The sequence below is a fragment of the [Ruminococcus] torques ATCC 27756 genome, assembly GCF_000153925.1.
Taxonomy (GTDB): domain Bacteria; phylum Bacillota; class Clostridia; order Lachnospirales; family Lachnospiraceae; genus Mediterraneibacter; species Mediterraneibacter torques.
This window is the reverse complement of the sequence record NZ_DS264349.1, coordinates 3,334-61,004: the sequence shown is the minus strand read 5'-3', so window position 1 is coordinate 61,004 and position 57,671 is coordinate 3,334. Positions and strand designations below refer to the sequence as shown.

53 protein-coding genes and 1 other RNA gene (1 of these 54 running past the window's edge) are annotated in these 57,671 nt (G+C 42.0%); 45 read left to right on the top strand and 9 right to left on the bottom strand.

Annotated features, from left to right (window positions below; all coding sequences use genetic code 11):
- The 3 genes in view from RUMTOR_RS05750 to aroC are tightly spaced (at most 9 nt apart) and all read right to left on the bottom strand, a layout consistent with a single transcriptional unit that may run on beyond the window.
- On the bottom strand, nucleotides 1–664 hold the 5' portion of the coding sequence (locus RUMTOR_RS05750; RefSeq protein ID WP_009242594.1) for an ABC transporter permease. The gene continues 152 nt to the left of window position 1, outside the view; the window shows 664 of its 816 coding nt (coding positions 1–664); the start codon lies at nucleotides 662–664; its stop codon lies beyond the left edge, outside the window.
- Nucleotides 654–1,727, bottom strand: coding sequence for an ABC transporter ATP-binding protein (locus RUMTOR_RS05745; RefSeq protein WP_004846225.1), 1,074 nt, complete (start codon nucleotides 1,725–1,727; stop codon nucleotides 654–656). Before RUMTOR_RS05745 ends, RUMTOR_RS05750 begins: the two co-directional genes overlap by 11 nt.
- 9 nt (nucleotides 1,728–1,736) lie before the next feature.
- A complete protein-coding gene (gene aroC / locus RUMTOR_RS05740; protein ID WP_004846224.1) occupies nucleotides 1,737–2,843 on the bottom strand; it encodes a chorismate synthase in 1,107 nt (368 codons plus the stop codon).
- Nucleotides 2,844–3,044: 201 nt separating this feature from the next.
- Between aroC and RUMTOR_RS05735 the strand changes: the two genes are divergently transcribed.
- From RUMTOR_RS05735 to RUMTOR_RS05680, 12 genes are all read left to right on the top strand, one after another.
- On the top strand, nucleotides 3,045–3,290 hold the full coding sequence (locus RUMTOR_RS05735; RefSeq protein WP_004846223.1) for a hypothetical protein: 246 nt from the start codon (nucleotides 3,045–3,047) through the stop codon (nucleotides 3,288–3,290).
- The gene (locus tag RUMTOR_RS05730; RefSeq protein WP_004846222.1) at nucleotides 3,287–4,696 is read left to right on the top strand and encodes a L,D-transpeptidase family protein; all 1,410 of its coding nucleotides are present in this window, start codon (nucleotides 3,287–3,289) and stop codon (nucleotides 4,694–4,696) included. The genes RUMTOR_RS05735 and RUMTOR_RS05730 overlap by 4 nt, the downstream gene beginning before the upstream one ends.
- A gap of 55 nt (nucleotides 4,697–4,751) precedes the next feature.
- The gene (tgt, locus tag RUMTOR_RS05725) at nucleotides 4,752–5,876 is read left to right on the top strand and encodes a tRNA guanosine(34) transglycosylase Tgt (RefSeq protein WP_004846221.1); all 1,125 of its coding nucleotides are present in this window, start codon (nucleotides 4,752–4,754) and stop codon (nucleotides 5,874–5,876) included.
- Between the two features lie 130 nt (nucleotides 5,877–6,006).
- Entirely contained in the window at nucleotides 6,007–6,285 is a 279-nt protein-coding gene (yajC, locus tag RUMTOR_RS05720) for a preprotein translocase subunit YajC (RefSeq protein ID WP_004846220.1), read from the top strand.
- A gap of 209 nt (nucleotides 6,286–6,494) precedes the next feature.
- The gene (leuB, locus tag RUMTOR_RS05715; protein WP_004846219.1) at nucleotides 6,495–7,577 is read left to right on the top strand and encodes a 3-isopropylmalate dehydrogenase; all 1,083 of its coding nucleotides are present in this window, start codon (nucleotides 6,495–6,497) and stop codon (nucleotides 7,575–7,577) included.
- 24 nt (nucleotides 7,578–7,601) lie between these two features.
- A complete protein-coding gene (ilvD, locus tag RUMTOR_RS05710) occupies nucleotides 7,602–9,275 on the top strand; it encodes a dihydroxy-acid dehydratase (RefSeq protein WP_004846218.1) in 1,674 nt (557 codons plus the stop codon).
- Nucleotides 9,276–9,332: 57 nt separating this feature from the next.
- The gene (ilvB, locus tag RUMTOR_RS05705; RefSeq protein WP_004846216.1) at nucleotides 9,333–11,018 is read left to right on the top strand and encodes a biosynthetic-type acetolactate synthase large subunit; all 1,686 of its coding nucleotides are present in this window, start codon (nucleotides 9,333–9,335) and stop codon (nucleotides 11,016–11,018) included.
- Nucleotides 11,019–11,086: 68 nt separating this feature from the next.
- Nucleotides 11,087–12,169, top strand: coding sequence for a 3-phosphoserine/phosphohydroxythreonine transaminase (serC, locus tag RUMTOR_RS05700; protein WP_009242596.1), 1,083 nt, complete (start codon nucleotides 11,087–11,089; stop codon nucleotides 12,167–12,169).
- 2 nt (nucleotides 12,170–12,171) lie between these two features.
- The gene (locus tag RUMTOR_RS05695) at nucleotides 12,172–13,335 is read left to right on the top strand and encodes a phosphoglycerate dehydrogenase (protein ID WP_004846214.1); all 1,164 of its coding nucleotides are present in this window, start codon (nucleotides 12,172–12,174) and stop codon (nucleotides 13,333–13,335) included.
- Between the two features lie 308 nt (nucleotides 13,336–13,643).
- Nucleotides 13,644–15,032, top strand: a complete 1,389-nt coding sequence (locus tag RUMTOR_RS05690; RefSeq protein ID WP_004846213.1) for a 2-isopropylmalate synthase — start codon at nucleotides 13,644–13,646, stop codon at nucleotides 15,030–15,032.
- A gap of 21 nt (nucleotides 15,033–15,053) precedes the next feature.
- Nucleotides 15,054–15,710: a GntR family transcriptional regulator gene (locus RUMTOR_RS05685; RefSeq protein ID WP_004846212.1), complete on the top strand. Its 657-nt coding sequence runs from the start codon at nucleotides 15,054–15,056 to the stop codon at nucleotides 15,708–15,710.
- 98 nt (nucleotides 15,711–15,808) lie between these two features.
- Nucleotides 15,809–17,005, top strand: a complete 1,197-nt coding sequence (locus RUMTOR_RS05680; RefSeq protein WP_009242599.1) for an NADP-dependent isocitrate dehydrogenase — start codon at nucleotides 15,809–15,811, stop codon at nucleotides 17,003–17,005.
- An 81-nt stretch (nucleotides 17,006–17,086) separates the two neighbouring features.
- On the opposite strand, the gene RUMTOR_RS05675 is transcribed toward RUMTOR_RS05680, so the two are convergent.
- The gene (locus tag RUMTOR_RS05675; RefSeq protein ID WP_009242600.1) at nucleotides 17,087–18,382 is read right to left on the bottom strand and encodes a nucleotidyltransferase; all 1,296 of its coding nucleotides are present in this window, start codon (nucleotides 18,380–18,382) and stop codon (nucleotides 17,087–17,089) included.
- A gap of 165 nt (nucleotides 18,383–18,547) precedes the next feature.
- Here RUMTOR_RS05675 and mgtE point away from each other — a divergent pair, with 165 nt between their 5' ends.
- The 11 genes from mgtE to ilvA all read left to right on the top strand — a co-directional run bounded on the left by mgtE (nucleotide 18,548) and on the right by ilvA (nucleotide 31,191).
- On the top strand, nucleotides 18,548–19,900 hold the full coding sequence (gene mgtE, locus RUMTOR_RS05670; RefSeq protein ID WP_009242601.1) for a magnesium transporter: 1,353 nt from the start codon (nucleotides 18,548–18,550) through the stop codon (nucleotides 19,898–19,900).
- Nucleotides 19,901–20,117: 217 nt separating this feature from the next.
- Entirely contained in the window at nucleotides 20,118–21,113 is a 996-nt protein-coding gene (gene pta / locus RUMTOR_RS05665) for a phosphate acetyltransferase (RefSeq protein WP_004846207.1), read from the top strand.
- Between the two features lie 74 nt (nucleotides 21,114–21,187).
- Entirely contained in the window at nucleotides 21,188–22,384 is a 1,197-nt protein-coding gene (locus RUMTOR_RS05660; protein ID WP_004846206.1) for an acetate kinase, read from the top strand.
- A gap of 128 nt (nucleotides 22,385–22,512) precedes the next feature.
- Nucleotides 22,513–23,040 (top strand): YceD family protein, encoded by a 528-nt coding sequence (locus RUMTOR_RS05655; protein WP_004846205.1) that lies wholly within the window; start codon nucleotides 22,513–22,515, stop codon nucleotides 23,038–23,040.
- A gap of 3 nt (nucleotides 23,041–23,043) precedes the next feature.
- Nucleotides 23,044–23,223 (top strand): 50S ribosomal protein L32, encoded by a 180-nt coding sequence (gene rpmF, locus RUMTOR_RS05650; RefSeq protein WP_004846204.1) that lies wholly within the window; start codon nucleotides 23,044–23,046, stop codon nucleotides 23,221–23,223.
- A 152-nt stretch (nucleotides 23,224–23,375) separates the two neighbouring features.
- A complete protein-coding gene (gene plsX, locus RUMTOR_RS05645; RefSeq protein WP_009242604.1) occupies nucleotides 23,376–24,395 on the top strand; it encodes a phosphate acyltransferase PlsX in 1,020 nt (339 codons plus the stop codon).
- A 23-nt stretch (nucleotides 24,396–24,418) separates the two neighbouring features.
- Nucleotides 24,419–24,649: an acyl carrier protein gene (acpP, locus tag RUMTOR_RS05640; protein ID WP_004846202.1), complete on the top strand. Its 231-nt coding sequence runs from the start codon at nucleotides 24,419–24,421 to the stop codon at nucleotides 24,647–24,649.
- A gap of 92 nt (nucleotides 24,650–24,741) precedes the next feature.
- Nucleotides 24,742–25,428 carry a ribonuclease III gene (gene rnc / locus RUMTOR_RS05635; RefSeq protein WP_004846201.1) on the top strand — a complete coding sequence of 229 codons (687 nt, stop codon included), beginning with the start codon at nucleotides 24,742–24,744 and terminating at the stop codon, nucleotides 25,426–25,428.
- A gap of 12 nt (nucleotides 25,429–25,440) precedes the next feature.
- Nucleotides 25,441–29,001 (top strand): chromosome segregation protein SMC, encoded by a 3,561-nt coding sequence (gene smc / locus RUMTOR_RS05630; protein ID WP_004846200.1) that lies wholly within the window; start codon nucleotides 25,441–25,443, stop codon nucleotides 28,999–29,001.
- A gap of 40 nt (nucleotides 29,002–29,041) precedes the next feature.
- Complete coding sequence (gene ftsY, locus RUMTOR_RS05625) at nucleotides 29,042–29,980, top strand: signal recognition particle-docking protein FtsY (protein WP_004846199.1); 939 nt, start codon at nucleotides 29,042–29,044, stop codon at nucleotides 29,978–29,980.
- On the top strand, nucleotides 29,977–31,191 hold the full coding sequence (gene ilvA, locus RUMTOR_RS05620; RefSeq protein WP_004846198.1) for a threonine ammonia-lyase: 1,215 nt from the start codon (nucleotides 29,977–29,979) through the stop codon (nucleotides 31,189–31,191). The genes ftsY and ilvA overlap by 4 nt, the downstream gene beginning before the upstream one ends.
- 179 nt (nucleotides 31,192–31,370) lie before the next feature.
- On the opposite strand, the gene RUMTOR_RS05615 is transcribed toward ilvA, so the two are convergent.
- Nucleotides 31,371–32,552, bottom strand: coding sequence for a ribose-phosphate pyrophosphokinase (locus RUMTOR_RS05615; RefSeq protein WP_004846197.1), 1,182 nt, complete (start codon nucleotides 32,550–32,552; stop codon nucleotides 31,371–31,373).
- Nucleotides 32,553–32,772: 220 nt separating this feature from the next.
- Here RUMTOR_RS05615 and RUMTOR_RS05610 point away from each other — a divergent pair, with 220 nt between their 5' ends.
- The 12 genes from RUMTOR_RS05610 to RUMTOR_RS05560 all read left to right on the top strand — a co-directional run bounded on the left by RUMTOR_RS05610 (nucleotide 32,773) and on the right by RUMTOR_RS05560 (nucleotide 44,169).
- The gene (locus RUMTOR_RS05610) at nucleotides 32,773–34,131 is read left to right on the top strand and encodes a DUF512 domain-containing protein (RefSeq protein WP_004846196.1); all 1,359 of its coding nucleotides are present in this window, start codon (nucleotides 32,773–32,775) and stop codon (nucleotides 34,129–34,131) included.
- A gap of 12 nt (nucleotides 34,132–34,143) precedes the next feature.
- Nucleotides 34,144–35,469: a ribosome biogenesis GTPase Der gene (gene der, locus RUMTOR_RS05605; RefSeq protein ID WP_004846195.1), complete on the top strand. Its 1,326-nt coding sequence runs from the start codon at nucleotides 34,144–34,146 to the stop codon at nucleotides 35,467–35,469.
- Nucleotides 35,470–35,475: 6 nt separating this feature from the next.
- Nucleotides 35,476–36,135: a glycerol-3-phosphate acyltransferase gene (locus RUMTOR_RS05600; protein ID WP_004846194.1), complete on the top strand. Its 660-nt coding sequence runs from the start codon at nucleotides 35,476–35,478 to the stop codon at nucleotides 36,133–36,135.
- Nucleotides 36,136–36,138: 3 nt separating this feature from the next.
- Nucleotides 36,139–37,152 carry an NAD(P)H-dependent glycerol-3-phosphate dehydrogenase gene (locus RUMTOR_RS05595; protein WP_004846193.1) on the top strand — a complete coding sequence of 338 codons (1,014 nt, stop codon included), beginning with the start codon at nucleotides 36,139–36,141 and terminating at the stop codon, nucleotides 37,150–37,152.
- Nucleotides 37,153–37,210: 58 nt separating this feature from the next.
- On the top strand, nucleotides 37,211–38,683 hold the full coding sequence (gene spoIVA / locus RUMTOR_RS05590; protein ID WP_004846192.1) for a stage IV sporulation protein A: 1,473 nt from the start codon (nucleotides 37,211–37,213) through the stop codon (nucleotides 38,681–38,683).
- Between the two features lie 74 nt (nucleotides 38,684–38,757).
- On the top strand, nucleotides 38,758–39,600 hold the full coding sequence (locus tag RUMTOR_RS05585; protein ID WP_009242611.1) for a purine-nucleoside phosphorylase: 843 nt from the start codon (nucleotides 38,758–38,760) through the stop codon (nucleotides 39,598–39,600).
- 10 nt (nucleotides 39,601–39,610) lie between these two features.
- Entirely contained in the window at nucleotides 39,611–40,930 is a 1,320-nt protein-coding gene (locus RUMTOR_RS05580; RefSeq protein WP_009242612.1) for an amidohydrolase family protein, read from the top strand.
- Between the two features lie 97 nt (nucleotides 40,931–41,027).
- Nucleotides 41,028–41,492 (top strand): MogA/MoaB family molybdenum cofactor biosynthesis protein, encoded by a 465-nt coding sequence (locus RUMTOR_RS05575; RefSeq protein ID WP_004846189.1) that lies wholly within the window; start codon nucleotides 41,028–41,030, stop codon nucleotides 41,490–41,492.
- On the top strand, nucleotides 41,489–42,190 hold the full coding sequence (locus RUMTOR_RS05570) for an MBL fold metallo-hydrolase (RefSeq protein WP_004846188.1): 702 nt from the start codon (nucleotides 41,489–41,491) through the stop codon (nucleotides 42,188–42,190). Before RUMTOR_RS05575 ends, RUMTOR_RS05570 begins: the two co-directional genes overlap by 4 nt.
- Complete coding sequence (gene rnhA / locus RUMTOR_RS05565) at nucleotides 42,181–42,660, top strand: ribonuclease HI (protein WP_004846187.1); 480 nt, start codon at nucleotides 42,181–42,183, stop codon at nucleotides 42,658–42,660. The genes RUMTOR_RS05570 and rnhA overlap by 10 nt, the downstream gene beginning before the upstream one ends.
- Nucleotides 42,661–42,678: 18 nt before the next feature.
- An RNA gene (rnpB, locus tag RUMTOR_RS12535) (RNase P RNA component class A) lies at nucleotides 42,679–43,032 on the top strand.
- Between the two features lie 105 nt (nucleotides 43,033–43,137).
- On the top strand, nucleotides 43,138–44,169 hold the full coding sequence (locus tag RUMTOR_RS05560; RefSeq protein ID WP_004846186.1) for a 3-deoxy-7-phosphoheptulonate synthase: 1,032 nt from the start codon (nucleotides 43,138–43,140) through the stop codon (nucleotides 44,167–44,169).
- Nucleotides 44,170–44,320: 151 nt separating this feature from the next.
- On the opposite strand, the gene RUMTOR_RS05555 is transcribed toward RUMTOR_RS05560, so the two are convergent.
- A complete protein-coding gene (locus RUMTOR_RS05555) occupies nucleotides 44,321–44,764 on the bottom strand; it encodes an aspartate carbamoyltransferase regulatory subunit (protein ID WP_004846185.1) in 444 nt (147 codons plus the stop codon).
- Between the two features lie 21 nt (nucleotides 44,765–44,785).
- Nucleotides 44,786–45,706, bottom strand: a complete 921-nt coding sequence (gene pyrB / locus RUMTOR_RS05550) for an aspartate carbamoyltransferase (RefSeq protein ID WP_009242615.1) — start codon at nucleotides 45,704–45,706, stop codon at nucleotides 44,786–44,788.
- A gap of 368 nt (nucleotides 45,707–46,074) precedes the next feature.
- Between pyrB and RUMTOR_RS05545 the strand changes: the two genes are divergently transcribed.
- Together RUMTOR_RS05545 and RUMTOR_RS05540 are read left to right on the top strand one after the other, a co-directional pair.
- The gene (locus RUMTOR_RS05545) at nucleotides 46,075–47,205 is read left to right on the top strand and encodes a bifunctional chorismate mutase/prephenate dehydratase (RefSeq protein ID WP_004846182.1); all 1,131 of its coding nucleotides are present in this window, start codon (nucleotides 46,075–46,077) and stop codon (nucleotides 47,203–47,205) included.
- Nucleotides 47,206–47,300: 95 nt separating this feature from the next.
- Nucleotides 47,301–48,593, top strand: coding sequence for an ATP-binding protein (locus RUMTOR_RS05540; RefSeq protein ID WP_004846181.1), 1,293 nt, complete (start codon nucleotides 47,301–47,303; stop codon nucleotides 48,591–48,593).
- A 111-nt stretch (nucleotides 48,594–48,704) separates the two neighbouring features.
- Here RUMTOR_RS05540 and RUMTOR_RS05535 read toward each other — a convergent pair whose 3' ends face one another.
- On the bottom strand, nucleotides 48,705–50,447 hold the full coding sequence (locus RUMTOR_RS05535) for an Rqc2 family fibronectin-binding protein (protein WP_009242617.1): 1,743 nt from the start codon (nucleotides 50,445–50,447) through the stop codon (nucleotides 48,705–48,707).
- A 229-nt stretch (nucleotides 50,448–50,676) separates the two neighbouring features.
- Here RUMTOR_RS05535 and RUMTOR_RS05530 point away from each other — a divergent pair, with 229 nt between their 5' ends.
- The 8 genes from RUMTOR_RS05530 (at nucleotide 50,677) to RUMTOR_RS05495 (ending at nucleotide 56,897) form a co-directional block, all read left to right on the top strand.
- Nucleotides 50,677–51,555, top strand: a complete 879-nt coding sequence (locus RUMTOR_RS05530) for a YicC/YloC family endoribonuclease (RefSeq protein ID WP_004846179.1) — start codon at nucleotides 50,677–50,679, stop codon at nucleotides 51,553–51,555.
- Nucleotides 51,556–51,566: 11 nt separating this feature from the next.
- Nucleotides 51,567–52,202, top strand: a complete 636-nt coding sequence (gene gmk, locus RUMTOR_RS05525; protein ID WP_009242618.1) for a guanylate kinase — start codon at nucleotides 51,567–51,569, stop codon at nucleotides 52,200–52,202.
- Nucleotides 52,203–52,204: 2 nt separating this feature from the next.
- Complete coding sequence (rpoZ, locus tag RUMTOR_RS05520) at nucleotides 52,205–52,453, top strand: DNA-directed RNA polymerase subunit omega (RefSeq protein WP_009242619.1); 249 nt, start codon at nucleotides 52,205–52,207, stop codon at nucleotides 52,451–52,453.
- Nucleotides 52,454–52,571: 118 nt separating this feature from the next.
- Nucleotides 52,572–53,894, top strand: a complete 1,323-nt coding sequence (gene rimO / locus RUMTOR_RS05515; RefSeq protein ID WP_044998022.1) for a 30S ribosomal protein S12 methylthiotransferase RimO — start codon at nucleotides 52,572–52,574, stop codon at nucleotides 53,892–53,894.
- On the top strand, nucleotides 53,891–54,433 hold the full coding sequence (gene pgsA / locus RUMTOR_RS05510; protein WP_004846174.1) for a CDP-diacylglycerol--glycerol-3-phosphate 3-phosphatidyltransferase: 543 nt from the start codon (nucleotides 53,891–53,893) through the stop codon (nucleotides 54,431–54,433). The genes rimO and pgsA overlap by 4 nt, the downstream gene beginning before the upstream one ends.
- A gap of 2 nt (nucleotides 54,434–54,435) precedes the next feature.
- Nucleotides 54,436–54,951, top strand: coding sequence for a CinA family protein (locus RUMTOR_RS05505; RefSeq protein ID WP_004846173.1), 516 nt, complete (start codon nucleotides 54,436–54,438; stop codon nucleotides 54,949–54,951).
- A gap of 194 nt (nucleotides 54,952–55,145) precedes the next feature.
- Nucleotides 55,146–55,838, top strand: coding sequence for an iron-sulfur cluster assembly scaffold protein (locus RUMTOR_RS05500; RefSeq protein WP_009242622.1), 693 nt, complete (start codon nucleotides 55,146–55,148; stop codon nucleotides 55,836–55,838).
- Nucleotides 55,839–55,886: 48 nt separating this feature from the next.
- A complete protein-coding gene (locus tag RUMTOR_RS05495; RefSeq protein WP_004846171.1) occupies nucleotides 55,887–56,897 on the top strand; it encodes a GGGtGRT protein in 1,011 nt (336 codons plus the stop codon).
- A gap of 124 nt (nucleotides 56,898–57,021) precedes the next feature.
- On the opposite strand, the gene RUMTOR_RS05490 is transcribed toward RUMTOR_RS05495, so the two are convergent.
- The gene (locus RUMTOR_RS05490) at nucleotides 57,022–57,405 is read right to left on the bottom strand and encodes a site-specific integrase (protein WP_004846170.1); all 384 of its coding nucleotides are present in this window, start codon (nucleotides 57,403–57,405) and stop codon (nucleotides 57,022–57,024) included.
- Nucleotides 57,406–57,671: the final 266 nt, after the last annotated feature.

The following is a 57,671-nucleotide window of genomic DNA, read 5'->3' as shown; positions in this document are numbered from 1 at the left end:
GGATCTTGCTTCCTCCGAGAAGATCAGATATTACAAATGTCGTAAGAGACGGTACAAATACCATTGTGATGCCGCTGATGATTCCGGGAATACTAAGCGGCATTATGATCTTAAAAAATGTCTGCGCAGTGTTCGCACCGAGATCTCTGGCAGCGTGGATAACATCTTTATCAATCTTAGACAGCACATTGTAGATCGGAAGTACCATAAAAGGAAGAAAATTGTATACCATTCCGAGAACAATGGCAGATGGAGTATTGATGATCGACTGCTCCGGAAGATGGAGGAAATTAAGTATGCTGTTAATGACTCCGTTTTTTTCCAAAAGTGTCTGCCACGCTAATGTCCGAAGAAGAAAATTCATCCACATCGGAAGAATGAATATCAGTACGATAAAACTTGTCTGATTCATATTTTTCTCGGCAAGAATCATAGCCAGTGGATAGGCGAGGACTAAGCAGATTAAAGTGCTGATAAACGACAGTAAAAGAGCCAGTCCGAGCGCTTTTAAATTTTCGGGAGTTGTCATCTGGGAAAGATTATTCAGAGTAAAACTCCCGTTTTTGTCTGTGAGTCCATAGTACAAGATCATGAGCAGAGGAATAATGATAAAAGACATTGCCCAGAATAAATATGGACCTGCGAGTATTTTTCTATTCTTCAATCGGAACAGCCTCCTCATCTTCGGATTCCGGTTTTTTCATGATCTGGATATCAAAAGGATCGACTTTTACTCCGACTTCTGTTCCAACCGGGAACATATCGGTGCTATGAACAAGAAGCTCATAATTGTTTGCGAGAACTTCCATTTCATAGTGAACCCCTTTGAAGATCAGATTTGTGACAACTCCGTTGATAACTCCTTCTCCAGGAGCAACAAGATCAATGTCCTCAGGTCGGATTACAGCATCTACCGGTTTATTATGACCAAATCCGACGTCTACACAGTTCCAGACAGCTCCGAGTATCTTTACGACTTTATCTTCTACCATCGTAGCAGGCAGAATATTACTGTCACCGATAAAATCTGCGACAAAAGCATTTTGCGGTTCATTGTAAATGTCCTCCGGCGTACCGATCTGTTGGATATAGCCTTGATTCATAACAACGATCGTATCAGACATTGTAAGCGCTTCTTCCTGATCGTGAGTAACGTAAACAAAGGTGATGCCGAGTTCGTTTTTCAGACGGATCAGTTCGTACTGCATATCTTGGCGAAGCTTCAGATCAAGAGCTCCGAGCGGTTCGTCTAAAAGGAGCACTTTGGGTTCATTTACGATCGCCCGCGCAATGGCTATACGCTGTTGTTGTCCGCCGCTTAATGAGTCCGGTGACCGGTCTTCAAAACCTTCCAAATTGACAAGTTTTAAAGCATAGCGGATTTTATCTTTAATGTAAGCTTTTGATTTCCCTTTGATCTTTAAGCCGAACGCAATGTTGTCAGCGATTGTCATGTGGGAAAAAAGAGCATATTTTTGGAAAACGGTGTTTAGCTGCCGGCGGTTTGGCGGAATGTCATTAATATTTTTTCCATCAAAAATGATCTTTCCGGAATCAGGTGTTTCAAAACCACCTAAAATTCTCAGCAGTGTTGTTTTCCCGCACCCACTTGGTCCGAGCAAAGTCAAAAATTCGTTTTCCCGTATATAAAGATTCAGTTGGTCTAAAATGACAGAATCCCCATAAGATTTTGTAATATCGACAATATCGATCAATCGGTTAGACATAGCGGCCTCCTAAATTTCTTTTGTATAGATTTGTTTTAAATGATCCATCTTCGCTGTCATATTCTGCAGAAGAAGATCGGTAAGCGTGATCGCGGTCATAGCTTCTACAACAACGACTGCGCGGGGAACGATTACAGGGTCGTGTCTTCCGTGGATGACGATTTCGGTATTCTCATGCGCTGTATTTATCGTCTCCTGCGGTATTGCGATAGAGGATGTCGGTTTTACTGCTGCCCGGACGATCAGTCGGGAGCCGTCGCTCATGCCTCCAAGCGTACCTCCGGAATGATTTGTCTTCTTATGTACTTCTCCATTTTCAACATAGAAAGGATCGTTATTTTTTGAGCCGACAGAAGAGGCTGCCTGAAACCCATCTCCGATTTCTACGCCTTTAACAGCGCCGATCGACATGACAGCTTGTGCGAGAAGCGCGTCCAGCTTGTCAAAGACCGGTTCTCCTAAGCCGACAGGCAGTCCGTCTGCAATACATTCGATAACTCCGCCGCAGGAATTAGTTTCTTTCATTAAAGAAGTAATGTACTGTCCAGCCTGCTCGGCGATATTGTTGTTTGGCATATAAAGACTGTTCTGGCTGATCTCGGAGTAGTTATATTCTGTTTCATTTATTACGTAAGGACCGATTGCCTTCGTGTAAGCACAAAGAGAAATTCCGAGTTCGTTTAAGATTTTAGAGGCAATCGCGCCTGCTGCGACACGGCCGATTGTTTCCCGACCGGAAGAACGCCCGCCTCCTCTGTAATCGCGGATGCCGTATTTTTCCGTAAAAGGATAATCCGCATGCCCCGGACGAAACATAGAAACAATGTTTCCATAATCTCGGGAACGTTGGTCTTTATTACGTACGAGAAGAGAAATCGGTGTTCCGGTCGTTTTGCCTTCAAAGATTCCCGAGAGAATCTCGACAGTATCTTCCTCGCTGCGTCTCGTTGTAAATTTACTCTGACCGGGTTTTCGGCGGTCAAGAAATATCTGAATATCTTCTTCATTTAGAGAAATTCCGGAAGGGCATCCGTCGATCACGACGCCGATGCCGGATCCGTGAGATTCTCCCCAAGTCGTGATGCGAAATATTTTACCAAAAGTTGAGCCACTCATAAAATGATCTCCTTTCAAAATTCTGTTATATGTAAAGTTCTGTCGAAAAGCAGAATTACAAAAGTCATTATATAGGAAGAAAGGAGCAGTTACAAGCAAGGTCTTAATTTTTCTTAAAATAAAACAATATACTGTACTTTTTTTTACAATCGTAATATAATGTTGCCGTGATATTGAAAAAGGGAGAGAGATGATTAACGGATGAGTGAAAAGAAAAATAAATCCTTACGCCGGCAAGAAGACGTACGGCTTTTAGATGAAGAAGTGTTTGAAGAATTTGAAGATGAGGAAGATTTTTCGGAGAGTGACAACTTCAGCGCGGACGACAGCTTTGACGATGATGATATTGATGACGATGAGCTGTATGAAGATGAAGATGAAGAGGGAGAAAAGAAAAAAAGAAAGTGCTCCGAAGAAGGGGAAAAAGACGTCGGCAGAAAAAGATGAAAGAAAATAAAGGAAAGCGGAGTAAAAAAGCGTGGATCATTGGAGGAAGCATCATAGGCGGACTGCTCGTGATATACCTTGGTATTTCGGCGTTTTTTATCAGTCATTTCTATATTAATACAACAATTAACGGAAAAGACTTTTCGGGGAAAACAGAATCGGATGTCGTAGCATATATGAAAGACCAAGTGGAAGGGTATTCTTTGAAGATTATAGAAGCTGATAATAAGACGGACGAGATTAATGGAGAGGCAATTTCAATGACGTATAAAAAAGATGATAGTGTAAAAGACGCATTGAAAAATCAGAATCCTCTTCTGTGGATACGAGCGCTTTTTTCAAAATCCAGCGCAGAAGTGACGATCAACGTTGATTATAATGAGGATGCACTGAGTAAAGCAATCGGGTCGATTCAGGCAGTGAAAGCAGAGCAGACGGAACCGGTATCTGCATATCCTAAATTTGACGGTGAATCATTCAAAGTAGAGCCGGAAGTGTATGGAAGTGCGGTAGATATGGAAATTTTGACTAAAAAGATCAAAGAGTATATTACCAATTTTGAACCGGAATTAAATCTTCTGAATGAAAAATGCTATAAAGTACCTAAATATACAACGGAATCAAAAGAAGTTCAAAAAGCGTGTGACGATATGAATAAATATTGTCAGGCAAGTATTACCTATCCGATGAAAGAAAATGTAGTTGTAGACAAAGCTCTTATTTCGACATGGGTTTCGGCGGATGCTGATATGAATGTAACATTCAATGAAGAAGCTGTCCGGGCATGGATGAGAGATTTCGGAAAAACTTATGATACAGTCGGAACAACGAGAACGATCACTTCTCCGACAGGAAAGACAGTGGAAGTATCAGGAGGTACTTACGGCTGGTCGATCGACGAAGAGGCAGAAACGCAGAATTTGATCGCAAGTATTAAAAACGGAGAAGTTGTGACAAGAGAACCTGCATATGAAAAGACAGCGGCATCTCATGCGGCACAAGACTGGGGAACGACGTACCTTGAGGTGGACCTTTCCGCACAGCATATGTGGTATATTGTAAACGGGGCGATCGCACTGGAGACAGATGTTGTTACAGGCCTTCCCGATGCGAAGCATGCGACTCCGGCAGGTGTATATTCGATTCTTTATACAGAACCGGATTCAAAATTAATCGGTGAAAAAGATCCGGAAACAGGGAAACCGATTTACGAAACGTATGTCCGCTACTGGATGCCGTTTACTTATCAAGGACATGGCTTTCATGATGCAGACTGGCAGACAGCATTCGGCGGTTCGAGATATCAGTCATATGGTTCTCACGGCTGTGTTAATATGCCGGTAGATCAGGCGGGAGCTTTATTTAATATGCTTAGCGCGGGAACGCCGGTTGTTCTTCATTATTAATGTAAATGATAAGACTTAGAATTTATTGAAAAACAGAAAATCAGAGGTTATATACATGTACGAATTGCTAAAAAAAGACGGTATGGCAAAAAGAGGGAGGTTCCATACGGTACACGGAACGATCGAGACGCCGGTTTTTATGAACGTAGGAACGGCGGCGGCAATTAAGGGAGCCGTATCAACAGATGATCTCCGTCAGATTAAAACGCAGGTTGAACTGTCAAATACATATCACCTTCATGTCAGACCGGGGGATGAAATCGTGAAAAAAATGGGCGGTCTGCATCGCTTTATGAATTGGGATAAGCCGATTCTCACGGACTCAGGCGGATTTCAAGTGTTTTCACTTGCATCATTGCGCAAGATTAAAGAAGAAGGAGTTCATTTTCACTCTCATATAGACGGACGTAAAATCTTTATGGGTCCGGAAGAAAGTATGCAGATTCAGTCTAATCTTGCGTCTACGATCGCGATGGCGTTTGACGAATGTCCCTCAAGCGTAGCGGACAGAGAGTATATGGTCCATTCGGTGGCGAGAACGACAAGATGGCTGAAACGATGTAAAGCGGAAATGAACAGGCTGAATTCTTTGGAAGATACGATTAATCATAACCAGATGCTTTTTGGTATTAATCAAGGCGGAATCTATGAAGATATCCGCGTGGAGCACGCACGACAGATCGCGGAGCTTGATTTGGACGGTTATGCGGTAGGCGGTCTTGCAGTAGGAGAGAGTCATGAAGATATGTACCGTATTCTGGAGGCGGTTGTTCCTCATCTTCCTGAAAATAAGCCGACCTATTTGATGGGAGTGGGAACTCCGGCGAATATTTTGGAGGCGGTAGACAGAGGAGTGGACTTTTTTGACTGCGTATACCCGAGCAGAAACGGGCGGCACGGGCATGTTTATACAAATCATGGAAAAATGAACTTATTCAATGCAAAGTATGAGTTAGATGACCGTCCAATCGAAGAAGGATGCGGATGTCCGGCATGCAGAAGTTATAGCAGAGCATATATCCGTCACCTGTTAAAAGCAAAAGAAATGCTCGGGATGCGTCTTTGCGTTCTTCATAACCTGTATTTTTATAATACGATGATGGAAGAAATCAGAGAAGCGATTGAAGCGGGAGAGTATAAGGCTTATAAAAAGAGAAAACTGGAAGGTATGATGCAATAACCGGATAAGCTTCTCAAAATTATGTTTATTTCAAGTTACTTCAGTATTTTGAAAAATATCCTTGAAGTATGGAAGAAAGTTGTGTATAGTAGTCTTATTGCGTTAGGAAAGTTAGGAGGAAATTATAATCATGGGTGAAATGGTAACAATGCTTGTTCTTTGGCTTGTAGTTATCGGTGTAATGTGGTTTTTGCTTATGCGTCCACAGAAAAAAGAACAGAAACGTATCCAGCAGATGCTGGCTTCTATGGAGGTCGGAGACACAGCTCTGACGACAAGCGGTTTTTACGGAGTCATCATTGATATTACAGATGAAGATGTGATTGTAGAGTTCGGAAATAATAAAAACTGTCGTATTCCGATGCAGAAAGCTGCGATTGCTCAGATTGAAAAACCGAATGCAGATTGATTTTAAGTCAATTATTTTGCATTATGAGATCAGGGAGAATTTTGAAATATTTTCAAAATTCTCCCTGATTTTTTCAAATTCATCACTTTAGCGCGTGAATTTGAAAAAATCACAGAGTACACTCTAATTTTTAGACGCAAATACTTGAAACGTGTATAAAAATGCTGTATTATAAACAGTAACATTTTAGTTTGGAGGGACGGGAAATTATGGATATGAACATCGGTGTGATCAAAGGCGACGGAATCGGTCCGGAGATTGTAGATGAGGCGATGAAAGTGCTCGATAAAACGGCAGAAGTTTACGGGCATCAGATAGAATATACTCAGCTTTTGATGGGAGGAGCATCCATTGATGTAAACGGAGTGCCTCTTACGGAAGAAACATTGGAACAGGCGAAAAAAAGTGATGCCGTATTGATGGGATCGATAGGAGGAGATGCAAAGACATCGCCATGGTATCGTCTGGAACCGTCTAAACGTCCGGAGGCGGGGCTTTTACAGCTTAGAAAGGGGTTAAACCTTTTTGCAAATCTGCGCCCGGCAGTTCTTTACAGTGAATTAAAAGGAGCCTGCCCGCTCAAAGAGGAGATTGCAGAACAAGGTTTTGATATGATGATCATGCGGGAGCTGACAGGCGGACTCTATTTCGGAAAAAGAAGTACGGAAGAAGAAGACGGAGTTCTCGTTGCAAGAGATGAGCTTACATATAGTGAAACGGAGATAAGGCGAATTGCGAAGCGCGGATTTGACATTGCGATGAAACGTCGGAAAAAAGTGACAAGCGTTGATAAGGCGAATGTATTGGATTCTTCAAGATTATGGAGAAAAATTGTTGAAGAAGTTGCGAAAGAATATCCGGAAGTAACGCTTGAACATATGTTAGTGGATAATGCGGCTATGCAGCTTGTGAAGGATCCGGCACAATTTGATGTAATATTAACGGAAAATATGTTTGGTGACATTTTATCTGATGAGGCGAGTATGGTGACCGGCTCAATCGGAATGCTTGCAAGCGCAAGTTTAAACGATACAAAGTTCGGCCTTTACGAACCGAGCGGAGGTTCGGCTCCCGACATTGCGGGAAAAGGAATCGCAAATCCGATTGCTACAATTTTATCGGCGGCGATGATGCTTAGATATTCGTTTGATCTCGATCAAGAAGCAGATGCGATTGAGGCGGCGGTAGAGAAAGTACTCGAGGAAGGATACCGGACGATTGATATTATGTCAGAAGGAATGACGCAGATCGGAACAAAAGAGATGGGAGAACGAATCTGTTCTTATATATAAAACGTGAAAGAGAGGCATAGGATAATGAGAAGCGATACAGTGAAAAAAGGGGTGCAGCAGGCGCCGCACCGTTCTTTATTTAATGCGCTTGGAATGACGCAGGAGGAGTTAGACAGACCGCTGATCGGAGTTGTAAGCTCTTATAATGAGATTGTTCCCGGGCATATGAATCTTGATAAAATTACAGAAGCGGTAAAAATGGGAGTTGCAATGGCAGGAGGAACACCGATTATGGTTCCGGCTATTGCTGTTTGCGACGGTATTGCGATGGGACATATCGGCATGAAATATTCTCTTGTTACGAGAGATCTTATCGCAGATTCAACAGAGGCGCTTGCAATGGCACATCAGTTTGACGGTCTTGTTATGATTCCGAACTGTGATAAAAATGTGCCGGGACTTCTTATGGCTGCTGCGCGTGTCAATATACCTACGATCTTTGTGAGCGGAGGACCGATGCTTGCAGGACATGTAAAAGGGCAAAAGACAAGTTTGTCAAGCATGTTTGAAGCGGTCGGATCTTATGCGGCAGGCAAAATGAACGATGAAGAAATTTATGAATTTGAAAATAAAGCATGTCCGACGTGCGGTTCGTGTTCCGGAATGTATACAGCCAATAGCATGAATTGTCTGACAGAAGCATTGGGAATGGGACTTCGTGGAAACGGAACGATTCCCGCGGTATATTCTGCGAGACTTCAGCTTGCAAAACATGCGGGAATGCAGATTATGGAGCTTGTGAGAAACAATATCCGACCTAGAGATATTATGACGGAAGATGCGATTTTGAACGCTCTTACAGTCGATATGGCTCTTGGATGTTCGACAAACAGTATGCTTCATCTTCCGGCAATCGCACATGAGATAGGAATGGATTTTGAGATTGATTTTGCGAACGGAATCAGTGAGAAGACGCCGAACCTTTGTCATCTTGCTCCGGCAGGCCATACATATATCGAAGACCTTAATGAGGCAGGCGGAGTCTATGCGGTTATGAATGAGCTGAATAAAAAAGGACTTCTTCATACAGATTGTCTGACAGTAACCGGCAAGACAGTTGGGGAGAACATTGCGGGATGCGAAAATAAAAATCCCGATGTAATTCGTCCGATCGATCATCCATACAGTGAAACAGGTGGATTGGCTGTGTTAAAAGGAAATCTTGCACCTGACGGAAGCGTTGTAAAACGATCTGCTGTCTGCGATGAGATGCTTGTACATGAAGGTCCTGCCCGTATTTTTGAAAGTGATGAAGAGGCAACGGAAGCAATCAAAACAGGAAAGATCAATCCGGGGGATGTGATCGTGATCCGTTATGAAGGACCGAAAGGCGGTCCGGGAATGCGGGAGATGCTCAATCCGACTTCGGCGATTGCAGGATACGGACTCGGCTCGGAAGTAGCGCTTATTACAGACGGACGTTTCAGCGGCGCGTCAAGAGGCGCATCTATCGGTCATGTTTCTCCGGAAGCGGCGGTGGGAGGACCGATCGCTCTTGTAGAAGAGGGAGACATTATACAGATTGATATTCCGAATTTATCTTTGAATCTGGCAGTTTCAGAAGAAGAACTGAAGAAGAGAAGAGAAAAATGGCAGCCGAGAGAACCGAAAGTAAAGACCGGATATCTGGCAAGATATGCGTCTATGGTCACATCCGGAAACAGAGGTGCGATTCTGGAAATACCGAAAGAAAAATAAGAGCGCGGTTACAGGCTGTGCGGATAAGAGATACAGGATGTTTAAAGGAGTTATGGCATGCAGTTAAATGGAGCAGAAATTGTAATAGAATGTTTGAAAGAACAAGGAGTAGACACGGTTTTCGGCTATCCGGGCGGTGCGATTCTCAATGTATATGATGAATTGTACAAACATCGGGATGAAATCAGGCACATCCTTACCTCCCATGAACAAGGGGCTTCTCATGCGGCTGACGGATATGCGAGAGCAACGGGAAAAGTCGGCGTCTGCCTTGCTACGAGCGGACCGGGGGCGACGAATCTTGTTACCGGAATTGCAACGGCATATATGGATTCAATTCCTATTGTGGCAATCACCTGCAATGTAGGGGTATCACTTCTTGGAAAAGACAGTTTTCAGGAAATAGATATAGCGGGAATTACAATGCCGATTACGAAATATAGTTTTATTGTAAAAGATGTGACAAAATTGGCGGATACTATCCGTAAGGCATTTCGGATTGCAAAGACAGGACGTCCCGGGCCGGTGCTTGTCGATATACCGAAAGATATTACGGCTAAAGTAACGGAATATATTCCGGAAGAATTGGGAAAATGCACAAAGGAAGATTCCTCGAGAAAAACTCCGAGGATGGATGAACAACGGTTTGACCGGGTGATTTCTATGTTGGAAGAAGCAGAAAAACCGTTTGTTTTCGTCGGAGGCGGAGCGGTTCTTTCAGGGGCGAGTCAAGAATTAAAAGAGTTTGTTGACAAGCTGGATGCTCCGGTTACGGATTCTCTTATGGGCAAAGGCGCTTTTCCGGGAACAGATCCGCGGTATACAGGTATGCTTGGCATGCATGGAACGAAAGCGTCCAATTTCGGAGTAAGTGAATGTGACCTCTTGGTTGTTATGGGGGCAAGGTTCAGTGATCGTGTGACGGGGAATACAGAAAAATTTGCAAAAAATGCAAAAATTATACAGTTAGATATCGATCCGGTTGAAATTAATAAAAACGTTTTGATTACGGAAGAAATCATCGGCGATCTAAAAGATGTTTTAAAGACGCTTAATAAGCGTTTAAAACAGCAGAATCATGCAGAATGGCTTGAAAAAATACAAGGGTATAAAGAAAAATATCCTCTGAAATATCATCCGAATGTATTATCGGGACCGTTTCTTGTAGAAGAGATCTATCGTCAGACAAACGGTGAAGCGCTCATTGTTACGGAAGTGGGACAGCATCAGATGTGGGCTGCACAGTATTATAAATATACAAAACCGAGAACCCTTCTTACGTCAGGCGGACTTGGAACGATGGGATATGGTCTTGGAGCGGCGCTTGGCGCAAAGACAGGATGTCCGGATAAAATCGTAGTAAATATTGCGGGAGACGGATGTTTCCGAATGAATATGAATGAGATTGCGACTGCAGTCCGGCACAATATTCCGATTATACAAGTTGTAGTGAATAATCATGTGCTTGGGATGGTTCGTCAATGGCAGGATCTCTTTTATGATGAGAGGTATTCGGCTACCGTGCTCAGAGATGCAGTTGATTTTGTGAAACTTGCAGAAGCTATGGGAGCAGAAGGAATGCGGGCTGTGTCGCAGGAAGAATTTAAGGAGGCGTTCTCTAAAGCGCTGACATTGAATCGTCCGGTTGTGATTGACTGCCAGATAGACAGTGATGATAAAGTGTGGCCTATGGTAGCGCCCGGGGCCGCAATCAGTGAAGCGTTTGACGAAGATGACATGTAAAAGTCTGCATGGGCATATGTGTAATTATAAAAACAAATAAATTAAAAATAAAAACAGGAGGAAGGAAAATGAGCAGAGTATATAACTTTTCAGCAGGACCGGCCGTGCTGCCGGAAGAGGTATTGAAAGAGGCTGCCGCAGAAATGCTTGATTACAACGGAACAGGAATGTCAGTTATGGAGATGAGCCACAGGTCGAAAGCGTTTGAGGAGATCATTAATTCGGCAGAACAGGATTTGAGAGATCTGATGAATATACCGGATAATTATAAGGTGTTGTTCATGCAGGGAGGAGCGTCTCAGCAATTTGCTATGATCCCGATGAATTTTATGAAGAACAGAGTGGCTGATTATATTATTACAGGACAGTGGGCGAAAAAAGCGGCGAAAGAGGCAGAAAAATACGGGAAGGTAAATCGGATTGCGTCTTCGGAAGATCAGACTTTCTCATATATTCCGGATTGTTCCGACCTGCCTGTTTCGGAAGATGCGGATTATGTATACATTTGTGAAAACAATACGATTTACGGAACGAAGTTTAAAGAACTTCCGAACACAAAGGGAAAAACATTGATCGCTGATGTGTCGTCCTGTTTCCTTTCAGAGCCGGTTGATGTAGAAAAATATGGAATGATCTATGGCGGAGTTCAGAAAAATATAGGACCTGCAGGTGTTGTAATTGCGATTATCCGTGAAGATCTCATTACAGAAGATGTGCTTGAAGGAACGCCGACAATGCTTACATATAAGACACATGCTGATGCAAAATCGCTTTATAATACACCTCCGGCATATGGAATTTATATTTGCGGAAAAGTGTTTAAATGGCTGAAAGCACAGGGGGGACTTGCTGCGATCAAAGAGAAAAATGAGAAAAAGGCGAAAGTGCTTTATGATTTCCTTGATCAGAGTAAAATGTTTAAAGGAACAGTTGTCAAAAAAGATCGTTCCCTTATGAATGTTCCGTTTGTAACAGGAGATGCAGATCTTGATGCTAAATTTGTAAAAGAAGCGAAAGAAGCAGGACTTGAGAACTTAAAAGGACACAGATCAGTCGGCGGAATGCGCGCAAGTATTTACAATGCGATGCCGTATGAAGGCGTTGTGGCTCTGGTGGAATTTATGAAAAAATTTGAAGAGGAGAATGCATAATCATGTATAAATATCATTGCTTAAATCCAATTTCGGCAGTAGGACTTGATCAGCTGGATGAAAATTATGTGAATGTGGAGACTGCAAAAGGAGCAGACGCTATTCTTGTGCGAAGCGCAAAGATGCACGAGATGGAGTTTGATAAAAACTTGAAAGTGATCGCCCGTGCGGGCGCAGGTGTGAATAATATACCGCTTGAACGCTGTGCCGAAGAAGGGGTTGTTGTATTCAATACGCCGGGAGCAAACGCAAACGGCGTAAAAGAACTTGTGATTGCGGGAATGCTTTTGGCAGCAAGAGATATTATCGGAGGAATCAACTGGGTTCAGGAATACGAAGAGGATGGCGATATTGCAAAGATCACAGAGAAAAAGAAAAAAGTATTCGCAGGAACAGAACTTGAAGGGAAAAAACTTGGCGTTATAGGTCTTGGCGCGATAGGTGTTCTTGTGGCAAATGCAGCCGTTCATCTTGGAATGGAAGTTTATGGATATGATCCATATGTTTCTGTTGATTCGGCATGGAGATTGTCGCGCAATATTCATCACGCGAAAACAGCAGATGAAATTTATAAAGAGTGTGATTATATTACAGTTCATGTGCCTGCATTGGAAGATACAAAAGGTATGATCAACAAAGACGCTATCAGTCTTATGAAAAAAGGCGTTGTTATTTTGAATTTTGCCAGAGATGTTCTTGTGAATCAGGAAGACATCGTAGACGCGCTTGTATCGGAGAAAGTGCGCTGCTACGTAACGGACTTCCCGACAAAAGAGATAGTCGGTGTCAGAGGCGCGATCGTGATTCCGCATCTTGGTGCATCTACAGAGGAGTCGGAAGATAACTGTGCTAAAATGGCTGCGGCAGAGGTGAAAGATTTTCTCGAGAATGGAAATATCACACATTCTGTAAACTTCCCGGATTGCGATATGGGAGCGAAAGGAGAAGGAGAGAGAATTACAATCCTTCATAAAAATATTCCGAATATGATCGGACAGTTCACCGCTCTTTTGGCTGAAAAGAATATGAATATTGAAGTTATGACAAATAAAAGCCGTAAAGAATACGCATATACGATGCTTGATGTGGATGGAACAGTTTCAGAAGATGTGGAAGCGCAGTTAGCAGCGGTAGAAGGCGTGTTGAAAGTAAGAGTGATCAGATAAGTGAACTCTTACTGTGAAGAGAGTAAAATAAATTAGATATCGTTGAGAAAGAGAGTGTGAATGACAGAACTGTTTGCGCTCTCTTTTTGTATGTAACAGTCCGGCTATACAGTAAGGGTTCGTGAATAGCGCAGGCAGAATTGTTACTTTTGTATAATAAAATACTTTAATGAAGGATTGACATATTTTGTATATTTGTATACAATTATACAAGAATACATATATCTGAGCACGAGGTGCAAGAGTATGTATAGCATACATATATACGTGTATACATATAAAAAGATGCAATCATAGGAGGAAATTTGATGGAAAACAGAAAAGTATTTTTGAATAAGCATACGAACTTGCTTGAATTAGAAGAACATATGTATCCCCTTGTTGATGTGGATACACCGAATGTATTTCGTAATTTGTTTCATTATGATGAGATTCCGAAGATTGCATTTAATGACAGGATTGTACCTCATAATATGCCGGATGAAATATGGATCACAGACACAACATTCAGAGATGGTCAGCAGTCGAGAGCTCCATATACGACTGAACAGATTGTTTCGATTTATGAATATTTGCACAGACTCGGCGGCCCGAAAGGAAAAGTACGGCAGAGCGAATTCTTTTTATACAGTAAAAAAGACAGAGATGCTGTCTATCGCTGCCTGGAAAAAGGGTATGAATTTCCGGAGATTACGAGTTGGATCAGAGCAAGCAAAAAAGATTTTGAGCTTGTGAAGGAGATCGGATTAAAAGAGACGGGGATTCTTGTAAGCTGTTCGGATTATCATATTTTTTATAAGTTGAAAATGACGAGAAAAGAGGCCCTTGAACATTATCTTACTGTAGTTCGTGAGTGTATGGAGACGGGAGTTCGTCCGCGATGTCATCTGGAAGATATTACGAGATCGGATATTTACGGATTTGTGATTCCGTTTTGTATGGAATTAATGAAATTGATGGATGAATATAAAATACCGGTAAAAATCCGTGTTTGTGATACGATGGGATACGGAGTGAATTTTCCGGGAGCTGTAATTCCAAGATCGATTCCGGGAATCATATATGGCTTAATGACTCATGCCGGTGTTCCAAGTGAACTGATCGAATTCCACGGACATAATGATTTTTATAAAGCGGTGAATAATTCAACGACAGCGTGGCTTTACGGGGCGTGCGGTGTAAACTGTTCATTGTTTGGTATCGGGGAAAGAACCGGAAATACTCCCCTTGAGGCAATGGTATTTGAGTATGCGCAGCTTCGCGGAACTTTGGATGGTATGGATACAACTGTGATCACGGAGCTTGCAGAATATTATGAGAAAGAAATCGGATATACTGTACCTTCAAGAACGCCTTTCGTAGGTAAGAATTTTAATGTGACGCGTGCGGGGATTCACGCGGACGGCATGTTGAAAAATGAGGAAATATACAATATTTTTGATACGGATAAATTTTTAAACCGTCCCGCACTGGTGTCGGTTTCCAATACATCCGGAACAGCGGGGATCGCATATTGGATCAATGCGTATTTTAAACTTCTGGAAGAACGGAAAGTTGATAAAAATTCGGAACTGGTACATCGTCTGAAAGAATGGGTTGATAAACAGTATGAGGACGGACGCGTTACGGTCTTGACAGATGAAGAATTAATTGCCAAAATAGAAAGTGTATGTAGGGAACTGCATGTTGTATTGTAGATTATAGTCGGAGGATTTCAGATGGAAGAATATCAGGATCATTCCCTTGGAAGTCGTGTGTTTCAGAAGATAAGGGATAATATTTTAAATGGAACATATAAAGAAAACGACGAACTTAGGGAAACGGCGATAGGGAAAGAATTAGGAGTGAGCCGGACGCCTGTACGGGAGGCTCTTCGTCAGCTTGAGTTGGAAGGGCTTGTGACGATTATTCCGAACAGAGGAGCTTATGTATCGGGTATATCTCATAAAGATATATGGGATATCTATAAGATCCGCTCGATGCTGGAAGGATTGTGCGCCCGCTGGGCGGCAGAACATATTACAGAAGAGCAGCTTGACCAGTTGGAAGAATCGCTTCTTCTTTCAGAGTTTCAAATGAAAAAGGAAAGCGGCTTCAGCACGGAGCAGGTTGCGGCGTTGGATGGTCGTTTTCACGCTGTTCTCTATGAAGCTTCGGGAAGCAGAATGCTGAAACATGTTCTGACGGATTTTCATAATTATGTGCAAAGAGCCAGAAAATCATCGATCGTATCAGAAGAAAGAGCCAGAAAGTCGATACGTGAACACAGACAGATTTTACGTGCGATCAAAGACAGAGATGCAGAGATGGCAGAACAGCTTGCTAATGAGCATATTATTCATGTAATGCAAAATTTGAAAAAGCAGGGATATTAGATTGCAAAAAGTACAGCTACATCGGAAGCTGTATAAGCGGAAGATGTGTTGAATAGATGGGGGCAAAAAGTTCATATATTAAAAAGGAGAAAATAACAATGGGAAAAATCAAAATGACGACACCGCTTGTGGAGATGGACGGAGATGAGATGACAAGAATTCTTTGGAAAATGATCAAAGACGAGCTTCTTATTCCGTATATTGATCTAAAAACAGAATATTATGATCTTGGATTAGAGCATAGAAACGAGACAGACGATCAGGTCACGGTTGATTCTGCAATGGCGACCAAGAAATATAAGGTTGCGGTAAAATGTGCTACAATTACTCCAAATGCAGCGCGCATGGATGAGTATGATTTGAAAGAGATGTGGAAAAGTCCAAACGGTACGATTCGTGCGATTCTTGACGGAACGGTATTTCGTGCTCCGATCGTGGTGAAAGGAATCGAGCCGTGTGTGAAGAATTGGAAGAAACCGATTACGATTGCAAGACATGCATATGGTGATGTATACAAAGGTTCTGAGATGAAAATTCCGGGAGCCGGCAAAGTTGAACTTGTATATACAGCAGAGGACGGAAGCGAGACGAAAGAGCTTGTACATAATTTTGACGGACCGGGTATTGTGCAGGGAATGCATAATATCAACCGTTCGATCGAAAGTTTTGCAAGAAGCTGTTTTTCTTATGCTCTTGATACAAAGCAGGATCTTTGGTTTGCCACAAAAGATACGATTTCCAAAAAGTATGATCATACATTTAAAGATATTTTTCAAGAGATTTATGACGCTGAGTTTGATGAGAAGTTCAAAGAAGCAGGCATTGAGTATTTTTACACGCTTATCGATGATGCGGTTGCCCGTGTAATGAAATCAGAAGGCGGATATATTTGGGCATGCAAAAACTACGACGGAGATGTGATGAGTGATATGGTGTCTTCTGCCTTTGGTTCGTTGGCGATGATGACATCTGTTCTCGTTTCACCGGAAGGATACTATGAATATGAAGCGGCTCACGGAACTGTTCAGCGCCACTACTATAAGCATTTAAAAGGGGAAGAGACATCGACAAACTCAGTGGCAACGATTTTTGCATGGACAGGTGCGCTTAGAAAAAGAGGAGAACTTGACGGCAATACCGAATTGATGGAGTTTGCGGATAAGTTGGAAAAAGCAACGATAGATACGATCGAGGCGGGAGAGATGACAAAAGATCTCGCATTGATCACAACGCTTGAAAATCCGACGGTACTCAACAGCGAGCAGTTTATTAAAGCAATCGCAAAGAGACTGTAATGATTGAAATAACAGAAAAATAAAAACATGTCCGCAGTGGTGGAAAAAGACCGCTGCGGGCATGTTTTTGTCTGGCGGAAATTAAATTTTGATCACCTTCTGCTTGTATTCATTTTGGAAGGCTGTTTTAAACTTATCGGTGACGACGGAAGTGTATAAATTAGATGCAAGCATGTCATTGCGAAGCATTTTGCGGCCTAGAGGAGGGATGGTTTCGGTTTCAGACAACCGGATAAGAAGCGGCAGTGAACTTTCTTTTGAAATGCGTGTGAGCAGTTTTTCCCGGTCTTTCCGAAAGCCTAAAAGGCGGGCGTAAAAATGATATCCGCCATCAATATATTCCTCTACGTCTGTTTTCTTTATTCCGAGCATTATATGAAGGAGTGCCCGGTTGATCCGTGTCTGCGTAAGTTCTCTTGTTTTTAGAAGGTCACAGAACTGTTTGTAGTTGAAAAAGTAATTAAGCCGGGAACAGATTCTGTTTGCCAGTTCTTCAGAGACATCCATGTATCGAAGCAGGTTTTCGGGATATTTGTTTAATAATTTGTATTTCAGGATAAGAGAAAAGTCGTTTTGATAAATCGGGTAAGAAACTTTGTGGCAATCTTTTAAAAGTTTCAGGCAGCACTGCGGCACTTGTGATTCCAATTCTCCGAAAATGTTAAAAGGGGCGGTGTCGTCAAAAGCTCCCTTTGGCAGATCGTCATATTTTCTTAAAGAAGATCCTGAATACGAAAGAAGAGAACGGATCGCCGATGCAGAACTTAAATTCTCTGTACTGAGTTCTTGGTCGTGATACCGGGCGCCTTTTCTGAGGATCGTATATGGTTTGATCGTGCTTTTTAATTTTCTGATCGCTTTTAGGTATTCGATTCCGAGAATATTATTAGGTTCATCTAAAAGAGCCGCAAAGTTTTTTTCCGGAAGATATTCTTTCAAAGCTTTTCTGCGTGCACACGGAAAGGAAAGTCCGTTTCTTAAATGTTTTTTTAAAAGAGAACGGTAATCTTTTGGCTCTTGACAGAGAAGGTCTGCAATTTCGGATAAAGCATCTAAATCTCCGCATTCACTCCCGAAACAAAGCGAGTCTACAATTTGAAGCTGGTCCAACAAAGCGACAGCGCTTTCGGCAAACAATTCTGCGCTTCCGGTAGAATAGCAGACAGGAAGTTCAAATACAGCGGAAGCACCGCATTCCAGAGCGGATTCGGCTCTTAAACGCTTTGGCATGACAGCCGGAACACCTCTTTGGACATAATCGCCGCTCATAACAACGATGACAGCGTCGGCACCGGTTGTACGTTTTGCCTGTTGGATATGGTAGAGATGTCCATTGTGAAATGGATTATATTCTGTAATAAGTCCTACAATTTTCATAAGAAACTCCTTGTATATCATTTTCTGCCATATTATACTATAAAAAGATGAATTTTTACAGTGGAATATGTAACGGTTCAGTCCGTGTTGTTCATAAAACCGCACTGCGTGCCTATTATGGCTGAATTGTTACAAAAAGATATCTTGGAAGATGAGGAGTTAGGCATGGATCAGGAAAACAGACTTGACGTAGAGCAGATGATCGAACTGCTTGAAAAGCATGATTTTAAAAAATTAAAGGAAGAACTGGAGTCTGTGCATCCGGTAGACATTGTAGATGCATTGGAAGAATTGGACAAAAAACAACGTATTTTGATCTTCCGTCTTCTGGCAAAAGAAGAAGCGGCGGAAGTGTTTACGGATATGAACAGCGACATGAGAGAAGATTTGATCAATGCGCTGACGGATTCGGAGTTGGAAGAAGTTATGGAAGAGATGTACGTTGATGACACCGTCGACGTATTAGAAGAAATGCCGGCAAATGTAGTGGATCGTCTTTTGATGGCAACGGATGAAGAGACAAGAAAGAAGATAAATGCGCTTTTGCAGTATCCGGAGGACAGTGCGGGCAGCATTATGAATATCGAGTATATCAGCCTTCGTAAAGAGATGACGGTTGCGGATGCTATTTTAAAGATTCGTCAGGTCGGTATTAATAAAGAGACGATTTATACATGCTATGTGACGGAAAAAAGAAGATTGATCGGCATGGTCGATGTAAAGGATCTTCTTACGGCAGGAGAGTCGAGACTGATAGAAGAGATCATGGATGAAAACGTGCTTTACGCCCGCACACTGGATGATCAGGAGCATGTGGCGAATATGATCAATAAATACGGATTAGTAGCAATTCCCGTAATTGATCATGAAGACTGTCTTGTCGGAATCGTAACAGTAGATGATGCGATGCTTGTATTGCAGGATGAAACGACAGAAGATATCAGTATTATGGCCGGTGTCAGTCCAAATGAAGATTCTTATTTTGAAACATCCGTTTTCCAACAGGCGAAAAACCGTACGCCGTGGTTGATGCTACTGATGCTTTCGGCAACGATCACGGGCGAAATACTGGGATATTATGAGCAGGCGATGGCTGCGATGCCGATCTTGATCACATTTATTCCGATGTTGATGGGAACGGGAGGAAACTGCGGATCTCAAAGCTCGACTCTGATTATTCGAGGTCTTGCGGTCGGCGAAATTGAGTTTTCGGATATTTTTAAAGTTATCTTTAAAGAGATCAGAGTGGCGCTTGTTGTCGGAACTCTTCTTGCGTTTGTGAACGGGGTAAGAATCTGTATTATGTATGATCGTAACATTATGCTGGCAGTTGCCCTTGGAATTACAATGATCGCAGTTGTAATGATGGCAAAGTGTATCGGGTGTATCCTTCCTCTTCTGGCAAAGAAGATCGGACTTGATCCGGCAATCATGGCGGCTCCGCTTATTACAACAATTCTTGATACATGCACAATCCTTGTTTATTTTAACATCGTAACAACGATGTTTAGGCTGTGAGGGTAAAAGAACGGAAGAAAAGAACAAAGGGAAGAGAAAACAAATAACAAAGGGCATAAGAAACCAAAGATTGATATTTTTATAACAATCATACAAAGATGAAAAGAAATTGTATAAAATTGTACTTAAAAATGCACATGGAATCCCCTTGTATACAAAATCCCTTTGCGTTATAATAAAAATATAATTGTGAAAAATGAAAGGTGGCTTTTAAATCATGGGATTTATCGATGAAATCAAGGCAAGAGCAAAAGCTGATAAAAAGGTGATTGTTCTTCCTGAGACAGAGGACGAAAGAACTTATAAGGCTGCGCAGACGGTCTTAAGAGAAGGGATTGCAGATTTGATTCTCGTAGGAAACGAAGAAGAAATCGAGAAAAATAAAGGCGCATATGATATTACAGGCGCTGTGATCGTTGATCCGGCTAAAAATGATAAAACAGAAGAGTATATTGCAAAGCTTGTTGAATTAAGACAGAAAAAAGGAATGACAGAAGAGCAGGCAAGAGAGCTCCTCCTGAATAATTATCTGTACTACGGCGTTATGATGGTGAAAATGGGAGACGCCGACGGTATGGTGTCCGGAGCATGTCATTCTACGGCGGATACACTTCGTCCGTGTCTTCAGATCTTGAAGACAAAGCCGGGAACAAAACTTGTATCTGCATTCTTTTTAATGGTTGTTCCTGACTGTGATATGGGAGCGGACGGAACGTTCATCTTCGGAGATGCCGGACTTGAGCAAAACCCTGATCCGGAAAAACTGGCAAACATTGCACTTTCTTCCGCAGAATCTTTCGAGACGCTGACAGGAAAAGAACCGATTGTAGCGATGCTTTCTCATTCTACAAAAGGAAGTGCAAAACATGCAGATGTCGATAAAGTTGTAGAAGCAACAAAGATCGCGCACGAACTTGCGCCGGAATTAAAATTAGACGGAGAGCTTCAGCTTGACGCCGCTATCGTTCCGGAAGTCGGAGCATCGAAAGCTCCGGGCAGTGAAGTGGCAGGTAAAGCGAACGTGTTGATCTTCCCTGATCTTGATGCCGGCAATATCGGATATAAACTTGTACAAAGACTTGGAAAGGCAGAGGCATACGGACCGCTTACACAGGGAATCGCAGCTCCTGTCAACGATCTGTCACGCGGATGCAGCGCAGAAGATATTGTGGGTGTTGTTGCAATTACGGCGGTGCAGGCACAGGCAGAGTAAGATCGAGTACATAGAGAGTTTCAGTAAAACTTTCTGTTTATATAGTTTATAAAAACAAAAATGGAGGAGAAGTAATGAACGTATTAGTAATCAACTGTGGAAGTTCTTCATTGAAATTTCAGCTCATTAACGCGGAATCAGAAGAAGTTTTGGCGAAAGGAATTTGTGAGAGGATCGGAATTGACGGACGTCTGACGTATCAGCCGGAAGGCGGAGAAAAAGAGGTGTCGGAAAAGGCGATGCCGACCCATACAGAGGCAATTCAGTTTGTGATTGAAGCTCTTACAAATCCGGAAACGGGTGTTGTTAAGAGTTTGGATGAAATCGGAGCTGTAGGACATCGTGTCGTACACGGCGGAGAAAAGTTTGCATCCTCAGTTGTGATTACAGAAGAAGTGAAGAAAGCGATAGAGGAATGTAATGATCTTGCGCCGCTTCATAATCCGGCAAACTTGATCGGTATTACAGCCTGCGAAAAACTTATGCCGAATACACCTATGACAGCTGTATTCGATACGGCGTTCCATCAGACAATGCCGGAAAAAGCATATATGTACGGACTTCCATACAATTATTATGAGGATTATAAGATCAGACGTTACGGCTTCCATGGAACAAGCCACAGTTTCGTATCTAAGAAAGCGGCGGAAGTGATGGAAAAACCGTATGAAGAACTGAAGACGATCGTATGTCATCTCGGAAACGGATCAAGTGTGACAGCTGTCATGAACGGACAATCTGTAGATACTTCTATGGGAATGACTCCGTTGGAAGGTCTTGTAATGGGAACACGTTCGGGAAATATCGATCCTGCGATCATGGAATTTATCGCAGAGAAAGAACATCTTGATATTGCAGGCGTGATGGACGTTCTTAATAAGAAGTCAGGTGTGTTCGGTATTTCGGGAGAACTCTCAAGCGATTTCCGTGATCTGACAAATGCGATGAATTCAGGAGATAAAAAAGCGAAGATCGCAATGGACGTATTTTCCTATAATGTTGCCAAATATGTCGGAGCATATGCGGCGGTAATGAATGGGGTAGACGATATTGTATTTACTGCGGGAATCGGTGAGAATGACGATTATGTAAGAGAACAGGTGTGTTCTTATCTGGGATATCTCGGAGTTGACTTTGATAAAGAGGCAAATACAGGTTTGAGAGGAAAACAGGCTGAGATTACAAAAGCGGGTTCAAAAGTAAGGGTATTTGTTATTCCGACAAATGAAGAGCTTGCGATTGCAAGAGAGACATTGGCGCTTGTAAAATAGTAAATGAGTTGAGTTGTCTTAAAGATCGTATGGAAAATACTATATTTTGTGTGTTTTCATGAAAATGACGGTTGACAAACAGAATTTACATGATATAATAATTCAGGTATGAATAGGAGTAAATAACAATGTTAATTAACCTATCAGACGTTTTGTCAGACCAGCATAAGACAGTTGAAGAGACTGTGCCGCTTACAATGGGAGAGATCCGGATGAAATTCGGGAAGTATCCGATTGTCGAGAGTGAGCCGGTTCATGTCCGGGTAGAACATGTCAGGGGAAAGGAAATGCTTATTTATGCAGATACCAGACTTGTGACGGTCATTCCCTGTGACAGATGCTTGGAGGATGTAAGATATGAATTTGCTTTAGATTTTGCAAAACATGTCGACATAGGTCTCTCCGACGCAGAACTGACAGAGGAGCTGGATGAATCAAACTTTATTGACGGATATCATCTTGACGTGGACAAACTACTCAGTAATGAGATCTTGTCGGGATGGCCGGAAAAAGTACTGTGCAAGGAAGATTGTAAAGGTCTTTGCCCGGTATGCGGTCAAAATTTGAATACAAAGTCCTGCGATTGTGAAGATACGGGGCTTGATCCTAGAATGTCAGTTGTCCGTGACTTATTTAAGAATTTTAAGGAGGTGTAACCTATGTCAATCTGCCCAAAGAATAAATCTTCTAAAGCAAGAAGAGATAAAAGAAGAGCTAACTGGAAGATGAGCGCTCCGAACCTTGTAAAATGCAGCAAGTGCGGCGAACTCATGATGCCTCACCGTGTATGCAAAGCTTGTGGCGCATATAATAAACGTGAGATTATTTCCGTTGACTAATCGTGAATTGAATGAAGAGGACGTAAAATATGATTTTACGTCCTTTTTTTATTGCTATGCGTATGATAAAAAGATGTCCGACGGACATTTTTTAGTTGATTTTTACAATAATATCAATTAGAATGATTTCAGTAGCGTTAGGAGGAATGAAGATGTCTGACATGACAAGAGTAGCGCTTGATGCAATGGGCGGCGATAATGCGCCGGTGGAGATGGTAAAAGGCGCTGTAGAAGCAGTACAAAAGCGGAACGATATTCAGGTTCTGCTCACAGGAAAAGAAGAGATATTGAAGGAAGAACTTGCAAAGTATACATATCCGGATGAAAAGATTCATATTGTGAATGCGACTGAAGTGATCGAAACTGCAGAGCCGCCGGTAAAAGCAATCCGCAGCAAGAAAGATTCCTCTCTTGTGACGGCAATGAAACTTGTCAGAAACGGTGAGGCAGACGCTTTTGTTTCGGCAGGAAATTCAGGCGCGGTTCTCGTTGGAGGACAGCTTCTTGTCGGCAAGATTAAAGGGGTAGAGCGTCCGCCGCTTGCGCCGCTGATTCCGACGCTGAAAGGAGTTTCCCTTTTGATCGACTGCGGAGCGAATGTAGATGCCCGACCGTCTCATCTTGTCCAGTTTGCAAAGATGGGATCTATCTATATGGAGAGCGTTGTAGGTAAGAAGAATCCTACGGTTGGCATTGTGAATATCGGCGCGGAAGAAGAGAAAGGGAATGCCCTTGTGAAAGAGACGTTTCCGCTTCTGAAAGAGTGTCCTGATATCAATTTTATCGGAAGCGTGGAAGCGAGAGAGATCCCCTATGGCGATGTAGATGTCATCGTATGTGAAGCTTTTGTCGGCAACGTGATCCTTAAGCTTTATGAAGGCGTTGCAGGGGCGCTTGTCAAGAAGATCAAAAGTGGTATGATGGCAAATCTGAAGAGCAAAATAGGCGGTCTTTTGGTGAAACCGGCCTTGAAAGATACGTTGAAAGATTTCGACACAAGCGAACATGGCGGAGCACCGCTGCTCGGATTGAAAGGTCTTGTTGTCAAAACACATGGAAGCTCGACATCAAAAGAAGTATGTAATTCGATTATTCAATGTGTGACATTTAAAGAGCAGAAGATCAACGAAAAGATAACGTCAGTTATTCAAAAAAATCAGGAAAATATTTAAAGATCAGGTAAGGAGAAGATATTATGGAATTTGAAAAGCTTCAAAAAATTATCGCGGAAGTTCTTAATTTAAGTGAGGAAGAGATTAGACCGGACAGTACATTTGTAGATGATCTCGGAGCAGATTCTCTTGATGTATTCCAGATCATCATGGGAATCGAAGAAGAGTTTGACATTGAGATCGATAATGAAGAAGCGGAGAAAATAACAACAGTTCAGGATGCTGTTGATCAGATCAAAAAAGCAGTGGAATAATTTGGTGTAAAATGAAAAAGCCCCTGTGGGCTTTTTCGTTTTACATGGAAAAGAAATAAAGGACGGTGCAAGACACCGGGAAAGAGTAGAAAATGCATAAGAAATTAAAAGAGTTAGAACAGAAGATAGGTTATCGATTCAGAAATTTTTCTTTTCTTGAACAGGCAATGATGCACAGTTCCTATACGAATGAGCATCGGATGGAAAAATACAGATGCAATGAACGTTTAGAGTTTTTGGGAGATGCGGTCTTAGAACTGATTTCCAGTGAGTTTTTGTTTCGGCAGTCTCCGAAAGTTCCGGAAGGAGAGCTGACAAAAACAAGGGCAAGCATGGTGTGTGAGCAGTCATTGGCTATGTGCGCGAGAGACATCGATCTTGGAAGCTATCTTCTTCTCGGAAAAGGGGAAGAGGTAACAGGAGGGCGTTTTCGTGATTCTGTGACTTCAGATGCACTGGAAGCTTTGATCGGAGCAATATATCTGGATGGTGGTTTTACTAATGCAAAAGAGTTTATACATCGTTTTGTTTTGACGGATCAGGAAGATAAGAAACTCTTTTATGATAGTAAAACTATCCTTCAAGAGATTGTTCAGGCTGAAAAACTAGGAGAGATAGAATATCATCTGATAGGCGAGGAAGGACCTGATCATAACAAATCATTTTCTGTGGAACTGACGATCCGGGGCAGGTCGTACGGTAAAGGCAAAGGAAGGACTAAAAAAGCGGCGGAACAGCAGGCTGCCTATGAGGCGATTCATGTGCTGAAAAAAAGATAAAGCAGGTGTTCTATGTATTTAAAAAGTATAGAAGTGCAGGGGTTTAAGTCCTTTGCAAATAAGATTAAATTTGACTTTCATAACGGAATTACAGGTATTGTCGGACCAAATGGAAGCGGAAAGAGCAATGTTGCGGATGCAGTTCGCTGGGTACTGGGAGAGCAACGGGTAAAACAGCTCCGCGGCGGTACGATGCAGGACGTAATCTTTTCGGGAACAGAGAACAGGAAACCGTTAAGTTATGCCTCTGTAGCGATCACATTGGATAATGCGGATCACAAATTGCCTGTTGATTATGAAGAAGTTACTGTGACGAGAAAGCTGTACCGTTCAGGAGAAAGTGAATATCTGATCAACGGAGCGTCCTGTCGGCTGAAAGATATTAATGAAATGTTTTATGACACAGGTATCGGTAAAGAAGGATATTCGATTATAGGTCAGGGACAGATCGATAAAATATTAAGCGGGAAGCCGGAAGAAAGAAGAGAATTGTTCGACGAGGCTGCCGGAATCGTAAAGTTTAAGCGGAGAAAAAACCTATCGGTAAAGAAACTTGAAGAAGAACGTATGAACTTAACCCGCGTAAACGATATTTTACAGGAACTGGAAAAGCAGTTGGGACCTTTGGAAAAACAGTCGGAAACAGCGAAAGAGTATTTAAAGAAAAAGGAAGAGTTAAAGACATATGATATTAATATGTTCCTTTTGGAAGAAGAGAGGATCCGTGACTGTTTAAAAGAAACACAAAAGAAACTGGAGATCGCATCATTAGAATTAGAAGAGTCAAATATCAGTTATGATAAGATGAAAACGGAGTATGAGGCGATTGAAGAGGAAGTAGAAGAGATCGACCTTGCAATCGAAACTGCAAAAAATCGTTTGAATGAAACAAATTTACTGAAGCAGCAACTGGAAGGTCAGATCAATGTATTGAGAGAACAGATCAATACGGCTCGTATGAATGATGAGCATTATGATAACCGGTTGAATACCGTCCAATCGGAAATCAATATGAGAAAAGAGCAGAAAGCGTCTTTTGAAGAAGAAAAGAAAAATCTTTCGGAAAAGCTGCGTGAAGCGTCGCAGGCAGATACGGTTGTAAAAAAACGACTGATCGATGTGCAGACACAGATTGCGGAGCATACAGAAGAGATCGAACAGCGGAAACAGGAAATTATGGATCTTCTTGGAAACAGAGCTTCTACGAAAGCAAAAATCCAACATTTTGATACAACGAGAGATCAAATATCAACAAGAAAATCCGTGCTTGCAAGAAATATTTTAGAAGTGTCGGCAAAGGCGAAAGAGCAGGAAGAGCAGCTGCATGAACATGAAGAGCGGTTGTCTGAGATTCAAGATAAGATTCGGCTCTATAATATGCAGATTACCGAAAATGAACAGAAGATACAAAAACTTCAAGAAGAGTTAAATGTCAGACAGGAAAAATTGAATGTCGGACGAACAGCATATCACAGAGAGGCATCCAGGCTGGAATCACTGAAAAATATTACGGAGCGTTATGATGGATATGGAAACAGTATCCGTAAAGTGATGGCAAATAAGGATAAAAATCCGGGATTGATCGGCGTTGTTGCAGATATTATCAAAGTCGATAAAGAATATGAGATTGCGATTGAGACTGCTTTGGGCGGAAGTATTCAAAATATTGTTACGGATAATGAAGATACAGCCAAGAAAATGATTTCTTTTTTAAAGACGAATAAGTTCGGCCGGGCAACATTTTTGCCGCTTACAAGTATGAGAGGCGGAGGCGGAATTCGCAATGAAGAAGCGCTTAAAGAACCGGGAGTGATCGGTACGGCAGATAAGCTTGTTTATGTAGAGGCGCGTTTTACCGGACTGGCAGAGCAGTTGTTAGGAAGAACCCTTGTCGTTAGAACGATCGATGACGGAATTCTCATTGCAAGAAAATATAAGCAGTCGATTAGACTTGTTACTTTGGAAGGAGAATTGATCAATCCGGGAGGATCGATGACGGGAGGCGCATTTAAAAATTCCAGCAACCTGCTGAGCAGAAGACGAGAGATCGAAGAATTTGAAAAGACGGTAGCCATGCTGAAAAAAGATATGGATGCCGCCGAGGCAGATGTAAGCAGGATTAAATCTGAACGCGCGGGATGCTACAATATGGTAGATGATATCCGTCAGGAACTCAGAAAGGCATCGGTCATCGAAAATACAGCGAAGATGAATGCCGAGCAGACGAAGACGCGTATGGAGGAGGCAAAACAAAGCTGTGCAGGTTATGTCGCAGAACAAGGAAAGCTTGAAAGAGAGTTAGGAGAGATAATAGAGAACGAAGAGTCGATCAGGATGGAACTTGAGGTATCTGAAAATTTAGAAAAAGAACTCAATCTTCGGATCGAAGAACTTCATGCTCTGCTTGAAAAAGAAAGAGATACGGAGAGTGAACAGCTTAAGATCTCAGAAGAATCACATTTATCTTTGGCAGGAATGGAACAGCAGAATCTTTTCGTATCGGAAAATATTTCACGTATTGAAGAAGAGATCGTCAAGTTTCAGGCAGAACTGGAAGAATTGGATAAAAATAAAGATTATGCGTCAGATGAGATTAAGGAAAAGGAAGACAAGATAAAAGAGCTTCGGGGAACGATTGATAATTCAAGAGAATTGTTTGATGAAATTGAAAAAGAAATAAAAGAACAGACAGAGGGAAGAGATGCATTAAACAGGAAGCATAAACAGTTTCTGCAAATGCGGGAAGACTTGTCAAAACATATTTCGGCTCTCGATAAAGAATGTTTCCGCCTGGACAGTCAAAAACAATCTTACGAGGCGGCGTCTGAAAAGCAGATGAATTATATGTGGGAAGAATATGAGATCACATACAATCATGCGATGAAGCTTCGTGACGAAAATCTGACGGATCTTGCGTATATGAAGCGTCAGATACAAGAGTTGAAAAATGAGATCCGAAAACTCGGCACAGTCAATGTCAATGCGATTGAAGATTTTAAAAATATTTCCGAAAGATATGCATTTTTGAAAAATCAGCATGACGACCTTGTCGAGGCGGAGCAGACGCTGATGCAGATCATTGATGAATTAGATGCTGCAATGAGAAAACAGTTTGCCGAGCAGTTTTTAAAAATAAAAGAAGAGTTCAACACAGTGTTCCGACAGTTGTTCGGAGGCGGAAAAGGAACATTGGAGTTGATGGAAGATGAGGATATTTTGGAGGCGGGAATCCGTATCATTGCCCAGCCGCCAGGGAAAAAACTTCAAAATATGATGCAGCTTTCCGGCGGCGAAAAAGCGTTGACGGCAATTTCTTTATTATTTGCGATCCAGAATTTAAAACCGTCGCCGTTTTGTCTTCTTGATGAGATTGAAGCGGCGCTGGATGATAATAACGTGACCCGCTTTGCACAATATCTGCATAAACTGACGAAAAATACGCAGTTTATCGTAATTACGCATCGTAGAGGAACGATGACGGCAGCAGATAGACTGTATGGAATCACGATGCAGGAAAAAGGCGTTTCAACGCTTGTTTCAGTCGATCTTTTGGAAGATAAATTGGATCGCTGAGAATTGATAAAGGAATCAGAGAAAGGAATTAATTAGATAAATGGAAGAAAAAAAAGGATTTTTCAGGCGTCTTGTATCAGGTCTTGCAAAGACAAGAGATAATATTGTATCCGGGATGGACAGTATTTTTCATGGCTTTTCAAAAATAGACGAGGAGTTTTATGAGGAGCTGGAAGAGACGTTGATCATGGGCGATCTCGGAGTACACTCTACAATGGAAATATTAGAAGACCTCCGGGCAAAAGTAAAAGAAAGACATATCAAAGAACCGATTGAGTGCAGACAATTATTGATTGACAGTATCCGGGAACAAATGGATGTAGGAGAGACGGCATATGAGTTTGAAAACAGAACATCTGTCGTGTTTGTGATCGGAGTAAACGGAGTCGGGAAAACAACTACGATCGGAAAACTGGCGGGAAAGTTGAAAAGTCAGGGGAAAAAGGTTGTTTTGGCGGCAGCCGATACTTTTCGTGCTGCGGCGGGAGAACAGCTTCGAGAATGGGCGAACCGTGCCGATGCAGATATGATCGGAGGGCAGGAAGGAGCAGATCCGGCAGCTGTAATCTATGACGCGGTAGCTGCGGCAAAAGCACGTCATGCAGATGTGCTTCTCTGTGATACGGCAGGAAGACTTCACAATAAAAAGAACCTGATGGAGGAACTTAAGAAGATCAACCGTGTGATCGACAGAGAGTATCCGGAAGCTTTTCGGGAGACACTTGTCGTATTAGATGCGACAACAGGACAAAATGCTTTGGCACAGGCAAAAGAGTTTAATGAAGTGGCAGACATTACAGGTGTTATTCTTACAAAGATGGACGGAACGGCAAAAGGTGGAATTGCAGTTGCGATTCAGGCAGAACTTGGAATTCCCGTAAAATATATCGGAGTCGGAGAGACGATAGACGATCTTCAGAAATTTGATGCAGATGAGTTTGTAAACGCATTGTTTTACAGAGAGGATGAAGAAAAATGATGACATTGGAGAAATTTGAAGAAGCCAGCGAGCTTGTAAAAAAAGTGACGAATTCTACAAAGCTTGTGTACAGTGATTATTTAAGCGAGCAAAGCGGAGGAAAGGTTTATTTAAAGCCGGAAAATATGCAGCATACCGGAGCATACAAGATCAGAGGAGCTTATTATAAAATCAGTACGTTATCGGATGAAGAACGAGGCAGAGGACTGATCACGGCATCGGCGGGAAATCACGCTCAGGGCGTTGCCTTTGCCGCAAAAAAATTTGGCTGTAAAGCAGTTATCGTTATGCCTACGGTTACACCTCTTATAAAAGTGAACCGTACAAAGAGCTACGGCGCGGAAGTGATCCTGCACGGAGATGTCTATGACGATGCTTATGCCTATGCGTGTGAGCTGGCAGAAAAAGAGGGATATACGTTTGTACATCCGTTTAATGACATAGATGTAGCAACAGGCCAGGGAACGATCGCAATGGAAATCGTTCAGGAACTTCCGACTGTTGATTACATTCTTGTTCCGATCGGAGGAGGCGGACTTGTTTCCGGCGTTGCGACGCTGGCTAAGATGTTGAATCCGAAAATAAAAGTAATCGGAGTAGAACCGGCAGAGGCGGCAAGTATGAAAGCGGCGCTTGCGGCAGGCGAAGTCGTACAACTTGAAAGCGCCAATACGATCGCGGACGGAACGGCCGTGAAAGCTGTAGGAGATAAAATTCTGCCCTTTGTTAAGGAAAATGTAGACGACGTTCTTCTTGTAGAAGATGATGAATTGATCGGCGCATTTCTTGACATGGTAGAGAATCATAAGATGATCGTTGAAAATTCAGGTCTTTTGTCAGTAGCGGCATTGAAGCAGCTTGACTGCAAAGGGAAAAAGGTAGTCTGTGTATTAAGCGGCGGTAATATGGACGTAATTACGATGTCATCTATTGTACAGCATGGATTGATCCAACGCGACAGGATTTTTTCTGTATCTGTACTTCTTCCTGACAAACCGGGTGAACTTGTCCAGGTGGCGCAGACAATCGCAGAAGCTCAGGGAAATGTAATTAAGCTGGAGCATAACCAATTTGTAAGTACAAACAGAAATGCGGCAGTAGAGCTTCGTATTACGATGGAGGCATTTGGAACAGAACACAAGCAGGAGATACTAAAAGCATTAGAGAAAAAAGGATACCGTCCGAGATTGATCGGTGCTAAACTGTATTAAGTTTGCAAAGCGGTGAGGGATACATTTGGAAACTATAAAAACGGTACAGTCTCAAGATAAAAGAATCTTTTGACTGTACCGTTTTTATAGCTCTAAGTTTCATTGTATAGCAAACAAACATTCAAGCGCCGGTCTTTTAAAATCAATTAGTTACAATATATTTTATACTGTATGCACGATCAAATCTGTTCGCCGCGGGCATATTTTTCAAGCAGAGCATGAATTTTGTCTGTCGGATTCATTACAGCACCGATTGTAATATCGTGATTAAGAGAATCAATGATCAAAGCGAGAAACTTACTCATATCTGCTTTTACGAAATATGGTTTTTTGTATAATTCTGCAGGCAGATATGTAAGGTTTGTCGTAATAACTTTATTGATATATCCCTTTTCATAGTATTCGTCAAATTTTTCAAATCCTTCGGTGAATAAACCAAAAGTTGTACATACAAATACACGGCCTGCTTTTCTTTCTTTTAACTGTTTTGCGACATCAAGCATACTTCCTCCGGAAGCGATCATATCATCTACGATGATAACATCTTTTCCGGCAACGTCATCGCCGAGAAATTCATGAGCCACAATCGGATTCTTACCATTGATGATTGTAGAATAGTCACGGCGTTTATAAAACATTCCCATATCGACACCGAGAATATTGGAAAAATAAACGGCGCGGTGCATCGCTCCCTCATCAGGGCTGATGATCATAAGGTGATCTTTATCGGGGATAAGATCAGGAACGGCGCGAAACAGCGCTTTCATAAATTGGTACGGCGGATTGAAGCTGTCAAATCCGCTTAGAGGGATCGCGTTTTGTACGCGGGGATCGTGGGCGTCAAAAGTGACGATGTTTGAAACTCCCATTGCGTTTAATTCTTCAAGAGCAAGCGCACAGTCAAGAGATTCGCGTTTTGTACGTTTGTGCTGGCGGCTTTCGTACAGGAAAGGCATAATGACGTTAATACGCTTTGCTTTGCCGGTTGCAGCGGAGATGATTCGTTTCAGGTCCTGGAAATGATCATCAGGAGACATGTGGTTTAGATGTCCGTTTACAGTGTAAGTAAGGTTGTGGTTGCAAACGTCGGTCATGATGAAAAGATCTGTTCCCCGGATAGTTTCTTTAAGAAGTCCTTTTGCTTCTCCTGTGCCAAAACGGGGACAGCAGCAGTCTACGAGATAGTTGTTTGACTTGTAGTTTACATACAGAGAAGATTCGGATACTTCGTTGATTGTATTTTCACGAAAAGAAACAATATAATCATTTACTTTTTGTCCGAGTTCTCTGCAGCTTTCCATTGCAATGAGTTTTAGCGGTGCGGCCGGAAGAGTTTTTTCTAAAAGTTCGATATTTGACATAGTATTCTCCTGTTAAATAATAGTATAAATTGAGTTTTAAGCCGGAGCATAGAAAAATGCAAACGACTTTACAGCACTAGAATCATATCATTTTTCAGCCTGAAATTCAAGCGCCGCTTCTTTTGTATGTATGTTGTATTGGTGAAGTACAGTCTTTGCGAAGAGGTTTAAATGTGTTATAGTATGTGATAGAATGAACAGCAAATAAGGGGAATAACAAATGACAGGAAAAAAACATGAGCATATTGTCAAATCAATCATGCCCGGCAGTATTGCGGAGGAATTAGGCATTGAACCCGGAGATAAACTTCTTTCGATCGACGGTCAGGAGATTGAAGATATTTTTGATTATCAGTTTTACGTGGAAGACGAAGAAATCGTACTTTTGATTGAGAAACAGGACGGAGAACAGTGGGAGCTTGAGATTGAAAAAGATGCAGACGAGCAGCTTGGAATAGAGTTCGGGCAGGGGTTGATGGATGAGTATCGTTCCTGCCGGAATAAGTGCATGTTCTGCTTCATCGATCAGATGCCGGAGGGAATGAGAGATACTCTTTATTTTAAAGACGATGATTCAAGATTGTCTTTTTTACAGGGAAATTATGTGACGCTTACAAATATGAGTGATCATGATATTGAGCGGATTATTAGGTATAGGTTAGAACCGATCAATATTTCGTTTCAAACGACGAATCCACAACTACGCTGCAAGATGCTTCACAATCGTTTTGCGGGAGATGCGCTGAAAAAAGTAGACAGACTTTTTGAAGGCGGTATTGAAATGAACGGACAGATCGTACTGTGCAAAGGAGAAAACGACGGGGCTGAGCTGGAACGTTCTATTAAAGACCTGACGGCATATATTCCGCTTCTTCGAAGCGTTTCTGTCGTTCCGGTAGGGCTTACAAAGTTCAGAGACGGTCTGTATCATTTAGAGCCGTTTACGAAAGAGGATGCCAAAGAAGTATTATCAGTTATACACAAATGGCAGGATCGCATTTATGAGCAGTACGGAATTCATTTCATTCATGCAGGGGATGAGTGGTATTTGCTCGCAGGACAGGAGGTGCCGGAGGAAGAGCGGTATGACGGATATCTTCAGTTGGAAAATGGGGTCGGAATGCTCCGTCTTCTTTTTGAAGAATTTACAGAAGGGTATAAAAGCCTTACAGGAGACGAGCGGCAGGAAGAACTGTCGATTGCCACAGGAAAGCTGGCATATCCTTATATAAGCGCCATGGCGGAAAAGATAGAAGAGAAATTTCCTAATTTGGAAATTCATGTCTTTTCTATCCGAAACGACTTTTTCGGAGAACGCATTACTGTGTCCGGACTGATCACGGCGCAGGATCTGACAGCGCAGCTTAAAGGAGAGCGTCTTGGCAGCAGACTGCTCATTCCGTGCAATATGTTAAAGACAGATGAAGATGTGTTTCTTGATGATTTTACGGTAAGACAAGTATCCGACGCTTTACAAGTGCCTATTGATATTGTAAAATCAAGCGGACAGGATTTTATAGATGCGGTGATCGGAGAAAAACAGACAGATCCGGACTGCAAAACCGAAAGATTGATTTGAAAGGAAAATAATATGAGTAAACCAGTAGTTGCCATTGTCGGCCGCCCGAATGTCGGAAAGTCAACCCTTTTTAATGCTTTGGCAGGAGAGATGATTTCTATTGTGAAAGATACTCCGGGAGTGACAAGAGACAGGATTTATGCGGATGTGACATGGCTTGATAAAGAATTTACAATGATCGATACAGGCGGTATAGAACCGGACAGCAAAGACATCATTTTATCACAGATGAGAGAGCAGGCTCAGATTGCGATTGATACGGCGGATGTTATTATTTTTATAACTGATGTGAAGCAGGGACTTGTGGATGCGGATTCTAAAGTCGCGGACATGCTCAGAAGATCCGGAAAGCCGGTTGTCCTTGTTGTAAATAAAGTGGATAATTTTGACAAATATATGGCAGATGTATATGAGTTTTATAATCTTGGTATCGGGGATCCGGTTCCGATCTCGGCAGCATCCAGATTGGGACTTGGCGATATGCTTGACATTGTCGCGGAAAACTTTCCGGAAGGAAGCGCTCAGGCGGAAGATGATGACCGCCCGCGGGTTGCGATCGTAGGGAAACCGAACGTCGGAAAGTCGTCGATTATCAATAAACTGCTCGGAGAGAATCGAGTAATCGTCTCGGATATCGCGGGAACAACAAGAGACGCCATTGATACTGAGATTCTTCATAACGGAAAAGAATATATTTTTATTGATACGGCAGGACTTCGCAGAAAGAATAAAATCAAAGAAGAACTGGAACGCTACAGTATTATCCGTACGGTAACAGCCGTGGAAAGAGCAGACGTAGTGCTTATGGTTATCGATGCGACAGAAGGAGTGACGGAGCAGGATGCAAAGATTGCGGGAATTGCTCATGAACGTGGAAAAGGCGTGATCATCGTTGTGAACAAATGGGATGCGATTGAGAAAAACGACAGAACGATGCGTGAGTATGAAAGCGATATCCGTCAGGTGCTTTCTTATATGCCGTATGCGGAAATTATGTATGTATCCGCAGCAACCGGTCAAAGATTGAACCGGTTATATGATATGATCGATATGGTTATCGAGAATCAGACACTTCGGATCGCAACCGGAGTTTTAAACGAGATTATGACAGAAGCAGTGGCAATGCAGCAGCCTCCGTCAGATAAAGGAAAAAGACTGAAGCTTTATTATATTACGCAAGTTGCGGTAAAACCTCCGACTTTTGTTATCTTTGTAAACGATAAGGAATTGATGCATTTTTCATATACGCGGTATTTGGAAAATAAGATCAGAGAAGCGTTTGGTTTTAGAGGAACTTCCCTGAAATTCTTTATAAGAGAACGGAAAGAAAAGGGGTAAAGAAATATGGAACGATTGATCTGTCTTGCGGTCGGATATGTGTGCGGTCTTTTTCAGACCGGATATCTGGTCGGTAAGATGAACCATATAGATATCAGAAAAGAGGGAAGCGGAAATTCGGGAACGACAAATGCTCTTCGTGTGCTCGGATGGAAAGCGGGGATCTTCACTTTTCTCGGAGATGTTTTAAAATGTGTGGCTGCATATTTTATTGTACGTTTTATGTATCGGGGGAGCGATTGTCTTCCGTTGCTTGTAATGTACGCAGGGGCAGGAGTGACTCTCGGACATAACTTTCCGTTTTATATGAACTTTAAAGGCGGAAAAGGAATTGCGGTTATGGCAGGACTTGTCTTTATTAACAGTGTGTGGCATATGCCGCAGAGTCTTTTTCTTATACTTGTTACGGCATTATTCTTTTTTATTCCTGTGATCGTGACAAGGTACATATCTGTCGGTTCTCTTTGTGCATACACAGCATTTTTAATTGAAATGATCCTATTTGGACAGTGGGGATGGTTCGATATGGAAGCAGGCTACTGTTATGAACTATATGGGATCGCAGTTCTTTTGACTGCATTAGCATGGTATCGCCATAGAGAGAACATAAAGCGTCTGGTCAAAGGAACAGAAAATAAATTCGGTTCAAAAAGAAAGGGGCATTGATTTATGGCAAATGTAGGAGTAATCGGTGCGGGAAGCTGGGGAACGGCGTTATCGGTTCTTCTGGCTGACAACGGACATCATGTGACGATCTGGTCGATCGATGAAAAAGAAGTTGAAATGCTGGATAAAAAGAGAGAACACCTGACGAAGCTTCCGGGGGTGAAACTTTCCGACGGCATGACGATCACGGGTGATCTGGAATCGGCAGTCAAGGGAAAAGACTTTCTTGTACTTGCAGTTCCGTCGCCGTTTACAAGGGCAACTGCGAAGAAGATGTCAGCTTACGTCGGGAAAGGTCAGATTATCGTTGATGTGGCAAAGGGAATCGAGGAGAGTACACTTTTGACATTGTCTGCTCAGATCGAAGAAGAAATCCCTCAGGCGGACGTAGCGGTTCTTTCAGGACCAAGCCATGCAGAAGAAGTCGGAAGAAAGCTTCCGACAACATGTGTCATCGGAGCAAAAACAAAAAAAACGGCGGAATATTTGCAGTCTGCGTTTATTAATAAAGTGTTCCGTGTATATACAAGTCCGGATATTTTAGGAATTGAGCTTGGCGGTTCTTTGAAAAATGTCATTGCTCTTGCAGCGGGAATCGCAGATGGCCTTGGTTACGGAGATAATACAAAGGCAGCGCTTATTACCCGCGGAATTGCGGAAATTGCCAGACTGGGCGTGAAGATGGGCGGGAAGATCGAGACGTTCACAGGTTTGACGGGAATAGGAGATTTGATCGTTACGTGCGCCAGCGTCCACAGCAGAAACCGGAAAGCAGGATATCTTATCGGACAGGGAAGGTCAATGCAGGAAGCAATGGATGAAGTTCAGATGGTTGTTGAAGGCGTTTATTCGGCAAAGGCAGCGGCGAAGCTGGCAAAAAAATATGATGTTCCCATGCCGATCGTGGAAGAAGTCAATAAAGTGCTTTTTGAAGGGAAATCACCGGCGGAAGCTGTGGATGACCTGATGCTTAGAGAGTCGCGTTCCGAGCATAGAGCGCTTCAATGGGAAAAATAAAGTCATACCCCCGTTTGCGGATGCATAAATTGTATCAGCAGAACAAGGGGGTATTTTTATGGAATCATTTCAAGTATACAAAGATATGAAGGCGAGGACGAACGGGGAAATTTATATCGGGGTAGTCGGACCGGTTCGGACAGGCAAATCAACATTTATCAAGCGGTTTATGGATCTTTTAGTGCTTCCGAATATGACAGATATACATGCAAAAGAACGGACGCAAGATGAATTGCCGCAGTCTGCTTCCGGTACGACAATTATGACTACAGAACCGAAGTTCGTTCCGAAAGAGGCGGCGGGGGTGAAGCTGTCAGATGATCTGGAAGTGAAGATACGAATGATCGACTGTGTCGGTTTTATGTCAGAAGGAGCATCCGGCCATATTGAAAAGGACGAAGAGCGGCAGGTAAAGACACCGTGGTTTGAATATGAGATCCCGTTTACGAAAGCGGCTGCAATCGGGACGCAGAAAGTGATCCGGGATCATGCTACAATAGGGATTGTTGTAACGACAGACGGAAGCGTTACGGATTTGCCGAGGGAAAATTATATTCAGGCAGAAGAAAGGACGGTAAAAGAACTCAAAGCGATAGGAAAGCCGTTTATGATATTGCTTAACTGTAAGAAACCATATACAGAAGAATCTAAGAAGCTTCAGGAAGAACTTCGTGAAAAATACGAAACGGCAGTATTGCCTGTGAATTGTGAACAGATGAAAGAAGAGGATATCCATGAAATTATGCGTCAGGTTCTCTATGAATTTCCGGTCACAGAGGTCGAGTTTTATGTGCCGAAATGGGTGGAAATGCTTTCGAGGGAACATAAGATCAAACAAGATCTTTTTGAGCATGTAAGAAAGATCATGGAGACGATGGATGATATCCGAAGTGTCGTGTCGCGGTCTTTTGAGGCTGAAGGACCGTACATAGAGCGTATCCTGACGGAAAAGATCGAGATGGATACGGGAAAAGTACAGGTGAAAATTGAATTTGCCGAATCTTATTACTATGAAGTGATCAGTGAAGTGACAGGAGAAGAGATTCACGGCGAATATGAGCTTATGGCAGTGATGAAAGAGTTGTCGGCAATGCGGGAAGAATTTTCCCGGATCAAAGATGCTTTTGCCGATGTGAAAATGAAAGGATACGGCGTCGTGAGTCCGTCAAAAGAAGATATCCGGCTTGAAGAGCCGGTGATTATCAAACAGGGAAGTAAATTCGGAGTAAAGATTCGTTCGGAGGCGCCGTCGATCCATATGATCCGTGCAAATATAGAGACAGAGATCGCACCGATCGTCGGAAATGAGAAGCAGGCGGAAGATCTTGCCGGATACATTAAAAAAGAGAGTGAGACTCCGGAGGGCGTATGGGGAACAAATATTTTCGGAAAAACAGTAGAAGAGCTTGTGATGGACGGCATGAGAAATAAAATAGCGATGATTAATGATGAAAGCCAGGTAAAACTTCAGGATTCTATGCAGAAGATCGTAAATGATTCAAATGGCGGCATGGTATGTATTATTATCTGACGGCAGTTCTTGACAAGAAAATAAAAATAGTCTAGGCTTTCAGTATGACAAAAGAATTCAATAGGAGGCGTAAGATGAGTACGCAGTTTGACAAACTTGAGAAATGCTATGAATATTGTAAAACAGTGACAGATTTTATCCCCCGCGTCGGTCTGATCTTAGGATCCGGACTCGGGGGATATGCGAAAAATATGAAAGTTGTAAAAGAGATATCATATGACCAAATTCCGGGGTTCCCGGTTTCAACAGTGCAGGGACATGATGGAAAATTTCTCCTTGGTTATATAGGGAAAGTTCCTGCAATGGTAATGAAAGGACGCGTTCATTTTTATGAAGGATATACGCCTCAGGAGGTTGTTCTTCCGGTGCGTCTTATGAAGCGTATGGGGATTGAAATTCTTTTTCTGACGAATGCATCAGGTGGAATCAATCGTGATTTTCAGGTAGGAGATTTTATGATGATCACAGATCATATTTCATCTTTCGTTCCGTCTCCTTTGATCGGAGAGAACGTATCGGAACTTGGCGAAAGATTTCCCGACATGACAAAAATCTATGATGCCAATCTGAATCAGATCATTGAGAAAACTGCCGCGGAAGAAAAGATTATTTTGAAAAAAGGGGTATATCTTCAGACGTCCGGTCCGAATTTTGAAAGTCCGGCAGAAGTGCGTATGTATGGAATATTAGGTGCAGATGCAGTCGGAATGAGTACGGCGTGCGAAGCGATGGCAGCTCGTCATGCGGGAATACGGGTGTGCGGGATCTCATGCGTCTCTAATATGGCAAGCGGATTGTCGGGTGAAGAATTAAGCCATCTTGACGTACAGGCTGTGGCAGATCGAAGAGCTCAGGAGTTTGAACGTCTTGTGACAAGATCGATTGAAAAGATGTGCGAGGATGAAAGATCAGAGTAGGAGAAAACGGATGAGGACGAGAATATACAATGCAAGAATTTTGACAATGGAAGAAAAACGACCTGTTTTTAAAGGTGAGATCTATATTGACGGCGGAAAGATTTTCCGCATAAAAGAAGCCAAAACGGAAAAAAGTGAGCGGACAGAAAAACCGGCTTTAAATGAAGAAGAAAAATGGGACGAAGAAATCGACGCAGAGGGAAATCTGATTATGCCCGGGTTTAAAAATGCGCATACTCATTCTGCTATGACATTTCTGCGTTCTTATGCAGATGATATGAAACTTCAGGAATGGCTTTTTGATAAGGTATTTCCGGCAGAAGCAAAGCTGACATCCGATGACGTATATCATTTGACAAAACTTGCGATTTTGGAATATTTGACAAGCGGGATTACGGCGGCTTTTGATATGTATAAATTAAAACAAGACAGTGCAAAAGCGGCAGAAGAACTGGGCTTTAGAATGGTTTTTTGCGGAGATATCAATGATTTCGGCGGTACTTTAGAAGAGATGGAGCAAGATTATTTTCGGTACCAATGTGAAGAAACTCCGCTTTTGTCCTATCAGTTCGGATTTCATGCAGAATATACGACAAGCCGCAATTTGATGGAAGGGATCGCGCAGCTTGCCGGAAAATATAAAAAGCCTGTTTATGTCCATTGTTCGGAGACAAAAAGAGAAGTGGAGGAATGTCGGGAAAAAACAGGTATGACACCGATCGCATATATGGATTCTCTCGGCCTTTTTGAAAACGGAGGAGGATTATTCCACGGCGTTCATTTAGATGAAGCAGATTTTGACATTATGAAAAAGAAAAAAATATGTGTCGTTACAAATCCGGCTTCTAATTTAAAACTGGCAAGCGGAATTGCCCCGGTCAAAACGTATCTTGAAAAAGGAATTCCGGTTGCTATAGGAACAGACGGACCGGCAAGTAATAATTGCCTTGATATGTTTAAAGAAATGTTTCTTGTGACAGGGCTTCAAAAAGTAGTTCATAATGATCCGGAGGCTGTTCCGGCAGCAGACGTACTGAAAATGGCGACTGTCAACGGAGCTTACGCGATGGGACTTGACAACTGTGATATACTTGCAGAAGGAAAATACGCAGATTTGATTATGATAGATCTGATGCAGCCGAATATGCAGCCGATACAAAATATTGAAAAAAATGTTGTGTACAGCGCCAGTAAGCTGAATGTAAAAATGACGATGATAAACGGGAGAGCTGTTTATCAAAACGGGAAGTTTAAAATCGGGGAAAGCGTGGAAGACATTTATGAAAATGCAAACCGGATCGCAGAGAGGATACTAGATGGCAAAGAATAAATGCTCACAGACGTATCGGAGATTTATTATTTGTGCAGAAGGGGAAACAAATGATTAAAACAGATAGAGAGAAACAAATGAAAGGGGTTACAAAGCAATGAGAACAGCAATATTTACGATCGATACAGAAAGTTATGAAGCAAAGAAAAAAAGTGCGGCAGGAGAGGCTTTGAAGCGTATGCTTGAACAAAACAGGCTGGAAGTGAAAGCTGCGAAAGTTTTGCCAAGAGATAAAGAAGTTGTGGCGACAGTTTTTCGCCAGCTGGCAGACTCGGGCTCTGTCGAACTGATCATAACGACAGGGGCGACGGGATATTTAGAGCAGGACTGTGCTCCGAAGGCGGTAGAAGAAGTCGCAGAGCAGCTTATTCCGGGAATCCCGGAAGCGCTTAGGGCATATAATCTCAGGTATTCCAAGAAAGCAATGCTCGACTGTATGGCGGCAGGCATTCGGAAAAATACACTTATTGTGAATCTGCCGGAAAGTGCAAAAACAGCGAAAGAAGATATGGAATACATTTTATCGGAAGTAGTACAAGTAGTGGAGAGTATTAACTTATGATGAAGATCACATATATCGGACACAGCGGATTTTTTGTGGAAATGGAAGATGCCTGCTTTTTATTTGATTATTACAAAGGAACGATTCCGGAAACAGACGGAAACAAAAAAATGTATGTTTTCGTAAGTCACAGGCATCATGATCATTATAACGAGGAAATTTTCAGGCTGCAGGAAAAATTCCGGGATATACAATATATTATTTCTTCAGATGTATATGAACTGGCTTCTCATCCTGAGAAAAACGATAAAATCATTTATATGAAAGCAGGAGAAGAGGCGGACATAAAAGGATGTTATGTGCGAACGCTCCGGTCAAATGATGAGGGAACGGCATTTTTCATTCGCTATAAAGACCAGACGATCTATCACGCAGGGGATTTGAATTGGTGGCACTGGGAAGGGGAGCCGGACGAGTATAATAAAAATATGCGTCGTTCTTATCAGTCGGAGATCAACAAGCTTTGCGGAGAAAAGATTGATGCGGCGTTTGTTCCGGTCGATCCAAGACTGGGGGAACAGTATTGTCTCGGAATCGACTGTTTCATGAAACGAACGGAAACAAAAAGAGTATTTCCGATGCATTTTTGGGGAAATTATGATGTGTGCAGCCGTTTGATGCTCGAAGAATGCACAAAAGATTATCAGGACAAGATTGTGAAGATCGAGAGGGAAGGACAGACATTTCTATGCAGGTAAAAATATATACAGACGGGGCGGCACGGGGAAATCCGGACGGACCGGGAGGATATGGAGCGATTCTTGAATATGTAGATACGAAAGGGACGCTTCATACAAAAGAACTATCCCGGGGATATGTCAGAACAACAAACAACAGAATGGAACTGATGGCAGTGATCGCAGGATTGGAAGCGTTGAACAGACCTTGTGAGGTAGAAGTTTATTCTGATTCACAGTATGTTGTAAATGCGTTTAATAAACAGTGGGTAGACGGATGGATTAAGAAAGGATGGAAGCGTGGGAAAAACGAACCGGTTAAAAATCCGGATCTTTGGAAGCGTCTTCTCAAAGCAAAAGAAAAGCATAAAGTGTCGTTTCACTGGGTGAAAGGACATGACGGACATCCTCAAAATGAGAGGTGTGATCTGCTTGCCACTTCGGCAGCGGATGGAGATACACTTTTTGTTGACGAAGGAGTAGGAAAATAGTATAATCAGATACTGTGTTAAGTAAGACAGACAATCGCGGATGTAAGTGCCGAAAGGCAGCAGACGAGGAAAGTCCGGGCTTCATAGGGCAGGATGCCGGATAACGTCCGGTGGAGGTGACTCCCAGGCCAGTGCAACAGAAATAAACCGCGTCGGATTCCATATCGGCGTAAGGGTGGAAAGGCAGTGTAAGAGACTACCGCCTCTGCGGTAACGGAGAGGGCACATGTAAACCCCATTCGAAGCAAGACCGGATAGAAGCAATGTGGCGGCCCGTCACGCTTCAGGTAGGTCGCTTGAGCACGGCGGCAACGTCGTGCCTAGATAGATGATTGTCCACGACATAACCCGGCTTATCGTTTTGCTTAACACATTTTGTTACCCCGAATGCTTTAGCAATATAAAGCTGTGATTCGCTAAAATACATGTCGGATCTGTCAAGAGGATACTAATTTAAAAAGAAACAGGAGAAAAACTATGGGTATGAAAATAAATGCACACCTTCCGATTCCTGCTGATTTGAAAGCAGAATATCCGCTTTCTTCTCAAATTCTTAAACTGAAAGAAAAAAGGGATCGGGAAATCAGAGAGATTTTTGAAGGGAAATCAGACAAGTTTCTTGTAATTGTAGGACCATGCTCGGCGGACAATGAAGATTCCGTATGTGAGTATGTATCGAAATTGGCGACAATCAACGAAAAAGTATCAGATCGCTTGATGATCATCCCAAGAATTTATACGAATAAGCCGAGAACAACAGGAGAAGGATATAAAGGAATGCTTCATCAGCCAAAGCCGGACGAAGCTCCGGATCTGTTAGCCGGAATCATAGCGATCCGAAAGATGCATATAAGAGCGATTGAGGAGAGCGGACTTACCGGGGCAGATGAGATGCTCTATCCCGAAAATAGAAGTTATCTTGACGATATTTTGTCTTATGAGGCAATCGGAGCAAGATCTGTGGAAAATCAGCAGCATCGTCTGACGGCAAGTGCGATGGATATACCTGTAGGAATGAAAAATCCGACAAGCGGAGATTTTTCTGTAATGCTCAATTCTGTAGTGGCAGCACAGAGTTCTCATTCTTTTATATACAGGGGAATGGATGTGACGACAGAGGGAAATGATCTGGCACATGTCATATTGCGCGGAGGCGTAGATAAATACGGGACATGTATCCCAAACTATCATTATGAAGATCTTATCCGTCTTTTGGATATGTACAGGCAAAGGGAATTGAAAAATCCGGCGGCGATCATTGACGCAAACCATTCAAATTCAAATAAACAGTTTAAAGAACAAATCCGAATTGTCAGTGAAGTGCTTCACAGCAGAAATTATAACAGTGAATTAAAAAAACTGATCAAAGGGGTAATGATCGAAAGCTATTTGGAAGAAGGATGCCAGAAGATCGAGGAAAACCGCATTTACGGAAAGTCGATCACAGATCCGTGCCTTGGCTGGGACGATACGGAAAGACTGATCTATAAGATCGCAGAAGAATGCTGATAAAAAGCAAGCCGATTCAGTTTGGCATACAGCAGAAAAAACAAGTGTAAAATAAGAGTGATTATAAAAAGGAAATGGATGCAGTGTAAAAAATTGTTCTTACAGCTCACCATTTCCTTTTGTATATTACGACTTATAAAGCCGGATTTTATTATCGTTGTCTTCGATGTTTTTCTTCGCAATATTTACAGCGGTAGATCTGATTTTCTTCATCTGTCAGAACAAAGACATGATCCAGTTCCTGTTCGATCGAAGTGATGCAGCGTGGGTTTTTGCACCGGATCACATTTCGGATCTCTTTTGGAAGCGTGAGCTGCTTTTTAGCGACAATTTGTTTGTTTTCTATAATATTGACGGTGATATTGTGATCGATAAAACCTAAAATATCAAGATCCATGAAATCAATCGGACATTCGATTTTCATAATATCTTTCTTTCCCATTTTATTACTGCGGGCATTTTTGATAATGGCTACACAGCAGTCCAGTTTATCAAGGTGGAGATATTTATAAATTTCCATACTTTTTCCGGCCTCGATATGATCAAGGACGAAGCCTTCTGTAATGCTTCCGACATTCAATGTGTTTTTTACCATGATCTGTTCCTTTTACCTTTCTTAATCAACATGAATTTCAAGCAGTGTAAGAATTAATGCCATGCGCACGTATACGCCGTACTGAACCTGACGAAAATAAGCGGCGCGCGGATCATTGTCAACTTCGGTTGAAATCTCATTTACTCGCGGAAGCGGATGGAGAACATACATATCTTCCGGCGCAAGCTTCATTTTTGCTTTGTCAAGTATGTAGAAATCTTTCATGCGGACATAATCTTCTTCATTGAAAAAGCGTTCTTTTTGAACTCTTGTCATATAGAGAATGTCCAGAGAGGGCATTGCATCTTCCAGACGGACAACTTCTTCATATGGGATGTTGTTCCGGTCAAGTACTTCGTGGCGGATATAATCGGGAAGCCTTAATTCTTCGGGGGAAATCAAGATAAACCGGATTCCTTCATATCTGACGAGAGCATTGATCAAAGAGTGAACGGTACGTCCGAATTTTAAGTCGCCGCATAAACCGATCGTCATATTTTTAAGACGTCCTTTTACGTTGCGGATTGTGAGCAGGTCGGTCAGCGTCTGTGTCGGATGCTGATGCCCGCCGTCTCCTGCGTTGATAACAGGAATTGAAGAGTGCTGACAGGCGACCATAGGAGCGCCTTCCTTCGGGTGTCTCATAGCACAGATGTCTGCATAGCAGGAAATCGTGCGGATCGTATCAGATACACTTTCTCCTTTTGCTGCGGAACTGGAATCGGCAGAAGAAAATCCCATGATACTTCCGCCCAGATTTAACATGGCTGCCTCATGACTTAACCGTGTGCGTGTACTCGGTTCATAAAAAAGTGTTGCAAGTTTTTTTCCTGCACAGGCATGTGCATATTTTGCCGGATGTGCTTCAATATCCTGAGCAAGATCCAGCAGTTTGTCAAGTTCTTCCACTGAGAAATCCAGCGGACTCATTAAATGTCTCATACAAAACCTCCTAAAAATCTTTAATTATAATATAATAAAACCCTTTTCTTTTCAACCGTATAGAGAAAACAAACAGTCGGAAATTTTATAAACAGATAAATGTATATTTGCTAAAATAGAGAGATACGGCAAAGAAGAATGAACAAAAAGAAAAGTTTAAAGCCGGAAAAACAGAAACAAAATATGAAAAAGAAGGCGGCGTATCGTATCATAAAACGAAGACGCCACTCTTTTACTCATAAGCGGACACCTGTATGGATGAACTGTTATCTTAGTTTGTCATTAATTTTGTAAACATGTAGATTTTGAAAGAAAAATATACTATACTGTTGTGAAAAGAAAAATTTGGGGGCATCGGAGGAGAAAAAATGACATCGCTTGGAGAATTGAGAGAAGCACTTGATAAAATTGATAATGAAATAGCAGAGCTTTATGAAAAACGGATGGAAGTCTGCAGAAAAGTCGGAGAATATAAAGTGAAATCAGGAAAAAAGGTGTTTGACAGGCAAAGAGAAAAAGAAAAACTTGCAGATGTAATGTCAAAAGTAGAGGGGGATTTCAATAAGAAAGGAATCCAGGAGCTGTATCAGCAGCTCATGTCTATGAGCAGGAAGCTTCAGTACAGTCAGCTTGTGGAAGCGGGAGCGCTGGGACGCCTTCCGTTTATCAGAATCGAAAATCTGGATCGTGAAAATGCCCGTGTTGTATTTCAGGGAACAGAAGGAGCTTATTCACAGGCTGCAATGTATCAGTTTTTCGGAAGAGATGTAAATAATTTTCATGTGAGGACATTTCGGGAAGCGATGGAAGCGATAGAGGAAGGTTCGGCTGACTATGCGGTGCTTCCGATCGAGAATTCCACTGCCGGTACGGTGAACGAGATGTATGACCTGCTTGATGAATTTGAAAACTATATTGTAGCAGAGACGATCCTTCCGGTTGTGCATACATTGTCGGGACTTCCGGGCGCGAAGCTTTCGGATATAAAAAAAGTATATTCAAAAACAGAAGCTCTTATGCAGACGTCTGAGTTTTTAGACGACCATGGTGATTGGCAGAAAATCAGTGTTGTCAATACTGCGGTGGCGGCAAAGAAAGTGATTGAAGAACAGGATATTTCACAAGCTGCAGTATGCAGTGCTTATGCGGCAAAAGTCCACGGACTGGAAGTTTTAGTCGATGAAATTAATGATGATGAGGACAATTCCACACGTTTTATCGTTGTAACGAATCAAAAAATATTTTTGAAAAATGCTTCCAAGATAAGCATCCGTTTTGATTCGCCGCATCAGAGCGGTTCTTTGTATGGAATTTTATCACATTTTATTTATAATGATCTGAATATGACGAAGATTGCATCTCGTCCGATCAAAGGGAGACCTTGGGAATATTGTTTTTTTGTTGATTTTGAAGGAAACCTTGAAGACCCTGCTGTGAAAAATGCAATTCGCGGACTTCGTGAAGAGGCAACAAACTTAAAAATACTCGGCAATTATTGAGACGGCAGATGCCGTAATCCAGTAGTTTCTGGGAGAAAAGACAGGATGTTTAACATAAAACGGTAAAGCAGGAAAAAACGGAAGGAGAGAGAACAATGCGTACAAATGAACTGATGCTGTATAAAAATATGGAGCATGGCAGAATATTAAAAAACATGACGTTTCTCATGGAAAATTGTGGAAATGATTACTATAACAGGGAAGATTTGAGAAGTCTTCTTTTTGAATGTATGAATGAGATATTAGAGATTTCTGCCAGTCATGGATTCGAGGGGAATCTTTGGCATACATATCTGACGTTTCTTCTTGTAAATGATGAAAATGCTTACAGCACGTCATGTGAGATTGTAGGAGAGATTGACGGAAGCATTAACAGGATTGCCCTTCATGACTTTCAGATATTTAAAGAATTGTTTGATTATGATTTTCAGGAGATGGAGCGTGAATTTTCGGCAGAATGTATGCAGATTCTTTTTGAATATAAAAATACGAGCAATGCGGGGAAGGTTTTTAACCGGCGTATTCGGGATCGTATCTGTAATCTGGCAGAAGGACTTGCAGATTCGTCGGACGCAATAGACTTCAAGAGGAAGATGACACAGTTTTACAAAGAATTCGGAGTCGGTAAATTCGGCCTTCATAAAGCGTTTCGTATCGATCATCCGGAAGGAAAGACGATGTCGGTAGAACCGATCACAAATATTGCGCATGTACATCTTGATGATCTTGTAGGTTATGAGATTGCGAAGAAGAAGCTGATCGATAACACTGAGGCTTTTGTGAAAGGGAAAAAAGCAAATAACTGTCTCTTATTCGGCGATGCCGGAACAGGAAAATCTACGTCGATCAAAGCTGTTTTAAATCAGTATTACGATCAGGGGCTTCGGATGATCGAAGTATACAAGCATCAGTTTCAAGATTTAAATGATGTGATCGCGCAGATTAAAAATCGGAATTATAAGTTTATTATATACATGGATGATCTTTCATTTGAAGAGTTTGAGATTGAATACAAGTATTTGAAAGCGGTAATAGAAGGAGGTCTTGAGAGAAAGCCGGATAATGTTTTGATTTATGCGACTTCTAACAGACGTCACCTGATCCGTGAGACGTTTCGGGATAAAGCAGACAGAGATGAAGAGCTTCATACAAATGATACGGTTCAGGAAAAGTTATCGCTTGTCGCAAGGTTTGGCGTGACGATTTACTTTGGCTCGCCCGATAAGAAAGAATTTCGTCAGATTGTTCGTACGCTTGCGCAGAAAAATAAAATAGAAATGCCGGAAGAAGATCTGCTTCTGGAAGCAAATAAATGGGAATTGTCTCATGGAGGTTTGTCGGGAAGGACGGCACAGCAGTTTATTGATTATCTTATGGGACAGAATTAAGAACGATAAAAGGCGTCAGACATGTATCGGTGTTTTTCGGCATGTTTGACGCCTTGTGATGTTTTAACAGTGAAAAGCCGGGCAGAGAGAATAGAGACTCCTTTGCTAATTCTAACTGCCGGATATTTTTTGGATGCCTCTTATATCGCTGTCGATGACGAGAGAGTAATTTGTATAATAGACAACAAAACCGGGTTTTGCGCCTTTTGGTTTTTTAATATGTTTTTTCTCTATATAATCGATTTCGACTTTTTCGCTGCCTCGCATACTTGAATAATAAGCGGCAAGTTTGCCCGCTTCTTCAAATGTACGGTCGGGAAGTTCTTCCCCGTTTGTTTTTACGATCACATGTGATCCGGGAGCTTGTTTTGCATGAAACCACCAGTCGCATCCGGCGGCAAAATCAAATGTAAGGGCGTCGTTTTGAAGATTATTTTTCCCTACATACATATGAAAACCATCGCTTGAAATATAGTGCAGCGGTTCGTTTTTAAGTTTTATTTTCTTTCGTACGGTTTTGCGGCGCACATATCCTGTTTCAGACAGCTCTTCTTTGATGGCGGCAAGATCGTCCTCTGTCATTGCAATATCGAGAGAGGTCTGTATGGATTCGAGATAGGAAATTTCATCTTTTGTTTCCCGGATCAACTGGGTGAGCGCTTCAAAAGTACGTTTTTGTTTGTTGTATTTGGCAAAAAAACGCTGTGCGTTTTCCTGCGGAGTGCTTGTTGGATCTAACGGGATCGTAACCGTTTCGTTTGTGTAATAGTTCAGCGCCTCCATCTGTTTGGCGCCTTCGGGAACATTGTAACCATAAGCGTTGATCAGTTCGCCGTAAACTTTGTATTTGTCTCTGTTTTCGGTATCTTTTAACTGCCGCATCTGCAGATCATATTTTTTCCGATTCCTTTCAAGAGCAGTTTGTACAATGTGTCTAAGATCGACGGATTTCTGGCGAATCCTCGTAATCAGGCTCCGCTCAGAGTAGTAAGTACGAAGAATTTCGCAAACAGAAGGAAAGAGACGTTTTTCATATGCTGAAAGATACGTCAGTTCAAGAGCGGAAAATTCCTTCGGTTCTTGTTTGTCATAGTAGATAGCGGGCTCAAATCTGCCTTCTTTTATTGCTGACAGATAGATCGTAAACTGGGTATACAGATGGAAAAGAACATCCTGACTGTATTCTTTTGCCGGAAGAGTTGAGTCGATACCGGCAAGATAACAGATTTCCTCTGCGGTAACAGGACTGATCCCTGTAAAGCTTGTATAAAGAGCTTTTGCCACAGACATCGGTTTATCATTAACGGAAAGGGAAAATTCTTTCCATTCTGTTGTGAGCGGATCTTTTTTATGCATTGTATCAGGAATAAAATATTTCCGTCCGGGAAGAACTTCTCTGACAGAACTCATCTGTGCAGATACATGCTTGATACTGTCAATGATCGTTCCGTCTTCGGAACAGAAAATGATGTTGCTGTGTTTCCCCATGATTTCAACAATGAGCTTCTTTTGGCAAAGGTCGCCCAACTCATCAAAATGTTCGATTGTAAAACAGATGATACGCTCCAGTTTTGGCTGTGAAATATCCGTGATCCGGCTGTTACTGATATGTTTTCTAAGAAGCATACAAAAATTAGGAGCCGTGATCGGGCTTGGTTTATTTGTGTCTGTAAGATAAATAAGCGGAAGAGAAGCGTTTGCTGAGATTAAAAGCCGATGTTGTCCACAGGGGGATTTGATCGTAAGAAGCAGTTCATCTGCTTCCGGCTGCGCGATTTTCGCAATTCGTCCGTCTGTTAGTTTTTGTTTCAGTTCGTGGACAAGACCTGCCACGACAATTCCGTCAAAAGCCATAATAAATTCTCCATATTTTGAATTGTTCAGAAGGGAAATGATAAAACATTTTTCTTTTGAACATGAATATATAAGAAAGTATATCATAAAGAGGAGAATGAAAAAAGACCTGTTGACCATTTACGCGCATTAGAGGTATAATAACTAAAATTGCAGTAATCGGCAGTTCTAAAAAACAGATAAATTTGATATATAGACTGCCAAGGAGAAGAACACGAGGAAAGACAAGATGATAAAAAGTATGACAGGGTTCGGAAGATGTGAAGTTCTGAAGGACTCAAGAAAATTTACGGTAGAATTAAAAAGTGTGAATCACAGATATCTCGATGTAAACATTCGGATGCCGAAGAAATTGAATTTTTTCGAGACGTCCATCAGGACGCTCCTTAAATCATATGCAGACCGGGGAAAGGTTGACATTTTTATCACGTATGAAGATCTGTCTCAATCGCAGGTGTCGGTAAAGTATAACGCGGCTCTTGCGGCAGAATATTTAAAATATCTGAATCAGATGGCAGAAGAATTTTCGTTAGATAATGATGTTCGCGTCAGTACATTGTCCAGATATCCCGAAGTCTTTACGATGGAAGAATGCAGCGAGGATGAAGACGAGCTTTGGAATGGATTAAAAGAAGCGTTGGAAGGCGCGTTTTCACAGTTTGTAGAGATGAGGACAAAAGAAGGAGAACGTTTGAAAGAAGATATTCTTTTGAAATTGGATCTGCTCAGTGAACAGATTCGGTTTATAGAAGAGCGTTCGCCGCAGATTATTGCAGAATACAGGACAAAATTAGAAGAAAAGATGCGGGAATTATTAGAGGATACGCAGATTGACGATAATCGGATTGCGGCAGAAGTGATTCTCTTTGCGGATAAGATCTGTACAGATGAGGAGGTTGTAAGACTAAAAAGTCATATTCAGCATATGAAGGAGACATTGGAAGAGTCTAACGGAATCGGAAGAAAACTTGATTTTATCGCACAGGAGATGAATCGTGAGGCGAACACGATCTTGTCTAAGGCGAATGATCTGGATATATCAAACCGCGCGATCAGTCTGAAAACAGAGATTGAGAAGATCAGAGAACAGATACAGAATATCGAATAGGAGGAAACAAAGTGAACAGAAAAGGAATTTTGATCGTTGTATCGGGATTTTCGGGTTCGGGAAAAGGAACGCTGATGAAAGAACTTCTGTCAAGATATCCTGATACGTATGCACTTTCTGTCTCGGCGACTACGAGGCAGCCAAGAGATGGGGAACAGGATGGAAGAGAATATTTTTTCATATCAAAAGATGAATTTGAAAAAATGATTGCCAAAGATGAATTGATAGAGTATGCTAGATATGTGAAAAATTATTACGGTACTCCAAAAGAGTATGTGCGAAAGCAGTTGGATGCGGGAAAAGATGTGATCCTTGAAATAGAGATTCAAGGCGCATTAAAAGTGAAAGAGGAATTTCCCGATACTTTGCTTTTGTTTGTGACACCTCCGAGCGCCGGTGAACTGAAAAAAAGGCTCGTAGGCAGAGGCACAGAGACGATGGATGTGATCGAGTCCAGAATGAACCGTGCATGTGAGGAAGCGGAGGGAATGGATTATTACGATTACCTTGTCGTTAATGACGACCTGAATATGTGCGTTGAAGAAATGCATATGATCATTCAGGGAGAGCACCGAAGAAGTTTTCGGAATGAAGCATTCATGAAGACAATAAAAGAAGATTTGGAAAGATTGAAAGGAGAAAATTAAATATGCTGCATCCGTCTTATACAGATTTGATGAAAGTTGTAAACAAAGATGTCGAAGAAGGGGAAACAAAGATCGTCAACAGTCGTTATTCGATCGTTATGGCAACATCGAAACGTGCCAGACAACTGATTGCCGGAGACCTTCCGCTTGTCGATGTGAAAGAGGGAGAGAAACCATTGTCGATCGCAATCGAAGAATTGAACAAAGGCGAGTTGAAGATCAAAGCCGAGAGTGCGGCAGAAGAAGAGTAAAAACAATGAGGCAGAACCAAACGGTATCTGCCTTTTTCATGTTAGCGGATGAATCTTGCCACATTAAAGTACAAAAGTGAAAAGTATAATAAAAAGGAAGAGGAGGTATGGAACAGATATGAAAATATTGTTTATCTCTCTTGGATGTGACAAAAATCTCGTAGATACAGAAGTGATGCTCGGACTTTTGGCATCTAGAGGATATGAGATGACAGATGATGAAAGACAGGCAGATATTATTGTAATTAATACATGCTGCTTTATCCATGACGCAAAAGAAGAGAGCATTCAAAATATTCTTGAGATGGCAGAATATAAAAAGTCGGGACAGGTAAAAGCGTTGATCGTGACAGGATGTCTGGCACAGAGATACAGACAGGAAATATTAGATGAAATTCCGGAAGTAGATGAAGTTCTCGGAACGACGGCATATGATAAGATTTTAGATGTGGTAGACCGAGCATTGGAAGGAGAGCAGGGCATTATACTTTCGGATCTTAATGCGCTTCCGGTTTCAGGAGCAAAGCGTCTTGTGACGACGGGAGGACATTTTGCATATTTAAAGATTGCGGAAGGGTGCGATAAGCATTGTACATATTGCATTATTCCGAAAATACGTGGAAATTTCAGAAGTGTTCCCATGGAACGACTGATCAAAGAAGCGAAAGAGCTGGCAGAGCAAGGTGTCAAAGAACTGATCCTTGTGGCACAGGAAACGACACTTTATGGAAAAGATCTGTATGGAGAAAAATGTCTTCACAGGCTTGTGGAAGAGTTATGCAAGATTGCGGGAATCCGCTGGATCCGAATTTTGTATTGCTATCCGGAGGAAATTACAGATGAATTGATAGAAGTGATAAAAAAAGAACCGAAAGTGTGTCATTATCTTGATCTTCCGATCCAACATGCAAGCGACAGTATTTTGAAAAGGATGGGCAGAAGAACGTCAAAACAGGAACTGACAGATATTGTAAAAAAATTGAGAAAAGAAATTCCTGATATTTGCCTTCGTACGACGTTGATCACCGGCTTTCCCGGCGAAACAGAAGATCAGCATGAAGAATTGATGCAGTTTGTCGACGAAATGGAGTTTGATCGTTTAGGAGTCTTTACCTACTCACCGGAAGAAGATACCCCGGCGGCTGTTATGCCAGATCAGATCGCAGAAGAAGTAAAAGAAGAACGACAGGCGGATCTGATGGAACTTCAGCAGGAAATTGCATTTGACAATGCAGAAAATATGATCGGCAGAGAAATGCTTGTTATGATTGAAGGCAAAGTTGCGGATGAAAATGCTTATGTCGGCAGGACATACCGCGATGCGCCGAATGTGGACGGATTGATCTTTATTAACACAGAAGAAGAACTGATATCCGGCGATTTCGCAAAAGTGAAAATAACCGGAGCTTTAGAATATGATCTGATAGGAGAATTGTTATGAATTTACCAAATAAATTAACTGTTTTGCGCATTATCATGGTACCGTTTTTTGTATTTTTTATGCTTACGGATGTAGGCGGAGCGGCTAATAAGTGGATTGCTCTCGCAATTTTTGCAGTTGCGAGTCTGACGGATCTTTTAGATGGGAAAATAGCGAGAAAATATAATCTTGTGACAAATTTCGGAAAATTTATGGATCCTTTGGCAGATAAACTGCTTGTTTGTTCGGCTATGATCTGTCTGATTCCTTCCGGAAAATTAGCTGCCGAAATTGTAATAATCATTATTGCAAGAGAGTTTATTATAAGCGGATTCCGTCTCGTGGCATCTGACAACGGAATTGTGATCGCAGCAAGCTATTGGGGAAAATTCAAAACTGTATTTCAGATGGCGATGATCATCGTTCTTATTGCAGATTTAGGCGGTGTGTTCGACTTGATCGGAGAAATTCTTATTTGGGCAGCAGTGGCACTTACGATCATTTCTCTGATCGATTACGTGTGGAAAAATAAACAGGTACTTACACAAGGTGGGATGTAAACATGTATCTTGAATGGTATTTAAAAGAAAAAAAAGCATATGAGAAAACTTTAGAGGAAACGGTGACGGAACTTTTATCTGAAAAATACCTTCACGTGACGACTGCAGAGTCCTGTACAGGAGGACTGATTTCAGGAACACTTGTAAATGCGGCAGGCGCGTCTGCAGTATTGAATGAGGGGTATGTCACTTACTCAAATGAAGCGAAAGAGCGCCTGCTTGGAGTTTCTCATGAGACGCTTGAAACTTATGGGGCAGTCAGTGAACAGACGGCGAAAGAGATGGCGGAAGGAGCGGCAAAAGCCGCAGGTGCAGAAGCGGCTCTTAGCGCGACAGGAATTGCCGGTCCAAGTGGAGGAACAGAGGACAAGCCTGTCGGACTCGTGTATATAGGATGTTATCTGAACGGGGAGACAGTAGTAAAAGAATGCCGTTTTCACGGAAATCGTATGGAAAACAGAGCTCAAACAGTTGAAACTGCACTTGAGATGCTGAAAGATGCATTGTTAAAAGAATAGGATTTTCGGAAATAGGAAAGAAAATTTTAAAATAGTATAAAAGCATTATAAAAACATAAAGTGAACACTTTGAGTGAAAACTTTGTCAAAGTTTGATTGACGAATGCGGTAATTTATGAGAAAATAAAATAGGTATGGCACGAGTATGTGTTCGTATGCAGAAGAAAATCATAGATATTGAAAGGAGTTTTAACATGATTTATTCACATGAAGTAGAAATGATGTGTCCGGTAGCGCAGGGCGCAAATCACGGACCGGCTCCGATCCCGGAAGAAGCAAAATGGGTGAAAGCGAAAGAAGTAAAGGATATTTCCGGTTTGACACATGGTGTTGGCTGGTGTGCTCCGCAGCAGGGTACATGTAAGCTGACTCTGAACGTGAAAGACGGTATTATCCAGGAAGCGCTTGTAGAGACAATCGGATGTTCGGGAATGACACATTCCGCAGCTATGGCATCTGAGATCCTCCCGGGCAAAACAATCTTAGAGGCACTTAACACAGACCTTGTCTGTGATGCGATCAATACAGCAATGAGAGAACTTTTCCTTCAGATCGTATACGGAAGAACTCAGAGTGCATTCTCTGAAGACGGACTTCCGATCGGAGCAGGACTTGAGGATCTTGGAAAAGGACTTCGTTCTCAGGTTGGTACAATGTACGGAACACTTGCAAAAGGTCCTCGTTACCTTGAGATGGCAGAAGGTTATGTAACAGGAATCGCTCTTGACGAAAACAACGAGATCATCGGATACCAGTTCGTAAGCCTCGGAAAATTCACAGATTTCATCAAAGCAGGCGATACGCCGAACGATGCTTGGGAAAAAGCAAAAGGACAGTACGGCCGTGTTGATGACGCAGCGAAGATCATCGACCCGCGTAAGGAGTAATCGGGATTTAGCGACATATTAAGGTAAATAAATCAGGAGGATACATAAATGGCTTTATTTGAATCATATGAAAGAAGAATTGATAAAATCAATGAAGTTTTAAACAGCTACGGTATCGCTTCTCTTGAAGAAGCAGAGAAGATTACGAAGGATGCCGGACTGGACGTATACAACCAGATCAAAGGCATTCAGCCGATCTGTTTTGAAAATGCATGCTGGGCTTATATTACGGGTGCGGCAATCGCAATCAAAAAAGGATGTACAAGAGCAGCAGACGCAGCAGCAGCAATCGGAGAGGGACTTCAGGCATTCTGTATTCCGGGTTCTGTAGCAGATCAGCGTAAAGTAGGTCTTGGTCACGGAAACCTTGGAAAGATGCTTCTTGAAGAGGAAACAGACTGTTTTGCATTCCTTGCAGGACATGAGTCATTCGCAGCAGCAGAAGGTGCAATCGGTATTGCGGAAAAAGCAAACAAAGTTCGTAAAAAACCGCTTCGTGTTATCTTGAACGGTCTTGGAAAAGATGCTGCAAAGATCATTTCCAGAATCAACGGATTTACATATGTTCAGACAGATTATGATTATTATACAGGCGAACTTAAAGAAGTTTCCAGAACAGCTTACTCTGACGGACTTCGTTCTAAAGTAAACTGCTACGGAGCAAACGATGTTCGTGAAGGCGTTGCAATTATGTGGAAAGAGGGTGTTGATGTTTCTATTACAGGAAACTCTACAAACCCGACTCGTTTCCAACACCCGGTTGCAGGTACATACAAAAAAGAATGTATCGAGCAGGGTAAAAAATATTTCTCAGTTGCTTCAGGCGGTGGTACAGGACGTACACTTCACCCGGACAACATGGCAGCAGGACCGGCTTCTTACGGTATGACAGATACACTTGGACGTATGCATTCAGATGCTCAGTTCGCAGGATCTTCTTCCGTACCGGCTCATGTTGAGATGATGGGACTTATCGGAGCAGGAAACAACCCGATGGTTGGTATGACTGTAGCTGTTGCAGTTTCCATCGAGGAGGCAGCTAAGGAAGGCAAGTTCTAAGAAATCCAGTAAAATCAAGGGTTTAAGAAGTTGTAAGAAGTAGAAAAAAGTAGGAAAATGTATGTTATTCATACATTATTCCTACACTACTTCTACACACCTATTCCTACACTGAAAAAACATATTATTTTATTTTTTCTATATCCTCTCGCAACCATTCTAAATCACGTACGGTGTAAGTGGATTCAGTTATATCTTGAATTGAATGACCGACCATTTCTTTGAGGGCGTATTCATCCATTCCGGCTTTTTTACCCATCGTAACAAATGTTGTTCGAGGATCATGAGGTCTGTGTTCGGGATTCAAGTTTAATTGTTTAACAACCTTTTCAAAACGACTTGCATATTTGTCGTATGTACAGACCAAGAAACCAGAGTGAGTTTGTCCTTTATCTTGAAAAGATAATCGCTGTTTTATAGAAGGGGAATCATATTGCTTTCCAAGTCTTTGATTTGGATGATAGAACATCCGTGCTTTCCGGTTCCGTTTCTTCCTGTTGATATACATTTCTCAATTTACTCCTCTAACGAAAGACAGTCTGAGGCGCACCCTTAACATGGAGGAAACCGTCGGAATTACTCACACATTTTCCTAAAAACCTTTTTTTTATAAGGAATGTTTTTTGTTTTTTTTTCACAAACTCCCCAAACCAAGTCTGCAATCTTGGTATTCCAATCACAACCCCCGTTGAAGGTTATCCCAATTTCGGAGGAATTTCCCTTTTTCCGTTATAAAATTCCCACCTTAAGGGGGAAAGTTCCAATATAAAAAAA

Bases quoted from the DNA above. Each gene is read 5' to 3' on its own strand.
- RUMTOR_RS05555 (WP_004846185.1), bottom strand. From the start codon at position 44,764: ATGGTAAAAAACACATTGAATGTCGGAAGCATTACAGAAGGCTTCGTC.
- mgtE (WP_009242601.1), top strand. From the start codon at position 18,548: ATGGATCAGGAAAACAGACTTGACGTAGAGCAGATGATCGAACTGCTT.
- spoIVA (WP_004846192.1), top strand. From the start codon at position 37,211: ATGGAATCATTTCAAGTATACAAAGATATGAAGGCGAGGACGAACGGG.
- der (WP_004846195.1), top strand. From the start codon at position 34,144: ATGAGTAAACCAGTAGTTGCCATTGTCGGCCGCCCGAATGTCGGAAAG.
- pgsA (WP_004846174.1), top strand. From the start codon at position 53,891: ATGAATTTACCAAATAAATTAACTGTTTTGCGCATTATCATGGTACCG.
- RUMTOR_RS05615 (WP_004846197.1), bottom strand. From the start codon at position 32,552: ATGTCAAATATCGAACTTTTAGAAAAAACTCTTCCGGCCGCACCGCTA.
- RUMTOR_RS05680 (WP_009242599.1), top strand. From the start codon at position 15,809: ATGGGAAAAATCAAAATGACGACACCGCTTGTGGAGATGGACGGAGAT.
- RUMTOR_RS05535 (WP_009242617.1), bottom strand. From the start codon at position 50,447: ATGGCTTTTGACGGAATTGTCGTGGCAGGTCTTGTCCACGAACTGAAA.
- pta (WP_004846207.1), top strand. From the start codon at position 20,118: ATGGGATTTATCGATGAAATCAAGGCAAGAGCAAAAGCTGATAAAAAG.
- rnhA (WP_004846187.1), top strand. From the start codon at position 42,181: ATGCAGGTAAAAATATATACAGACGGGGCGGCACGGGGAAATCCGGAC.
- RUMTOR_RS05530 (WP_004846179.1), top strand. From the start codon at position 50,677: ATGATAAAAAGTATGACAGGGTTCGGAAGATGTGAAGTTCTGAAGGAC.
- RUMTOR_RS05570 (WP_004846188.1), top strand. From the start codon at position 41,489: ATGATGAAGATCACATATATCGGACACAGCGGATTTTTTGTGGAAATG.
- leuB (WP_004846219.1), top strand. From the start codon at position 6,495: ATGGATATGAACATCGGTGTGATCAAAGGCGACGGAATCGGTCCGGAG.
- RUMTOR_RS05695 (WP_004846214.1), top strand. From the start codon at position 12,172: ATGTATAAATATCATTGCTTAAATCCAATTTCGGCAGTAGGACTTGAT.
- serC (WP_009242596.1), top strand. From the start codon at position 11,087: ATGAGCAGAGTATATAACTTTTCAGCAGGACCGGCCGTGCTGCCGGAA.
- rpmF (WP_004846204.1), top strand. From the start codon at position 23,044: ATGTCAATCTGCCCAAAGAATAAATCTTCTAAAGCAAGAAGAGATAAA.
- rimO (WP_044998022.1), top strand. From the start codon at position 52,572: ATGAAAATATTGTTTATCTCTCTTGGATGTGACAAAAATCTCGTAGAT.
- RUMTOR_RS05595 (WP_004846193.1), top strand. From the start codon at position 36,139: ATGGCAAATGTAGGAGTAATCGGTGCGGGAAGCTGGGGAACGGCGTTA.
- ftsY (WP_004846199.1), top strand. From the start codon at position 29,042: ATGGAAGAAAAAAAAGGATTTTTCAGGCGTCTTGTATCAGGTCTTGCA.
- RUMTOR_RS05545 (WP_004846182.1), top strand. From the start codon at position 46,075: ATGACATCGCTTGGAGAATTGAGAGAAGCACTTGATAAAATTGATAAT.
- rpoZ (WP_009242619.1), top strand. From the start codon at position 52,205: ATGCTGCATCCGTCTTATACAGATTTGATGAAAGTTGTAAACAAAGAT.
- ilvA (WP_004846198.1), top strand. From the start codon at position 29,977: ATGATGACATTGGAGAAATTTGAAGAAGCCAGCGAGCTTGTAAAAAAA.
- RUMTOR_RS05495 (WP_004846171.1), top strand. From the start codon at position 55,887: ATGGCTTTATTTGAATCATATGAAAGAAGAATTGATAAAATCAATGAA.
- RUMTOR_RS05655 (WP_004846205.1), top strand. From the start codon at position 22,513: ATGTTAATTAACCTATCAGACGTTTTGTCAGACCAGCATAAGACAGTT.
- RUMTOR_RS05585 (WP_009242611.1), top strand. From the start codon at position 38,758: ATGAGTACGCAGTTTGACAAACTTGAGAAATGCTATGAATATTGTAAA.
- smc (WP_004846200.1), top strand. From the start codon at position 25,441: ATGTATTTAAAAAGTATAGAAGTGCAGGGGTTTAAGTCCTTTGCAAAT.
- RUMTOR_RS05735 (WP_004846223.1), top strand. From the start codon at position 3,045: ATGAGTGAAAAGAAAAATAAATCCTTACGCCGGCAAGAAGACGTACGG.
- RUMTOR_RS05580 (WP_009242612.1), top strand. From the start codon at position 39,611: ATGAGGACGAGAATATACAATGCAAGAATTTTGACAATGGAAGAAAAA.
- ilvD (WP_004846218.1), top strand. From the start codon at position 7,602: ATGAGAAGCGATACAGTGAAAAAAGGGGTGCAGCAGGCGCCGCACCGT.
- rnc (WP_004846201.1), top strand. From the start codon at position 24,742: ATGCATAAGAAATTAAAAGAGTTAGAACAGAAGATAGGTTATCGATTC.
- aroC (WP_004846224.1), bottom strand. From the start codon at position 2,843: ATGAGTGGCTCAACTTTTGGTAAAATATTTCGCATCACGACTTGGGGA.
- RUMTOR_RS05685 (WP_004846212.1), top strand. From the start codon at position 15,054: ATGGAAGAATATCAGGATCATTCCCTTGGAAGTCGTGTGTTTCAGAAG.
- RUMTOR_RS05505 (WP_004846173.1), top strand. From the start codon at position 54,436: ATGTATCTTGAATGGTATTTAAAAGAAAAAAAAGCATATGAGAAAACT.
- RUMTOR_RS05730 (WP_004846222.1), top strand. From the start codon at position 3,287: ATGAAAGAAAATAAAGGAAAGCGGAGTAAAAAAGCGTGGATCATTGGA.
- RUMTOR_RS05660 (WP_004846206.1), top strand. From the start codon at position 21,188: ATGAACGTATTAGTAATCAACTGTGGAAGTTCTTCATTGAAATTTCAG.
- RUMTOR_RS05540 (WP_004846181.1), top strand. From the start codon at position 47,301: ATGCGTACAAATGAACTGATGCTGTATAAAAATATGGAGCATGGCAGA.
- RUMTOR_RS05600 (WP_004846194.1), top strand. From the start codon at position 35,476: ATGGAACGATTGATCTGTCTTGCGGTCGGATATGTGTGCGGTCTTTTT.
- acpP (WP_004846202.1), top strand. From the start codon at position 24,419: ATGGAATTTGAAAAGCTTCAAAAAATTATCGCGGAAGTTCTTAATTTA.
- plsX (WP_009242604.1), top strand. From the start codon at position 23,376: ATGTCTGACATGACAAGAGTAGCGCTTGATGCAATGGGCGGCGATAAT.
- RUMTOR_RS05575 (WP_004846189.1), top strand. From the start codon at position 41,028: ATGAGAACAGCAATATTTACGATCGATACAGAAAGTTATGAAGCAAAG.
- yajC (WP_004846220.1), top strand. From the start codon at position 6,007: ATGGGTGAAATGGTAACAATGCTTGTTCTTTGGCTTGTAGTTATCGGT.
- RUMTOR_RS05745 (WP_004846225.1), bottom strand. From the start codon at position 1,727: ATGTCTAACCGATTGATCGATATTGTCGATATTACAAAATCTTATGGG.
- RUMTOR_RS05490 (WP_004846170.1), bottom strand. From the start codon at position 57,405: ATGTATATCAACAGGAAGAAACGGAACCGGAAAGCACGGATGTTCTAT.
- RUMTOR_RS05560 (WP_004846186.1), top strand. From the start codon at position 43,138: ATGGGTATGAAAATAAATGCACACCTTCCGATTCCTGCTGATTTGAAA.
- tgt (WP_004846221.1), top strand. From the start codon at position 4,752: ATGTACGAATTGCTAAAAAAAGACGGTATGGCAAAAAGAGGGAGGTTC.
- pyrB (WP_009242615.1), bottom strand. From the start codon at position 45,706: ATGAGACATTTAATGAGTCCGCTGGATTTCTCAGTGGAAGAACTTGAC.
- RUMTOR_RS05675 (WP_009242600.1), bottom strand. From the start codon at position 18,382: ATGAAAATTGTAGGACTTATTACAGAATATAATCCATTTCACAATGGA.
- ilvB (WP_004846216.1), top strand. From the start codon at position 9,333: ATGCAGTTAAATGGAGCAGAAATTGTAATAGAATGTTTGAAAGAACAA.
- RUMTOR_RS05500 (WP_009242622.1), top strand. From the start codon at position 55,146: ATGATTTATTCACATGAAGTAGAAATGATGTGTCCGGTAGCGCAGGGC.
- RUMTOR_RS05610 (WP_004846196.1), top strand. From the start codon at position 32,773: ATGACAGGAAAAAAACATGAGCATATTGTCAAATCAATCATGCCCGGC.
- RUMTOR_RS05690 (WP_004846213.1), top strand. From the start codon at position 13,644: ATGGAAAACAGAAAAGTATTTTTGAATAAGCATACGAACTTGCTTGAA.